52 protein-coding genes, 1 tRNA gene, 1 other RNA gene and 5 pseudogenes (2 of these 59 cut by a window edge) are annotated in these 57,671 nt (G+C 35.8%); 41 read left to right on the top strand and 18 right to left on the bottom strand.

Annotated elements, in window-relative coordinates; all coding sequences use genetic code 11:
• The 3 genes in view from MKY69_RS01190 to MKY69_RS01200 are tightly spaced (at most 57 nt apart) and all read left to right on the top strand, a layout consistent with a single transcriptional unit that may run on beyond the window.
• Window positions 1–931, top strand: the 3' portion of a protein-coding gene (locus tag MKY69_RS01190; RefSeq protein ID WP_340790829.1) for a hypothetical protein. The gene continues 104 nt to the left of window position 1, outside the view; only the last 931 of its 1,035 coding nucleotides appear in the window; the start codon falls outside the window, past its left edge; its stop codon occupies window positions 929–931.
• Between the two features lie 57 nt (window positions 932–988).
• Window positions 989–3,442: an McrB family protein gene (locus MKY69_RS01195; protein WP_340790830.1), complete on the top strand. Its 2,454-nt coding sequence runs from the start codon at window positions 989–991 to the stop codon at window positions 3,440–3,442.
• Between the two features lie 3 nt (window positions 3,443–3,445).
• On the top strand, window positions 3,446–4,735 hold the full coding sequence (locus MKY69_RS01200; protein ID WP_278216484.1) for a 5-methylcytosine restriction system specificity protein McrC: 1,290 nt from the start codon (window positions 3,446–3,448) through the stop codon (window positions 4,733–4,735).
• Window positions 4,736–4,774: 39 nt separating this feature from the next.
• On the opposite strand, the gene MKY69_RS01205 is transcribed toward MKY69_RS01200, so the two are convergent.
• Window positions 4,775–5,125, bottom strand: a complete 351-nt coding sequence (locus MKY69_RS01205; protein WP_340790831.1) for a hypothetical protein — start codon at window positions 5,123–5,125, stop codon at window positions 4,775–4,777.
• A 212-nt stretch (window positions 5,126–5,337) separates the two neighbouring features.
• Between MKY69_RS01205 and MKY69_RS01210 the strand changes: the two are divergent.
• Both MKY69_RS01210 and MKY69_RS01215 read left to right on the top strand, forming a co-directional pair.
• A pseudogene (locus MKY69_RS01210) lies at window positions 5,338–5,952 on the top strand (site-specific integrase); the annotation flags it as partial.
• 22 nt (window positions 5,953–5,974) lie between these two features.
• On the top strand, window positions 5,975–6,109 hold the full coding sequence (locus MKY69_RS01215; RefSeq protein WP_046390165.1) for a hypothetical protein: 135 nt from the start codon (window positions 5,975–5,977) through the stop codon (window positions 6,107–6,109).
• Window positions 6,110–6,208: 99 nt separating this feature from the next.
• Here MKY69_RS01215 and MKY69_RS01220 read toward each other — a convergent pair whose 3' ends face one another.
• Window positions 6,209–8,146 (bottom strand): metallophosphoesterase, encoded by a 1,938-nt coding sequence (locus MKY69_RS01220; protein WP_340790832.1) that lies wholly within the window; start codon window positions 8,144–8,146, stop codon window positions 6,209–6,211.
• 410 nt (window positions 8,147–8,556) lie between these two features.
• Here MKY69_RS01220 and MKY69_RS01225 point away from each other — a divergent pair, with 410 nt between their 5' ends.
• Complete coding sequence (locus tag MKY69_RS01225) at window positions 8,557–8,979, top strand: helix-turn-helix transcriptional regulator (RefSeq protein WP_340790833.1); 423 nt, start codon at window positions 8,557–8,559, stop codon at window positions 8,977–8,979.
• 270 nt (window positions 8,980–9,249) lie between these two features.
• The gene (locus tag MKY69_RS01230) at window positions 9,250–9,543 is read left to right on the top strand and encodes a hypothetical protein (RefSeq protein WP_340790834.1); all 294 of its coding nucleotides are present in this window, start codon (window positions 9,250–9,252) and stop codon (window positions 9,541–9,543) included.
• Window positions 9,544–9,919: 376 nt separating this feature from the next.
• On the opposite strand, the gene MKY69_RS01235 is transcribed toward MKY69_RS01230, so the two are convergent.
• The 5 genes from MKY69_RS01235 to MKY69_RS01255 form a co-directional block, all read right to left on the bottom strand.
• Window positions 9,920–9,992 (bottom strand) — tRNA-Lys (locus tag MKY69_RS01235).
• A 7-nt stretch (window positions 9,993–9,999) separates the two neighbouring features.
• A non-coding RNA gene (gene ssrS / locus MKY69_RS01240) (6S RNA) lies at window positions 10,000–10,194 on the bottom strand.
• A gap of 87 nt (window positions 10,195–10,281) precedes the next feature.
• Window positions 10,282–11,553 (bottom strand): replication-associated recombination protein A, encoded by a 1,272-nt coding sequence (locus MKY69_RS01245; RefSeq protein WP_004235324.1) that lies wholly within the window; start codon window positions 11,551–11,553, stop codon window positions 10,282–10,284.
• Window positions 11,546–12,037 carry a GNAT family N-acetyltransferase gene (locus MKY69_RS01250; RefSeq protein ID WP_071520168.1) on the bottom strand — a complete coding sequence of 164 codons (492 nt, stop codon included), beginning with the start codon at window positions 12,035–12,037 and terminating at the stop codon, window positions 11,546–11,548. The genes MKY69_RS01245 and MKY69_RS01250 overlap by 8 nt, the downstream gene beginning before the upstream one ends.
• A gap of 133 nt (window positions 12,038–12,170) precedes the next feature.
• Window positions 12,171–12,374 carry a cold-shock protein gene (locus MKY69_RS01255; RefSeq protein WP_003105608.1) on the bottom strand — a complete coding sequence of 68 codons (204 nt, stop codon included), beginning with the start codon at window positions 12,372–12,374 and terminating at the stop codon, window positions 12,171–12,173.
• A gap of 1,189 nt (window positions 12,375–13,563) precedes the next feature.
• On the opposite strand from MKY69_RS01255, the pseudogene MKY69_RS01260 reads away from it, so the two are divergent.
• The 11 genes and pseudogenes from MKY69_RS01260 to MKY69_RS01310 form a co-directional block, all read left to right on the top strand.
• Window positions 13,564–13,916 (top strand): annotated as a pseudogene (locus MKY69_RS01260) (tyrosine-type recombinase/integrase); the annotation flags it as partial.
• Between the two features lie 94 nt (window positions 13,917–14,010).
• Window positions 14,011–14,481: a DUF3013 family protein gene (locus tag MKY69_RS01265; RefSeq protein WP_100084170.1), complete on the top strand. Its 471-nt coding sequence runs from the start codon at window positions 14,011–14,013 to the stop codon at window positions 14,479–14,481.
• A 15-nt stretch (window positions 14,482–14,496) separates the two neighbouring features.
• Window positions 14,497–15,450, top strand: coding sequence for a 50S ribosomal protein L11 methyltransferase (prmA, locus tag MKY69_RS01270; protein WP_062806751.1), 954 nt, complete (start codon window positions 14,497–14,499; stop codon window positions 15,448–15,450).
• Complete coding sequence (locus MKY69_RS01275; RefSeq protein WP_004235316.1) at window positions 15,450–16,193, top strand: 16S rRNA (uracil(1498)-N(3))-methyltransferase; 744 nt, start codon at window positions 15,450–15,452, stop codon at window positions 16,191–16,193. Before prmA ends, MKY69_RS01275 begins: the two co-directional genes overlap by 1 nt.
• 389 nt (window positions 16,194–16,582) lie before the next feature.
• On the top strand, window positions 16,583–16,954 hold the full coding sequence (locus tag MKY69_RS01280; protein WP_257876054.1) for a hypothetical protein: 372 nt from the start codon (window positions 16,583–16,585) through the stop codon (window positions 16,952–16,954).
• Between the two features lie 326 nt (window positions 16,955–17,280).
• Window positions 17,281–17,538: a hypothetical protein gene (locus MKY69_RS01285; RefSeq protein WP_257876055.1), complete on the top strand. Its 258-nt coding sequence runs from the start codon at window positions 17,281–17,283 to the stop codon at window positions 17,536–17,538.
• Window positions 17,484–18,431, top strand: coding sequence for an ArsR/SmtB family transcription factor (locus MKY69_RS01290; RefSeq protein ID WP_100084172.1), 948 nt, complete (start codon window positions 17,484–17,486; stop codon window positions 18,429–18,431). The genes MKY69_RS01285 and MKY69_RS01290 overlap by 55 nt, the downstream gene beginning before the upstream one ends.
• Window positions 18,432–18,523: 92 nt before the next feature.
• A complete protein-coding gene (locus MKY69_RS01295) occupies window positions 18,524–19,519 on the top strand; it encodes a LacI family DNA-binding transcriptional regulator (protein ID WP_004235307.1) in 996 nt (331 codons plus the stop codon).
• 152 nt (window positions 19,520–19,671) lie between these two features.
• A complete protein-coding gene (locus MKY69_RS01300) occupies window positions 19,672–21,855 on the top strand; it encodes a PTS transporter subunit IIBC (RefSeq protein ID WP_076751789.1) in 2,184 nt (727 codons plus the stop codon).
• 62 nt (window positions 21,856–21,917) lie between these two features.
• Complete coding sequence (locus MKY69_RS01305) at window positions 21,918–22,733, top strand: endonuclease/exonuclease/phosphatase family protein (RefSeq protein WP_003103668.1); 816 nt, start codon at window positions 21,918–21,920, stop codon at window positions 22,731–22,733.
• Window positions 22,734–22,900: 167 nt separating this feature from the next.
• Window positions 22,901–24,157, top strand: coding sequence for an ISL3 family transposase (locus tag MKY69_RS01310; protein ID WP_017768237.1), 1,257 nt, complete (start codon window positions 22,901–22,903; stop codon window positions 24,155–24,157).
• Window positions 24,158–24,165: 8 nt separating this feature from the next.
• Here the strand turns inward: MKY69_RS01310 and MKY69_RS01315 are convergent, their stop codons facing one another.
• The 4 genes from MKY69_RS01315 to MKY69_RS10545 all read right to left on the bottom strand — a co-directional run bounded on the left by MKY69_RS01315 (window position 24,166) and on the right by MKY69_RS10545 (window position 26,488).
• Window positions 24,166–24,681, bottom strand: coding sequence for an AAA family ATPase (locus MKY69_RS01315; protein ID WP_340790835.1), 516 nt, complete (start codon window positions 24,679–24,681; stop codon window positions 24,166–24,168).
• A gap of 14 nt (window positions 24,682–24,695) precedes the next feature.
• Complete coding sequence (locus MKY69_RS01320; RefSeq protein ID WP_340790836.1) at window positions 24,696–25,733, bottom strand: M42 family metallopeptidase; 1,038 nt, start codon at window positions 25,731–25,733, stop codon at window positions 24,696–24,698.
• Between the two features lie 92 nt (window positions 25,734–25,825).
• Complete coding sequence (gene nrdI / locus MKY69_RS01325; protein ID WP_003102705.1) at window positions 25,826–26,281, bottom strand: class Ib ribonucleoside-diphosphate reductase assembly flavoprotein NrdI; 456 nt, start codon at window positions 26,279–26,281, stop codon at window positions 25,826–25,828.
• A gap of 135 nt (window positions 26,282–26,416) precedes the next feature.
• On the bottom strand, window positions 26,417–26,488 hold the full coding sequence (locus MKY69_RS10545) for an LPXTG cell wall anchor domain-containing protein (protein WP_367682862.1): 72 nt from the start codon (window positions 26,486–26,488) through the stop codon (window positions 26,417–26,419).
• On the opposite strand from MKY69_RS10545, the gene MKY69_RS01330 reads away from it, so the two are divergent.
• From MKY69_RS01330 to dtd, 3 genes are all read left to right on the top strand, one after another.
• A complete protein-coding gene (locus tag MKY69_RS01330; protein WP_004235298.1) occupies window positions 26,457–26,762 on the top strand; it encodes a hypothetical protein in 306 nt (101 codons plus the stop codon). The genes MKY69_RS10545 and MKY69_RS01330 overlap by 32 nt on opposite strands.
• 118 nt (window positions 26,763–26,880) lie before the next feature.
• Entirely contained in the window at window positions 26,881–29,100 is a 2,220-nt protein-coding gene (locus MKY69_RS01335) for a RelA/SpoT family protein (protein ID WP_004235297.1), read from the top strand.
• A gap of 25 nt (window positions 29,101–29,125) precedes the next feature.
• Window positions 29,126–29,569, top strand: a complete 444-nt coding sequence (dtd, locus tag MKY69_RS01340; RefSeq protein ID WP_062806746.1) for a D-aminoacyl-tRNA deacylase — start codon at window positions 29,126–29,128, stop codon at window positions 29,567–29,569.
• A 155-nt stretch (window positions 29,570–29,724) separates the two neighbouring features.
• On the opposite strand, the pseudogene MKY69_RS01345 reads toward dtd, so the two are convergent.
• Window positions 29,725–30,166, bottom strand: a pseudogene (locus MKY69_RS01345) (AraC family transcriptional regulator).
• Window positions 30,167–30,204: 38 nt separating this feature from the next.
• Here MKY69_RS01345 and MKY69_RS01350 point away from each other — a divergent pair.
• From MKY69_RS01350 to MKY69_RS01365, 4 genes and pseudogenes are all read left to right on the top strand, one after another.
• Window positions 30,205–30,516 (top strand): annotated as a pseudogene (locus tag MKY69_RS01350) (sucrose phosphorylase); the annotation flags it as partial.
• A 114-nt stretch (window positions 30,517–30,630) separates the two neighbouring features.
• The gene (locus MKY69_RS01355) at window positions 30,631–31,479 is read left to right on the top strand and encodes a helix-turn-helix domain-containing protein (RefSeq protein ID WP_004235290.1); all 849 of its coding nucleotides are present in this window, start codon (window positions 30,631–30,633) and stop codon (window positions 31,477–31,479) included.
• A 128-nt stretch (window positions 31,480–31,607) separates the two neighbouring features.
• Window positions 31,608–32,741, top strand: a complete 1,134-nt coding sequence (locus MKY69_RS01360) for an ABC transporter ATP-binding protein (protein ID WP_003103388.1) — start codon at window positions 31,608–31,610, stop codon at window positions 32,739–32,741.
• An 89-nt stretch (window positions 32,742–32,830) separates the two neighbouring features.
• Window positions 32,831–34,447, top strand: a complete 1,617-nt coding sequence (locus tag MKY69_RS01365; protein WP_004235289.1) for a glycoside hydrolase family 13 protein — start codon at window positions 32,831–32,833, stop codon at window positions 34,445–34,447.
• Here the strand turns inward: MKY69_RS01365 and MKY69_RS01370 are convergent.
• The 3 genes and pseudogenes from MKY69_RS01370 to MKY69_RS01380 form a co-directional block, all read right to left on the bottom strand.
• Entirely contained in the window at window positions 34,444–34,857 is a 414-nt protein-coding gene (locus MKY69_RS01370; protein WP_340790837.1) for a sugar O-acetyltransferase, read from the bottom strand. The genes MKY69_RS01365 and MKY69_RS01370 overlap by 4 nt on opposite strands.
• Window positions 34,852–34,932 (bottom strand): annotated as a pseudogene (locus MKY69_RS01375) (maltose acetyltransferase domain-containing protein); the annotation flags it as partial. The pseudogene MKY69_RS01375 and the gene MKY69_RS01370, both read right to left, overlap by 6 nt.
• Window positions 34,933–35,029: 97 nt before the next feature.
• Window positions 35,030–36,028 (bottom strand): LacI family DNA-binding transcriptional regulator, encoded by a 999-nt coding sequence (locus MKY69_RS01380; RefSeq protein WP_340790838.1) that lies wholly within the window; start codon window positions 36,026–36,028, stop codon window positions 35,030–35,032.
• A gap of 142 nt (window positions 36,029–36,170) precedes the next feature.
• Here MKY69_RS01380 and MKY69_RS01385 point away from each other — a divergent pair, with 142 nt between their 5' ends.
• The 5 genes from MKY69_RS01385 to yajC all read left to right on the top strand — a co-directional run bounded on the left by MKY69_RS01385 (window position 36,171) and on the right by yajC (window position 40,724).
• Window positions 36,171–37,334 carry a galactokinase gene (locus tag MKY69_RS01385; protein ID WP_004235285.1) on the top strand — a complete coding sequence of 388 codons (1,164 nt, stop codon included), beginning with the start codon at window positions 36,171–36,173 and terminating at the stop codon, window positions 37,332–37,334.
• Between the two features lie 14 nt (window positions 37,335–37,348).
• The gene (gene galT, locus MKY69_RS01390; RefSeq protein WP_003103637.1) at window positions 37,349–38,824 is read left to right on the top strand and encodes a UDP-glucose--hexose-1-phosphate uridylyltransferase; all 1,476 of its coding nucleotides are present in this window, start codon (window positions 37,349–37,351) and stop codon (window positions 38,822–38,824) included.
• Window positions 38,825–38,826: 2 nt separating this feature from the next.
• Entirely contained in the window at window positions 38,827–39,822 is a 996-nt protein-coding gene (galE, locus tag MKY69_RS01395) for a UDP-glucose 4-epimerase GalE (RefSeq protein ID WP_004347007.1), read from the top strand.
• Between the two features lie 100 nt (window positions 39,823–39,922).
• Window positions 39,923–40,267: a thioredoxin domain-containing protein gene (locus MKY69_RS01400; protein ID WP_096633900.1), complete on the top strand. Its 345-nt coding sequence runs from the start codon at window positions 39,923–39,925 to the stop codon at window positions 40,265–40,267.
• 70 nt (window positions 40,268–40,337) lie between these two features.
• Window positions 40,338–40,724: a preprotein translocase subunit YajC gene (yajC, locus tag MKY69_RS01405; RefSeq protein ID WP_003106024.1), complete on the top strand. Its 387-nt coding sequence runs from the start codon at window positions 40,338–40,340 to the stop codon at window positions 40,722–40,724.
• A gap of 116 nt (window positions 40,725–40,840) precedes the next feature.
• Here the strand turns inward: yajC and MKY69_RS01410 are convergent, their stop codons facing one another.
• Window positions 40,841–42,097: an ISL3 family transposase gene (locus MKY69_RS01410; RefSeq protein ID WP_017768237.1), complete on the bottom strand. Its 1,257-nt coding sequence runs from the start codon at window positions 42,095–42,097 to the stop codon at window positions 40,841–40,843.
• A 219-nt stretch (window positions 42,098–42,316) separates the two neighbouring features.
• Here MKY69_RS01410 and MKY69_RS01415 point away from each other — a divergent pair, with 219 nt between their 5' ends.
• The 9 genes from MKY69_RS01415 (at window position 42,317) to MKY69_RS01455 (ending at window position 54,610) form a co-directional block, all read left to right on the top strand.
• Window positions 42,317–43,066 (top strand): isoprenyl transferase, encoded by a 750-nt coding sequence (locus MKY69_RS01415; protein ID WP_062806741.1) that lies wholly within the window; start codon window positions 42,317–42,319, stop codon window positions 43,064–43,066.
• Between the two features lie 17 nt (window positions 43,067–43,083).
• Window positions 43,084–43,878 carry a phosphatidate cytidylyltransferase gene (locus MKY69_RS01420; RefSeq protein WP_003104075.1) on the top strand — a complete coding sequence of 265 codons (795 nt, stop codon included), beginning with the start codon at window positions 43,084–43,086 and terminating at the stop codon, window positions 43,876–43,878.
• Window positions 43,879–43,906: 28 nt separating this feature from the next.
• Window positions 43,907–45,166, top strand: coding sequence for an RIP metalloprotease RseP (gene rseP, locus MKY69_RS01425; RefSeq protein ID WP_004235275.1), 1,260 nt, complete (start codon window positions 43,907–43,909; stop codon window positions 45,164–45,166).
• A gap of 23 nt (window positions 45,167–45,189) precedes the next feature.
• A complete protein-coding gene (locus MKY69_RS01430) occupies window positions 45,190–47,046 on the top strand; it encodes a proline--tRNA ligase (RefSeq protein ID WP_003105719.1) in 1,857 nt (618 codons plus the stop codon).
• Between the two features lie 129 nt (window positions 47,047–47,175).
• Window positions 47,176–47,985: a DUF975 family protein gene (locus tag MKY69_RS01435; protein WP_100084135.1), complete on the top strand. Its 810-nt coding sequence runs from the start codon at window positions 47,176–47,178 to the stop codon at window positions 47,983–47,985.
• Window positions 47,986–48,098: 113 nt separating this feature from the next.
• Window positions 48,099–52,496, top strand: a complete 4,398-nt coding sequence (locus tag MKY69_RS01440; RefSeq protein WP_340790840.1) for a PolC-type DNA polymerase III — start codon at window positions 48,099–48,101, stop codon at window positions 52,494–52,496.
• Between the two features lie 93 nt (window positions 52,497–52,589).
• Complete coding sequence (locus MKY69_RS01445; RefSeq protein ID WP_003105345.1) at window positions 52,590–53,015, top strand: MarR family winged helix-turn-helix transcriptional regulator; 426 nt, start codon at window positions 52,590–52,592, stop codon at window positions 53,013–53,015.
• Between the two features lie 137 nt (window positions 53,016–53,152).
• A complete protein-coding gene (locus MKY69_RS01450; protein ID WP_037622020.1) occupies window positions 53,153–53,767 on the top strand; it encodes a nitroreductase family protein in 615 nt (204 codons plus the stop codon).
• 294 nt (window positions 53,768–54,061) lie between these two features.
• Entirely contained in the window at window positions 54,062–54,610 is a 549-nt protein-coding gene (locus tag MKY69_RS01455; RefSeq protein ID WP_175282155.1) for an NADPH-dependent FMN reductase, read from the top strand.
• Between the two features lie 175 nt (window positions 54,611–54,785).
• On the opposite strand, the gene def is transcribed toward MKY69_RS01455, so the two are convergent.
• Window positions 54,786–55,400 carry a peptide deformylase gene (gene def, locus MKY69_RS01460; protein WP_004235265.1) on the bottom strand — a complete coding sequence of 205 codons (615 nt, stop codon included), beginning with the start codon at window positions 55,398–55,400 and terminating at the stop codon, window positions 54,786–54,788.
• Window positions 55,401–55,643: 243 nt separating this feature from the next.
• Here def and MKY69_RS01465 point away from each other — a divergent pair, with 243 nt between their 5' ends.
• Both MKY69_RS01465 and MKY69_RS01470 read left to right on the top strand, forming a co-directional pair.
• The gene (locus tag MKY69_RS01465; RefSeq protein WP_004235264.1) at window positions 55,644–55,988 is read left to right on the top strand and encodes a hypothetical protein; all 345 of its coding nucleotides are present in this window, start codon (window positions 55,644–55,646) and stop codon (window positions 55,986–55,988) included.
• A gap of 145 nt (window positions 55,989–56,133) precedes the next feature.
• Window positions 56,134–57,263 (top strand): IS3 family transposase gene (locus MKY69_RS01470; RefSeq protein WP_445684232.1). Its coding sequence is split into 2 segments (ribosomal slippage): window positions 56,134–56,407 and window positions 56,407–57,263, totalling 1,131 coding nucleotides; the frame shifts between segments, so codons are not numbered across the junction.
• Window positions 57,264–57,446: 183 nt separating this feature from the next.
• Here MKY69_RS01470 and ppk1 read toward each other — a convergent pair.
• A protein-coding gene (gene ppk1, locus MKY69_RS01475) for a polyphosphate kinase 1 (protein WP_340790842.1) crosses the window boundary here: on the bottom strand, window positions 57,447–57,671 show its final stretch. 1,902 nt of this gene lie beyond the right edge of the window; 225 of the gene's 2,127 nt are visible here — the last part of the coding sequence; its start codon lies off the right edge, out of view; it ends in the stop codon at window positions 57,447–57,449.

Here is a 57,671-nt window from a genome sequence, read left to right on the forward strand (position 1 = left end):
AAAAGAGATTAAAAAAGCAAAATTAGTATCACTTATAAAAAAAATAATTTTTACAATTATAATTGGTATTGTCGCCTTAATAGCATTACTCTGGTATTTTTCAGGAAGTAATCAAGATAATACAAAAAATACTTTTGGTGAAAGTAATATTACTAAAAAGAAAAATTCTGATGCTGAGAAACAATCGACTGTGAAAAGTAGTTCTCAATCTTCAACTTCAAAAACTAAGAAGAGTGATGATAAGGTATCAAATGCTGTTACAACAAAAACTAATTTTCAAGTAGAAGTTACAAAAAATCAAATAGATGTTAGAAATTCACCAGATATTAATTCCCAGATTATATCCACTTGTCAGCTCGGAGTATATACAATTGTTGAAACACTAGAAGCTGATGGCTACAATTGGGGGAAATTGGAGTCTAATGAAGGATGGATTAATTTAGCTTCAACTAGCAGAATTTCAGAAAGTGAAGTAAAGGATGCTGTATCGACTACAACAGAGTGGGAGAAATATTACAGCTATTACTATGTACCGTCTAATACTTCTACTTTAATGATGGCTGGTTTTAAGTTGGAAGCATTTGGCTATGTTACTTTATACAGATCTGGTGCAGAAATAATGGCTTCTAACTCGGGTAACCCTGTAAAAGGAAGCTATACAATTGAAAAATACAGTTCTTCTGAACAAGTTACATCTTATGTAATAAATCAAAAAACAATAGTCAATGGAGATGCTCCTGAAACGAAACTAGTTAGTCCAAATATTATCTTGAAAATCCAAGTTCCAGTTTCAGAATTAAAAAAAGCGGATAGTAATATGTCCCAAGATGAAGATAAAGTATATTATGGTTACATTAGTAATTTAGGACAACATATATTGACAGATGGAAATAGTCCGATGCCACAAGTGTTTTTTAACAGGGGGGAGTAAAGAATTGTGGTACTGTATCAATTAAGTTTTATATTATTAAATATAATGAGGTGAATAATGAGTACTGAAAGTTTATATTTTGTTGGTGCAAACTATAGGGGTCAAAGTCAATTGTCGAGATTTCTTAGAGAAGGAATTTGGGAGTTAGGTTGGCAAGGTGATGAAAACAATAAACAATATGTAAAGATGGCTAGCTTACTAAATAAGATTGAATCTGGGGATCAAATCCTTATAAAATCAACTTTTACAAGAAAATACAATCTACCATTTAAAAATCCTAATAATAATTATTATTCTGTAATGAGATTAAGTGCTAGAGGAACAGTGACAGAGAATATTGGTGATGGACATACCTTAAAAGTTGATTGGGAAGAAGATTTCAAGCCTAAAGACTGGTACTTCTATACCAGTCGAGAAACTATTTGGCAAGTAAAACGTGATACAACATTACATGAAGTTAACGATTTAATAAATTTTGCACTTAACGATCAGGAACAGAACTATCAAATTTATCTAAAAGAACAATCTAACTATGTTGCTACGAACGAAGAAGTTAAAGAGGTCAGTTTAGATAACTTTTATGTTTGGTATGAAGAGCATAAAGATGTTTTATTACCAAAAGCTAAAGAAGGTGCAAAAGAAAATCGTAAATTACAAGAAGATTTTCTAAAAGATTGGCCACTTGAAAAATTGTCTTCAATGACACTTGATGATTATGTTATTGGAAAAGGTGCAGAGAATAACTCGTTATGCTATCAATTAGAATTTGGTAAATACAGCAACTTATTTTTAGGAATAAAAGGTGGGTCTTCTGGGAAATTTGGCATCTATTGGCATAATATTAAAGAACAATATTGTGGTCCAAATAATCAAATTATTCCTGAAACAGAAGTAGAAAAATATTTCAATAACTTAAAATCTGAATTGATTGAAATACTAAATGCTGGAATAAAAGGGGATTTTGAAAGTAAATTCTTTAATAAAGATGGGCAAGCAAACTCTTTTTATAATAGGCCTAATGTACTCACTAAGTTACTTTGTGCTTATTCCCCTAAAGGAATGTATTCAGGAATTAATATGAATAAGTTCCATAAAGAGGTTTTCGATAAGTTATATGAAGTTAAAGGCAGAGGTGGAGTGTATAAACAAAATCTTGATTTAACTAAAATAATTAGTGAGGCGATACCAGAATTAGATAGCGAATTATTAGGTTATCCCCTTTGGGAATATCGAAATTTTATAACTGGTGAAACTGAAGATGAAGTTGTAAATAACAAGTCAGAGTTTATAAATGAATACAGTAATACTTTAATCAATGAAAAAAATATTATCTTTAGAGGAGCACCAGGAACAGGAAAAACATTTTTATCAAATCAAATAGCTTCTGACATTGTATCAAATGGTCGAACTGATAAGATTGAGGAGTTAGACTCAGAAGAGAGTGAAAGAATATGTTTTGTTCAATTTCATCCTAGTTATGATTACTCTGATTTTGTTGAAGGTCTTAGACCAAAAATTGATAAACAAGGTAACATGGGTTTCAAGCTTGAAAATGGGATATTTAAACAATTTGTTTTAAAAGCGATTGAAAATTACGAAAATGGGAAAAAATCTCATGAAGAGCAACAAAAAGAAGCAAATACAAAAAATAAAATACTTAGCTACCTAGATGAAGTTAATTTGGGTGAAGATGTTTTTGAAATTAGTTCAGGGAATAAGTTCTATATTGAGTCATTTTCTGAAGAAACAATTGAAATCAATATACCTGGAAATGCAATTTCTAAAGCAGTGACTTTAAAGGTCAAAAAGTTAAAAGATATTTTAGAGGCTGGTGTGAATTTTAAAAAGGGTAAGGATATCAATGAATACTTTTCAAATCATCGTAGACAAGAGGACTCTTATTATTTTGCTCTATATAATAAAGTAAAAAATTATAATTTGAAGGATTCCAATGCAGATGCTGTGGAATCAGTAAAACCATTTATTTTTATCATTGATGAAATAAACCGTGGTGAGATTTCAAAAATATTTGGTGAGTTGTTCTTTTCAATTGATCCATCTTATCGTGGCAATAAACAAGGAGTTTATACTCAGTATGCCAACATGCATGATGAAGATGAACCAAAATTCTATATTCCCAAAAATATTTATATTATTGGAACAATGAATGATATTGATAGATCAGTTGATACATTTGATTTTGCAATGAGAAGAAGATTTACCTTTATTGAAATATCAGCAGAAGATTCAGCAAATGCTATGGGATTAAATAGTAAAGTTCATGACCAAATGCTACGCTTAAATGAAGCGATAATAACAATAGGAAACTTATCAACTGATTATCAAATTGGAGCAAGTTATTTCCGAGAAATTGATATTGAAGAAAGTAGAGATGAGTGTCCAATTTGGAATCATAAATTAAAACCATTATTGAGAGATTACTTTAGAGGTGAAGCTAATGCAATTAGCAAAGTAACTCAAATTGAATCTAGATATTTCAACGAGGGCTAATTAATGGGAATTTACACACTTAGAGATAATACTTTTGTTTCAGATGAGATATCTTCAAAACCCATTATTACTAAATTAGTCAATAAGTCTTTAAATGAACTTTATGATGAAAATATACTTATTTTTCCACCAACTTTAAAAGAATCAGATGATTTAGATGATGACAATGTTATCTTCAAAATGTCTAAAGGCAAAACCTATAGCAGCAATATCGTGGGATTGCTTTCAGATTCTAGCGATGAGGTGAAAATATTTTCTAGATTCTCAAAGAGTGAGAAACAAGATTATTTTTTAAGATACATGTTCTCAAAAGTACTTAATTTCAATGTTACAAACAACGAATTAAATAGTTCAGATGAATTATCTTATGAGAAGATTATTATCTTTTTGTTTCCTTACTATTTTAAAAATGCATTATCAAAAGGGATATACAAGGAATATATAAAGAGAAAACACAATAATCTTAATGTTAGAGGAACAATTGATATTGCAAGACATATAAAAAACAATATCCCTTTTGAAGGGAATATTGCTTATAATACAAGAGAATTTAGCTATGATAATAACCTAACCCAACTTATTAGACACACAATAGAATTCCTAGAGAGTTGTTATTCTTTTTTGCTTGATTCTGATAGTGAGATACGAGAACAAGTACTTATTCTAAAGAGGTATACATCTAATTATTCTAAAAATAGTAGAGAAAAAATATTATTTGAAAACAAACTTAATCCCGTAAAACACGGGTATTTTGAAGAATATGCTATTTTACAAAAAGTATGTATTCAAATTTTAGAAAATCAAAAGACAGGGTTTGGACAAGATAATCAAAAAATAAATGGACTTATCTTTGATGTTGCGTGGCTATGGGAGGAATATATTGCTACCATAACTAATTGGGATCATTTCGGTAGAAAAAGTCATTTAAAGACACTTCGTATGTTTGAACAAGAAGATAATATAACCAATCGATTGAGGTACCCTGATTTTGTGGTGGGAAATATCCCTATTGATACAAAATATAAGAGAAACCTAGATAATAGAAATGATTTAAATCAGATTATTACATATATGCACATACTAGAGTCAAATCAGGGTGTGTTCCTACAACCAACTGATATTGAAATTGAAAGCAATGCTGTAAAATTAGGCACTCTTAGTGGATTTGGGGGAGAAATTTTGTCTTATAGGTTCTCTATTCCACAGGATATAAGTAGTTATTCTGAATTTATCAATCAAGTAAAAAAAGAGGAATTGAAGTTATTTCAAAATTTTACGACATTTAATACCTAAAAATAAGACACAGGGCTTTTCCTACTCTGTGTTTTGTTATTATATTAACGATTTGTGTAAAAGTGCATTCTTTTTCTGTTTATCAATAACTTCAATAAAATTTCTAAACTCCTTTTTTAGTTTGGTCAGATTATTTTCAGATATATTATCTATAAAATGAAGCTCTTTAATAAATATTGGGAATGATCCTTTTTCATATAATGATCCTTTGAAAAAGAAACTTCCTGAAATAATATCAACAGATACCAAAGAAGATCTCCAACGTACCCTTCGCTTGTATGTTGGTTTCCATCTAATTTTAAGTTGATTTTCACTTATATACCAACCCATAAGTTTGATATTTATTTCTTTATTTTCTCTTTTATCTTTATATAAACATATAACTGCCAAAACATTTTCTCTATTTGATTTTATGAATGGATGGAAATCATTGTATTCAGCGTATTGAGTGATAGGAACAATATCTAGTTGTTTTTCTAAAATTACATCTTTTTCATCTTCTTTTGAAGAATACCTGAATGGGTCATAGTAATCCTCAGATATTTGAATATCTTTTAATCCTTGAGATTTAAAATTTAATTGTTCAAACCTTTCTGATAAAACCTCAGGATTATTTAGATTTAATAAGTGCTATAAAAGGTAAATTCGATTATAAGAAATCTGTTGTACCTTATATTATCTATTTCTTATTAAAAACAGGTATGAGATATGGTGAATTGATTGCTCTAACTTGGGAAGATATTGATTTTGATAGGGGAGTCTTTAAAACCTATAGAAGATTCAACTCTGAAACGAGTCAGTTTGTTCCACCAAAAAATAAAACGTCAATCCGAATGGTTCCAGTTGATAATGAATGTCTCGAAATTTTGAAAAATCTTCAGATTGAACAAAATCAATCCAATAAAGATCTTGGATTACAAAATACAAACAATATGGTATTTCAATATTTTGGTTATCCTAACAGTGTACCTAGTACAAACGGTACAAATAAGGTTCTAAGAGGCATTGTTCAAGAGTTGAATATTGAACCGATCATTACTACAAAAGGTGCTAGACACACCTATGGAAGCTTCCTATGGCATAGAGGATATGATTTAGGAATCATTGCGAAAATACTTGGACATAAAGACATATCTATGTTAATTGAAGTATACGGTCACACGCTTGAAGAAAAAATTCAAGAAGAGTACAATGATATTAAACAACTGTGGCAATAATTTAATAACAAGGGATTAATAGATGACAGATGAAGAATTTGCAGATTTGGTTGAACAAAAAAGTATTGGTAAGAGAATAAGTTCTAGAAATATAAATGACATTGAAGAATTTTTTGGCGATGAAGATTTTTCGGAATATGAAGATGTTTTTTCGTAAAAACTTTAATTAATCATGATATCATTTATGAAAATTAACATTAGAATAAGACTACAAAAAAGAAGTCATTATGACTTCTTTTTTTGTATAAGTTTTCTGCTATTTATTTGAATTTTTCAACAGCTCATTAAGATAGTCTATTGCTTCATTTTTGGTTTTAAATCTTTTTCTATATCTTTTAGAATTTATAACTTTTTCAACTAAAAATACAGATTCTTTGTATCGGCTTTCTAAGTATATATTTGGAATATCTTCAATGTTCATTTCATAAGATATGTTATTTAATTTATTATCTTTATATATATCTTTTGGAATCTTTGACTTACTAGTAATTTTTTTAAAATTCTTTTTTTTGCTTTTAGATTTTCTTTGGCTAGTTTCATACTCCAGTTTTTTCTGAGATGCAATGTTTTCACCAAGCAATTGTTTATTTATACTATAAGCTAATGGTAGGAAGGTCTCAATCGGTAACCTGTAACCATTAATAACTGGAATTTTTATAGGAACATCACCAATATCAACAGAGTTCTTTTTTCCTTGATATGAATTAATTGATTGGATATTGTTAATACTTATTTCTGGGAATTCATTAATTGTTAATAAAACCATTGATAAACGAATTATATCATATGTGGATAATGGTCTCATTTTCCATAATAAATGAGAGCAATCGTTGAATGCATAGCCAGAGACAATTAAGGCTGTAAAGAATTCAAATGGATTATTTTTATATCCAGATTCTAAGATTGGGATAGACGCTTCTAAGGCTAATTTTGCACTATATAAATGTGGACCTAATATATCAGAATATCCGCAGTTACCCACGAATTCATTACCTATTTTTTTAATTTCTCTTTTTATTTTATTGATATATTTTTTTGGATCTGAAATAAAAGCTTTTAAAACTTCTTTGTTTTCAGCATTTCCAGCTCTTCTATAACCTTGAAATTGGATAGTTTTTATTGATTGGTCTGCTACGTTTGAAATTCTTTGTTCCTCACTAATTTCTACAAGTGAGAAGTCCGTAAATTTTTTTAATGAATTTTCAATGCTTATTAGTCCATAAAGTGTTTCTGTAGGAACTAGTTTTCCAAATTGTTCAATTGATAAGTTTTCAAACCATCTTGTGTTTTGATAACCCGCATGAACTGCAATAGAGTTACCAAAATGCTCATCCTTATGAGTATGTCCCCTAATCAACCAATATTTTTCATTTTTCCAATTACCAATTAAACTATCTTGATAACTAGTGATTAATGGCAAGTTACTGTGTGATTTCCACCAAGTATCTAATGGTTTTGTTGCAATCTGATTCATTGGCCAATGTGAAATAATGAATAGTTTTTCTGAATCATTAATCGTTCTTATTTGTTTTTTTGTAAAACTTACCCATTCTTTATTCAGTTTTCTTATCTTATTTATATTAAAGCCTTTAATCTGATTTATATCATTAATATTTCCCTGAAGATCAGTAATGTTTGCATTAAAAGTAAATCTTTTGTTATCTAATAAAAATTCATCTTCTAAAATATGAAATTCAAAATTTGTAAAGCCAGAATCACCAATAAACGATAAATCATTTAGTGTCACTTTTTCACCTGTCGTAAGTAAATGACAATACTTAAAATCTCTAGTTGCATTTTTTGCTATCTTAATTGACTCTTGAATTGACTTCTTCTCACTATTGTAACTCCAAAAATCGTGATTTCCTAAAACTGTAAAAACTGTGATTTTTTTCTCCTCTAATTGAGAAAAAAAGTTAAGTGTCTGAGTTAAATCATTGAAGAAGTCTCCTGCCAAAATAAAAATACTATTATCTTTGTTTTCATTTAACAAATTAAGAAAATGATGGACATTATTTTCAATATCTTCTTTAGAATATTGAACAGATAATTGTAATTTTCGAACTGCTTCATGAAATTTGTCTTCAGTCATTTTTGAAGAAAAAATTTTTTGAAGTCGATCTTTTATATGGGGAGGAATTCTTTTAACATCAAAATGTATATCACTCATTATATAAATAATTGGTTTATCCATAATAAAGTACCTGCTTTGAAAGTTAATAAAATTATAACATAAAAAAGATAGCGTTTTCGTACACTATTAAGCTAATTTGTAATATACATGTTAAATTCTAGTTTTTTCGGGGTGGAATCCTCTTTAGATAAACGAAACAGCTATTATTTTAAAGCTTTTTTTGTGTAGTAGCGTGACTTCTAAATTATATTTCAAAGTCATAATATTAAGTATATAATATAGTTATATCTGTAAAATCCTTGGGAAATCAGATTTACTAATATCTGTTGAAGTACATTTTCTGATGGTTGAAGAAAGAAATTAAAAGAATATGATTTAATAAAAATTTTTCAATTCTTTTATACTGTGCAAGTGAAGTCAAGAATGGTATGACATAATATAATATTATAATAATTGAAAAAGCAAGGTGCGTGAGATTAGAAATGTATAATTGGAATAAGGAAATACAAATAATTATAGATGTCATTGATGAATGTATTAAGAACAAAAGTAATGAAAAATTAACACTTTCATTTCTTGCTGAAAAACTTGGTTATTCAGAGTATTATGTGTCTAGACAATTTAAAAAAATTGCAGGAATGAACCTTCGTGACTATATTGGTCAACGTAGCCTTTCTTTTTCATTAAAAGAAGTAAGAGATACCAACAGAGGATTGATAGAGATTGCTTTAGATTATGGATTTTCTTCTCATGAGGCGTATTCAAGAGCATTTAAAAAATCATATGGAGTATCACCAAATGATTTTAGAAAACATCCGATTCCTGTTGTACTTCGTACAATAATTAAACCGTTTGATTGCTATTTATTAGGTATTGGAGGGATAACTATGTAAAACACAGAAAATGATGTAAAAGTATACTTTGTAGAAATTCCAGCACATAAATTTTTACATATTAGGAATTACGAAAGTAACGGATATTGGGATTTTTGGCAGAAACAAAGAATCATTCCTGGTCAAGATTGCGAGACAATTTGTGGACTATTACAGTCTATACCAGGCAATTTAGATGACCAGGGAGAATATGAATTAAATAGTTCTAGTGGTCAAATAATGGCTTATATAAATGAACCTGAGGGAAGAGTCTGTAGCTGGGGAATACCATTGGCAGAAAGTTACGGAGTCAGATTACCTCATGATTATGCGGGAGAGGTACCAGAGCATATGCAACTCATGGATGTCGAAGAAGGTACTTATATTGTCTTTGAACACGGTCCATTTGATATGACAACTCAAAATCAAAGTGTGGAAATGAAAATTGAACAAGCCATGAAAACCTTTGATTATGAGTTGTCAGGTTATGAACTTGATAAGAGTCAAGGTAAAATTTTCTATTTTTATTATGATCCTAAGCGTTTTTGGAAATATATTAGACCAGTTAAAAAGTTAGATATATGAGAAAGCAAAAGTATAGCTATAATTACTTTTTTGTATTTTTGTAAATTTAATTTTACATATACACTATTATGTGGTGAATATGATAAGTCTGGAAATATTTTTAAATCTTCTGAAGAATGAGTTAAGAATAACAAAAACTGTGTACATCAGATCATTCCTGATGCCTATCATAATTCCAATCAAGATTAACCAGAAGTTGTTAACAAGCTGATTAATAATTATCTTAATGAAATAGATTACGGATATACGTGATAGAAGTAGGGCGTCAAGATATTAAAAAATAGGAATTTATTTTTTCGGGGACAAATGGTGGGACAAATCCCCTCCAGACAACCAAAAAAGCCTTTAAGTAAAGGCTTTTTCTCATTTATTTAGATGCCCCCTACAGGGCTCGAACCTGTGACCCATAGATTAAGAGTCTACTGCTCTACCAACTGAGCTAAGGAGGCGTAAAAAAAGAATGCTGTATTGGCACCGGTGGTCCACGTTTTGTATTGATCCCGCACGATATAAGCAGGTGGGTAACGCGTCCTCTCTTGGAAGTTGCTTCCGCGTGAAACGGCTTGCAGACTAGAGAGAAACTTTGTTTCCCGAAATACAAAGAAATAGTCGGTCAACACTTATATGTGGACTCGTATGCCACAGCAATTTTTCTTTATATATATGATACCACTTTTTGAGAATTTTTCAAGACTTTAGGGGAGTTTTTTGGAAACGGTTGCTTGCTTTCACATCTTTTCAATTGTCAGAAAGTTTGTCAATCCTTTCTTTATTGGCTCCGAGGGCCCTCTCATACTTACCAGTTTCATTTGGGTCAAAATAGTTTTTATTTTTAATCTTATCTGGCAAGTATTGTTGCTTAACCCATTTCTCGGGATAGGCATGGGGATAGAGGTAATCTTGGGCGTTGCCAAGTTCTTTGCTGCCAGAATAGTGGCCATCGCGCAGATGCCTTGGAATTGGCAGGTTACCTGATTTCCGAAGGTCGCTAAGTGCAGCATCCATGGCCACATAGGCCGAATTAGATTTGGGTGATAAGGCCAAGTCAATAACCACATTAGCGATCAGTATGCGTGCTTCTGGGAAGCCGATTTTCTGCGCAGCATCGAGTGCTGTGACGGTGTGAATTTGAGCCTCAGGATTGGCCAAGCCGATATCCTCATAAGCGATGACGGTCAAGCGGCGAGCCAAAGAAGGTAGGTCCCCGGCCTCAACTAAACGTGCGGCGTAATGGAGGCTGGCGTTGACATCAGACCCCCGAATCGATTTTTGCAGAGCAGACAGGACATCAAAGTGACCGTCCCCATTTTTATCCATGGTAATATAGCTTCGCTGCAAGCTATTTTCAACCGTATCCAGCGTCACATGACGACTTCCGTCCTTGTTAGGATGGGTGGACATAATGGCCAAGTCTAAGGAATTATAGGCAGACCGTAAATCGCCATTGGTGGCTGTTGTGATGAAGTCCAAGGCATCCTCGTCTAGTTTGACCTCAAACTCGAAACCTCGCTCATGATCGCTGATAGCAGCTTGAACAGCCTCTTTGATATCTTGATTGGAAAGTGGCTCTAGCTCGAAAATTTGAACCCTGCTGCGGATGGCAGGTGTGACTGAGAAGAATGGATTTTCAGTGGTGGCCCCAATCATGATAATGTTGCCATTTTCCAATAGTGGTAGTAAGAAATCTTGCTTGGTTTTATCTAGTCTGTGAATTTCATCAAGCAAAAGAACCAGTCCGCCGGAGAACTTAGCTTCTTCGGCGATTTCTTGGAGCCGTTTTTTGGTGTCAACCGTCGCATTAAAGGTGCGAAAGGCATACTTAGTTGTGCCAGCAATGGCACTGGCTATGGAGGTTTTACCAATTCCCGGAGGTCCAAAGAGAATCATTGAAGATAACATGTTGGCATCAACCATGCGGCGGATGATTTTGCCTTCGCCGACTAGGTGCTTTTGTCCAATGACTTCGGAAATCGTTCGTGGACGCAACCGTAAGGCTAAATTATCAGGCATCAGTTTCCTCCAATTCTTTTGTGAATAGTAAGTCGTCGTGTGGAACACCATTACTGATCAGGTGTCCTTTGAGTTGGGCTTCCAGTTTAAAGCCCATTTTTTGATAGAGTTTGATGGCAGAGCCATTGCCGCCCGTCACATGCATAGTGATTTTTTTGTAGCCAAGAGCTAGGGCGATGGGAAAGAAGTTAGACAGCATGGCTTGGCCGATTCCCTGCCCTTGATTTTGGCTAGCAATGGCTAGCCAAAAAGTTACAACGTGAGTTCCTTGCTCAAAAGGATACATGGGATTAAAAAAGAGATAGCCTAAAATAGTCCCAGTTTCTTCCTCAAACAGTATCCCAGAACGAGCTTCTTTGCTGCGTTCAAGATCTTTAGCTGTGGTGGCACGATCATAAACGGGCGAATTATAAGGGTTCCAAACCGAATTCTCGATTGCTATGACTTGCTGGGAGTCTTTTTCTTCTATTGACCGTATCAGCATGCGTTCTCCTTTGAAATATTATTCTTTCATTGTATCAAAAAATAAGCTTTCTTTCATTGAATTGCATATTCAGATAGTTAAGTGCAAGAATTAGGCAACAAAAAAACCATAACCGAAGTTATGGTTAAAATTATTATGCTAATTTTGTGATGTTTGATGCTTGAGGACCACGTTGTCCGTCAGTAACATCAAATTCAACTTTTTGACCTTCGTCTAATGATTTGTAACCATCAGATTGAATTTCAGAGAAGTGAGCGAAAACGTCTGAACCGTTTTCTTGTGTGATAAAGCCGAAGCCTTTTTCTGCGTTAAACCATTTTACTGTTCCTTGAGCCATGTTATATGTACCTCTTTTATATTATTTTGTAAAAAACTTATTAAGAGGAAAACATAAGATAAACTAACACTTTGACTCAAAAAACTTATTTACATTCCCTACTTTAACAGTATAAGTTGGAGAAGTCAATAGCAAAACTCATTTTTTTATTTTTATTAGCAGAAACATTTGCGAATAAGATTGATTCCAGCCCATACCTAGGCTCTTTAAGCAAATAAAATAAAAAATAAAATAAATTTTTAAAAAAGATCATGATTTTTGTTAAAAATGCTTGAAATGAAGATTATCTCAATAATTGGGATAATTACGATCTTCAACTGCAATGCTACGATAAAGGTCTTATAGAATTAAGACTATTTAATGAGGATGGGAGAAGTTTATCTATTTAATTATAAAAAGAAAAAAATCTTCATTATGGCGAGCAGTTTCTATTTTTATCTGAAATTAGTGATAAGATTAAAATAGATCAAAATAGGCTTTAGCCTCTATTAAGTCAGCACCAGTTAAATCAATGAGGTAATTCCCACGTATTAGTTATGTTGAGTACATTTGCATATAAGCATTGCTAGGATTTTTTCTAAGCAATTCAAAGAACTTTATATTAGCAGTTCTACTCTCTGATAAAACATAGTTATGACTTAAAATTTCGACACAAATATATTGTTCCTAAAGTGATTAATATTATTTTTACAATTAATTCAATCCATAATAAATTAATGATTATATAAACGATAAGATGAGTAAAAAAAGCACAAAGGATTATTAAGATTTCAACCATAAAATTTATATTAACCTTTAAAAGTAATATAACTGATATTATTTTCAGTTAACACTTGAGATATATTGTCCTGAATTTTTTGAAAATTTTCGTAGTTTTCTACTATTTCCTTTTAATTTGATTGATTCATTATTTTGCCTCATTTATTTTGAAAAATTTATCTCTTTAATTATTAGTTATAGATTCTACATTAGTAACACACTGTTTGTTGCTTACTTAAATATAGCTCGTTGTATGCTTTTAAAGAATTTTTAGCCTTTTTTCGATAATAGGCTTTCTTATTATTTATGTAAATAGCCAAGAACTACAATTCTAGACTCTTCATATGAAATAATAAACAAACTATAGCACAGAATATTTTATTATTCAAACCTTAATGTGGAAATTAACTCAAATGATTTTCCATCAAATTTTGAATATGGACTTTATAAGGTTTTGTTATCAACAAGGATAAGAATTGATGAAGTCTATGTACTTGAACGGTCTGACCTTGGCCTAATTAATGGTACAATAAAGATTGATAAGACTTACAGTAAAACTATTAAGTAATTAAGAACTACTAAGTCAACATCTGATATACATATATTTCATTTCATGCTCACACATGCTAGCTTATTATTATTGCTTGTATTAGCTACAAAGAATTGCAATATCGTCTAGGTCATGCTAATATATCGATGACATTAGATACATATGTTCACTTATCCAAGGACAAGGAAAAAGAAGCGGTATTCTATTTTGAAAAAGCAATAAATAGTATTTAGTACGAAAAAAGGTACACAAAAAAATATAACGTCAACTACTAAGGTCTTAGAAACCTTTATATATCAACATTTAGAAAGACTAGGTAACAACATTATGGCTAAATTTGGCTTTTTATCAGTTTTAGAAGAAGAAATGGATAAGCATTTTCAATTTGATTATGCCATGGATTGGGACAAGAAAAATCATGCAGTGGAAGTGACTTTTGTTTTGGAGGCTCAAAACTCTGCGGAAGTGGAAACGATTGACGACCGAGGGGAAGTCACTCAAGAAGATATTGTCTTTGAAGATTATGTGATTTTCTATAATCCAGAGAAAAGCTCTTTTGATAAGGATGACTATTTGGTGGCCATTCCTTACGAACCAAAAAAAGGTTTGACTCGTGAATTTTTGGCTTACTTTGCCCAATTTTTGAATGATGTGGCAACGGAAGGCTTGTCAGATTTGATGGACTTCCTTGAAGATGACACGAAAATTGACTTTGGCTTAGAGTGGAATCAAGAACTTTTCGAAGAAGGACAAAAAGGATTGGAAGAAACAGAATTCTTCGCTTATCCAAGATATTAAAAGAGGACAAGATTAATGAATGCATGGCAAGAATTGACAGTGACCGTCCATCGTGACGCTGAAGAGGCTGTCTCAAATATCTTAATTGAAGCTGGTAGCCAGGGTGTAGCCATTAGTGACACAGCTGACTACCTAGGGCAAGAGGATCGTTTTGGTGAGCTCTATCCTGAGATTGAGCAATCCGAGATGGTTGAAATTACGGGTTATTTTCCGGATACTATGGGCATTGACCAAGTCAGACAAGTGATTGACCAAGGGATTAAAGCCTTGGAAGGAACAGGTCTGGCAGTTGGTCATGTCGCTGTCGCTTCCAAAGAATTGATTGAAGAAGACTGGGCTGACAACTGGAAGAAATATTACCAGCCAGCCCGAATCACCCATGATTTGACCATTGTCCCATCATGGACTGATTATGAATCTAGACCAGAAGAAAAAGTCATCAAACTTGATCCTGGCATGGCTTTTGGAACCGGGACACACCCAACGACCAAAATGAGCCTATTTGCTTTAGAACAAGTACTTCGTGGTGGTGAAATAGTCATTGACGTGGGAACTGGTTCTGGCGTCCTTTCCATTGCTAGCTCACTACTCGGTGCAAAGGATATTTATGCTTACGACCTCGATGATGTAGCTGTTCGTGTGGCCCAAGAAAATATCGACCTCAATCCAAGCACAGAAAATATTCATGTGGCAGCAGGTGATCTTCTTCGTGGAGTGGACATTCAAGCAGAGGTTATTGTCGCCAACATCCTTGCTGATATCTTAATCCACTTAACAGAAGATGCTTACAGATTGGTTAAGGATGAAGGTTATTTAATTATGTCAGGAATTATTTCTGAGAAATGGCCAATGGTTAAAGAAGCAGCAGAAGACGCCGGTTTCTTCCTTGAAACTCACATGATTCAAGGGGAGTGGAATGCCTGTATCTTCAAGAAAACAGATGATATGTCAGGAGTGATCGGCGGCTAATGCAACAGTACTTTATATCAGGCGCAGCTCAGCCACTTGTTACTATCACAGATAAAGACACGATTAAGCACATGTTTCAGGTTATGCGCCTGGGCGATGGCGACCAAGTCGTACTAGTCTTTGATGATGGGATTAAATATTTGGCTAAGGTGGTAGATGGCGCCGCTTATCAATTAGAAATTGTTCAAGACTTGGGCGAGAATCTGGAGTTACCCGTGCAAGTAACCATAGCCAGTGGCTTTCCGAAGGGGGACAAGCTAGACTTTATCACGCAAAAAGTGACAGAATTAGGGGCAGCAGCTCTTTGGGCCTATCCGGCCGACTGGTCAGTGGTTAAGTGGGACGGCAAGAAGTTAGCTAAAAAAGAAGAAAAATTAGCAAAAATTGCCTTGGGCGCCGCTGAACAAAGCAAACGAAACAAGGTGCCAGAAATCAAACTTTTTGAGAAAAAGGCAGATTTTATCGGCCAATTAGCCGAATTTGATAAAATCCTCATCGCCTATGAAGAGTCAGCCAAAGAGGGTGAAAAGAGTGCTTTGGCGCGTGCGTTGGCGACTTGTCAAACAGGTCAAAAAGTTCTCTTCATCTTCGGACCAGAAGGTGGCATTTCACCAAAAGAAATTGAAATTTTTGAAGAAGCGGGTGGCTTCAAAATTGGCCTCGGACCACGTATCATGCGTACCGAGACCGCACCACTTTATGCCCTCAGTGCAGTTAGTTATGCTTTGGAGATGAATAATTAAAACAAGTAGTTAAATGACTGCTTGTTTTTTATATATTAAGTATTGACTTAATTTTGGAAATGCTTTATAGCTTAGTTAAGCAATTACTTAATAAAAATAAAGTGGTGATTTATGAAAAAGATATTTTCCAATAAATTATTTATGGCGACCTTTGTGTCGGACTAGATTTCCAATTTTGGAGATATTGTCTATTATCTAGCACTGATGAACTATGTTCTAATCTTACCTAATGGAAAAACGGCCATAGCCCTAGTGACTATTTCTGAGACATTCCCATTTTTAACTAATATTGTAATGGGGATACTTGGAGATAGAACAAAAAATAAAGTTGATACTATTTTAGGACTCTATTTTTCAGAGTATTATTATATGGCATTATTGGTCTGGTTATGGGATTTAAGCCTACCTTATGGATTCTTGTTATTGCTGCTATCATTAATGTTCTTTCAGACCTAGCTGGTCAATATGAAAATGCACTGTTTAAGCCTGTAACGCTGAGAATTATTAAGGAAGAAGATAGAGAAAAGTTTTTAGGTTTTCGACAAGGAACGATGACTGGTTTCCAAATGGGTTTTATGGCCAGTGGTGCTATTTTATTAATGATTTTTAACTTTCAACAATTGGCATTTGTTAATGCTTTAACTTTTTTGATGAGCTCCATAATCATTTTATCCATTCGAAAAGGGTTAAAGAAAAAAGTAGTAGATGCACCCATTCATATAAATGAGAGTGAAAAGAGTGACCCTTTAAAAAAGAAATAAAAAAATCTTTATACACCGCATATGAGTCCCTGTCAAAAGTCCCAGTCTTAAAATCTTCCATTATCATAGTCGCTGGTCTCAATGCTATTTTAGCTGTAGAGGATGCTATTCTATTATTAATTTTTAAAGAAAATCCTAATTTTGGCTTTGGCTCACTTGCGGCTACAATTGCAATTTTAGGTTTAGTTTCTAGTATTGGAATGATATTAGGTAGTTTTCTGCTTGCTAGGGATCAGTTTACAATTACAATTGAACAGTCGCTTTTAGGATCAATAATTGCTGTTGTAACCTTGTTTCTTGGTATTTTTCTTCAGAATGTTTATACAATGATATTTGCAATAGGGCTATTATCCATCAGTATAGGGATCACCAATCCAAAAGTAGAGGTGCTAATTATGAAAACCATGCCAGAGAATCAATTAGCAACTATTTCATCAGGAAACTTTACTTTTGGTACCTTTAGTATGGTTATTAGTAAAGCACTTGTTTCAGCCCTGATACTTTTTCTTTTGGCGACAATGAGGACGCAATGGAATTCACTGCCAAAGAAAAAGAAAATTTTAAAGACTATTTTGAAGTCATAGAGGACATTAAATTAAAATTAGCACCATTTAAAGAAGAAGCACGTCATTATTATTTATTTGGGTATAGTATTAGTCTTTTACACGCTGTATATTATGATGCAGAAGAAAATGGTGTTCGTTGTGAAACTGTTAAAGATGTTCATGATTATGCGTTAAGTTTATCTAAAGAAAAAATTCGGAAATGCATTGCCTATCTGCTCATAAATCATAAAAAAGACAATCAAAAAGATTTTTGGACATTGCTAGAAGAGTCGACTATAAAAGCTGAAACTAAGTGGTATTTTAGTCAGTTTTATAGAAATCCACAAGAAAGTATGAAGCAGTTGGTGGATTTATCAATTCAACTAAACAAGATTTATCGACCTTATTTTGAAAAAGGATTAACTATACGGCAATCATATGCTAAACAGTTTAGTTTAGAAAAATTTATTCAAAAATTGCCAGCAAATATTGGTGAAAATCTTCTATCTGAAGAATTTGAACGTCATATCTATATCCTCAGCCCTTGGCTTATCAGGCTTTCGATGATTGATTTTAGCATTAAGGATAAATTTAGACTTGGTTTGATAATAACGTGTCATATTGAAAACTTCTTCCACTCCGAGGATGATTTAGATGATGAAGACTTTTCAATTGTATTAAAACTTCTGAGTGATACTAGTCGTTATCAGGTATTGCTGGAAGTTTTAAAACCCAATTTTAAAAGTAAAGATATTGCTAAGCAACTAAATATTACTGCGGCTGCAGTCTCTTTCCATACTCAAAAATTAGTCAATGCTCAAATTCTGCAATTTAATACAGAGGATGAGGATGGAAAATATAACTTAAATAAAAAACTCTTAAATAATGTTCTTGAAAAAATGGTTGAGGACTTCAAATTAAATGAAAAATAAAAATGAATTCCTGAAAGGGGATTCATTTTCTTCTTGACAGGTTAGCTTAAAATGTCTATTCTATTTAAAAAAGAAGCTTTAAAGGAGAAATCGTGGTTACAATTAAAGATGTGGCAAGGTTAGCAGGGGTTTCTCCCTCTACTGCCTCGCGAGCAATGCATGATAATGATATGATTAGTCAAGCAACCAAGGACCGAGTTAAAAAGGTTATGGAAGAATTGGACTATTCGCCTAATTATTCTGCTCAAAATTTGGTCAAACGCCGAAATAATACGGTAGGGATTATTTTACCAATTAGGGAAAGTCATGAAACAATAGGTGACAACCCATTCTTTATGCAAATTATTCAAGGCATTTCAGGGATTTGCACTGACAAGCAACAGATGGTGGCTTTAGCCACTGGACGTACAGAGCAAGAATTACTTGCTAATATAACGACCATGATTCGTAGTGGAAATATCTCTAAGTTTATTTTCCTATATTCTAAAGCTGAAGATCCAGTCTACAATTTTGTCACTCGAGAAAAAGTTGACTGCGTCGTTGTCGGTCGTTCATTTACGGAAGAAGAAAGCGAAAATTCACAGTACATCGATAATGATAACAGACAAGCTGGGTATGACGCTAGTAAGTATATACTTGATAAAGGCTTCAGCAAAGTTACATATATCTATAACGATATGGATGAAATGGTTCAAGCAGAGCGTTATATCGGCTTTGCCAATGCTATGAAAGAAATAGGGCAAAAAGCTAATAGTTTTAACATTTCTTTGGCTGATTGTTTAAAATTGCAGAGCTACTTGCTAGAAAATCCAACTCAAGCTTTCGTCAGTTGTGATGATATTATGGCCATTAAACTGCAAAAATTGCTCCGAGATATCGGTCAGGGGGCTGACCAGAAAGCAATTATCAGCTTTAATAATTCAATTATTGCGCAAATCGCAAATCCTTCATTAACTTCTGTAGAGATTTTTCCTTACAAGCTAGGTGAAGCAGCAGCAGAAGCAATACTAGCAGAAAATCATAGCAAAAACGAGCTAGTTATCATTCCTCATCAAATTATTGAACGGTCATCAACACAAGAGTCCTAATGCAGATTAGGCTCTTTTTTGACAAATTTTAAGAAAACGCTTTACAAATTAATAGTGAGGGGGTATAATAAAAAAAGAAAGCGCAAACGTTTGCGTAAAACGTTTGCGTGATGCCTTAATGGGATGGTTTGTAGAAATAAGAGGAGATAATGATGAAATCACAGATTAAACAATTTTTTAGTTTCGAATTTTGGCAAAAATTTGGAAAATGTTTGATGGTTGTTATCGCAGTTATGCCTGCGGCAGGTTTGATGGTTAGTATTGGGAATTCAATTCCAATGATTAATCCTAATTTAGCAATCCTAGTAACTATTGGACACGTTGTTGCTGAACTTGGTTGGGCAGTTATTGGTAACTTGCATTTACTATTTGCACTTGCAATTGGTGGGTCATGGGCGAAAGAACGTGCTGGTGGTGCCTTCGCAGCCGGCTTAGCTTTTGTTTTAATTAATCGTTTAACAGGTGCTATCTATAATGTAAATTCAGCTATGCTTGCTGATCCTGAAGCAAAAATTAAGAGTCTTTTGGGAACTGAAATAGTTGTTAAAAACTACTTTACAAGTGTTTTGGAATCACCAGCTCTTAATACTGGGGTTTTCGTAGGGATCATCGCCGGTTTTGTTGGTGCAACAGCTTTTAACAAATATTATAACTATCGTAAACTTCCTGAAGTTTTAACTTTCTTCAATGGCAAACGTTTTGTTCCTTTTGTTGTTATCTTACGTTCAACTCTTGTTGCTTTAGTCTTAGCTCTTATCTGGCCAGTTATTCAAGCTGGAATCAATGGTTTTGGAATGTGGATTGCTTCCTCACAAGACACTGCTCCAGTTCTAGCACCATTTATCTACGGAACAATGGAACGTCTCTTGTTACCATTTGGCTTGCACCATATGCTAACAATTCCAATGAACTATACTGCTCTTGGTGGTACATATGAAGTAATGACTGGTTCTGGTGCAGGTACGAAAGTATTTGGTCAAGATCCGCTTTGGCTTGCATGGGTAACTGACTTAGTTGGTCTTAAAGGTTCTGGCGATACTGAAGCTTATAAACATTTAATGACAACTGTTACACCAGCTCGTTTTAAAGTTGGTCAAATGATTGGAGCAACTGGTACATTGATGGGTATTGCATTTGCAATGTACCGCAATGTTGATGAAGATAAAAAAACGAAATATAAAATGATGTTCATTTCTGCTGCGGCAGCTGTATTCTTAACTGGGGTTACAGAACCACTTGAGTATATGTTTATGTTTGCTGCTATGCCATTGTACATCGTTTATGCAGTAGTTCAAGGTGCTTCATTTGCCATGGCTGACTTGATTAATCTTCGTGTTCACTCATTTGGTAATATTGAGTTGCTAACACGTACGCCAATGGCTATTAAAGCTGGTCTTGGCATGGATTTATTTAACTTTGTTTGGGTTTCTATTCTCTTTGCTGTAATTATGTACTTCATAGCTGATTTCATGATTAAGAAAATGAACCTAGCGACAGCTGGCCGTTTAGGCAACTATGATGCTGATATGTTAGAAGATGCTTCACCTGAGGAATCAGGTAAGGTAGCAGATGCCAACTCACAAATTGTTCAAATTATTAATTTATTAGGTGGCCGTGATAACATTGCTGATGTTGATGCTTGTATGACGCGACTACGTGTTTCAGTTAAAAAAACTGAAAAAGTTGGGTCTGAAGATTTGTGGAAAAAAGCTGGTGCTATGGGTCTGATTGTTAAAGGCAATGGTGTTCAAGCAGTTTATGGACCAAAAGCTGATATCTTAAAATCTGATATTCAAGATTTATTAGATTCAGGTGCTACAATTCCAGCGTCAAACTTCTCCGAAAAAGAAACTGTTAAAGAAGTAACAAGTTTTAAAGGATTGACTGAAGAAATAATGACTGTCGCTGATGGCCAAGTAATACCAATTACGGAAGTTAATGACCAAGTTTTTGCAGGTAAAATGATGGGTGACGGCTTTGCTGTTGAACCTGAAAGAGGAGAAATCTATGCACCAGTTTCAGGTCTTATAACTAGTGTATTCCCAACCAAACATGCTTTTGGACTATTGACAGATAATGGTCTAGAAGTACTTGTCCATGTTGGTCTTGATACAGTTGCATTGAATGGGGTACCTTTCTCTGCAAAAATTAAAGAAGGACAAAAAGTTCAAGCAGGTGACTTACTAGTTGTAGCTGATTTAGCTGCCATCAAATCGGCTGACCATGAAACGACAATTATTGTTGCCTTTACTAATCAAGCTGATATTGAGTCTGTTGAATTAGTGGCACAAGGAAAACAAGTCGCAAAAACTGTCGTTGCTAAAGTAATGTTATAAAATAAGAGAGAGTGGCGTATACAATTGGTCACTCTTCTTGTGCTTATGAAGGAGATGAGATAATGGCAAAATGCTTAACTTTAAATACCCATTCATGGATGGAAGTAAATGCTTTGAAGAAATTAGTTGATCTTGCAGAGCATATCATGGCAGAAAAGTATGATATTATCTGTCTTCAGGAGATTAACCAATTGATTGAGAGTGAGGTTGCAAGTGAGCTCTTCAATTATCAACAGGTACCAGGAACGCCTTCAATTCATAAGGATAATTTTGCTTTGCTTTTAGTTAATTATCTAAGAAAGCACGGCCATGATTATTTTTGGTCATGGGCTTATAATCACATTGGTTATGGGATTTACAATGAAGGCGTAGCAATTCTATCAAAGGAACCACTGAAAGTTTCGGATGTCCTAATTTCGAAGGCTGATGATGAGACGGATTTTCATACGCGTCGTGCGTTGGTTGGAAAGACGAAATTAGATGGTCGTGAGGTTACGGTTGTTAGTCTGCATATGTCTTGGTATGGGAAGGGCTTTGAACGTGAGTGGAAGACGCTGGAGTCTCATCTTTTAAAATCTGTTGATGGGCCTTTGATGTTAATGGGTGATTTTAATAATCCGACGGACTTGGAAGGTTATCAAATCATCGCGAGCAGTCCCTTAGGTTTACAAGATAGCCATAAGGTTGCCCAGTTTGTTTTTGGGGATCACAGTATAATGCAAGACATCGATGGATGGGAAGGCAATCAGCATGCTTATAAAGTAGACCACATTTTTACAAGTCAGGACTTTGAGATTTCATCTTCAGAAATTACTTTTGAAGGTGGTTATGCCCCTATCGTTAGTGACCATTTTGGACTTGAAATAACAATTAGATAAATAGAAAAAGACTAGGAATCAACTTCCTAGTCTTTTATTAATGGCTCTATAATTTCTGTAGTGGGTAAATCCACTGTAGAGATTATGGAGCCTTTTTGAGTATATACAAAAAGTCCCATATGACCTATAATGAAAAGTGCTCAAACTATCATTTTAGAAAGACTCATATGGAACAACTAAATCTTATCACAAATTTTCTCAGAATTAAAGACAAAAATATCACTATCACTGATGAATATGATATGGGAACTCACTTAGAACTCCACGGTCACTTGGACTACACAGCCCCTAAATGCCCAAAATGCAAGGGACAAATGGCTAAGTACGACTACCAGAAAACTTCTAAAATCCCCTACTTAGAAACTGCTGGCTACCCTTTACTTATCCGCCTTAGAAAGCGTCGTTTCAAGTGTAAAGATTGCGGAAAAATGGCGGTCGCTGAAACTCCTCTTGTCAAGAAGAACCACCAAATCTCTGTCGCTGTTAACCAGAAAATCGCACAATTACTCATCGAAAATCAAGCAATGAAACATATTGCACACAGGCTATCAATTTCAACATCGTCAGTTATGAGAAAGCTCAATGAGTTCAAGTTTGAAACGGATTGGAATACCCTACCTGAGGTGATGAGTTGGGACGAGTATGCCTTCAAGAAGGGGAAAATGAGCTTCATCGCTCAAGATTTCGACTCCCTAAATGTCATCGCCATTCTCGACGGAAGAACTCAAGCAACCATCCGAAACCACTTTCTTCGCTATCCTAGAAAGGTTAGAAATCGGGTCAAAGTGATTACCATGGATATGTTTAGTCCCTATTATCAACTTGCTAAACAACTTTTTCCGAATGCAAAAATTGTACTCGATCGCTTTCATATCGTGCAACACCTTAGTCGTGCTATGAACCGTGTCCGTATTCAAATTATGAATCAATTCGACAGAAAATCGCAGGAATACCGAGCCTTGAAACGTTACTGGAAATTGATACAACAAGATAGCCGTAAACTCAGCGATAAACGATTTTATCGTCCTATGTTTCGAATGCATTTGACTAACAAGGAAATCCTAGAAAAACTCCTGTCTTTCTCCGAGGAACTACGACAACACTATGTACTCTATCAGCTTCTCTTATTTCATTTCCAAGAGAAGAACTCAGACCATTTCTTTGACCTCATCGAACAGGAAATAGCCATCGTTAATCCTATTTTCCAGACGGTATTGAAGACATTTTTAAAGGATAAAGACAAGGTTGTAAACGCCATGGAATTGCCTTATTCCAACGCCAAACTGGAAGCTACCAATAATCTCATCAAAGTCATTAAGAGAAATGCCTTTGGTTTCAGGAACTTTGAAAACTTTAAAAAACGGATTTTGATTGCATTGAACATAAAGAAAGAGAGGACGAAGTTCGTCCTCTCTAGGTGTTAGCTTTTCATCTACCCACTACAGTTGACAAAGAGCCTTATTAATTTGGTGAGAACTTGAAATTTGGCTTCGTCGATGGATAATTCCGATGAAAGGATTTGTTCATTGAATAAGTCGAGGAAGTCCTTATCATTCCACCATTTTTTTAAGGCATCTTGACCAAAATCATTGGACTTTGGTCGACTTGCATGACGTTTGACGGTTTCTTCAAAGGATAAATCATAGTAATAAGCTTGGCAGTCATTTTGATAGTTGTCAAGAAGATGATCCCAGATGGGTTGATACCAGTCTTTTCTAAGAATTCCTTCAATGATAATAAAGTTAAATTTAGGATAGCTAAAATCAATTAGATGAATAAGTAGCGTAATCGTTGGAGTGTCAAAGCCATCATGAGCGCCTAATAAGTCTCTCCTAATAATATCTTGAGACAAGATAATGCACTTTTCAGGAAATTGACTTTGAACGGCTTTGGCAAGACTAGTTTTACCACTGGCTGAATTGCCTCGGATAATGATTATTTTTGCCATTACTGTCCTCCAAACTAGTCAATCATATCACTCAATAAATATGCATCCACCAGTTTTTCTGTTGCTTCTACGGAATCAATGTGGGTACGTTCGTAGGAGTGGCTTGATTCGATACCTGCCCCAAGGAGGGCATGGCGAACTTCAGCACCAGAACGCATAGCTGCTGAGGCATCAGAACCATAATATGGATAGATATCAAGTTTGTAAGGGATATTATTTTCTTGGCATAGGGCAACCATTTGTTGACGCAATTCATAATGGTAAGGTCCTGAAGCGTCTTTAACACAGATGGATACAGTATACTCATCTGTTGTTTGATCGTCTCCCATAGCTCCCATATCAACTGCTAAGTATTCGACTGCTTCTGATGGAAGGCTTGAATTAGCACCGTGTCCGACTTCTTCAAAGGCTGAGAAGTAAAAGTGTGTTGTGTAAGGAAGTGTAATATCTTCTTGTTTATATTTTTTGAGTAGTTCAATCAGGATGGCTGCAGATACTTTGTCATCTAAGTGACGTGATTTAATAAAGCCGTTATCTGTTACAATGACACGTGGGTCAAAGGAAATAAAGTCTCCGACTTCGATGCCAAGTGCGCGTGTTTCGTCGGCAGTTCGAACCTTTTCATCTAAACGAACTTGCATGTTAGATTGATTACGTTCAGCAGTTCCAGCATCTTTATAAACATGAACTGAAGTTTGATGGATTAAAATTGTTCCTGAAATTTCTTTGTCATTGTGAGCAAGGTGAACGGTACAGTTTTCGCCTTCGATGGCATTATAAACAAAACCACCAACTAAATCCATTTTTAAACGACCATCAGGTTTAATGGCACGAACCATTGCTCCTAGAGTATCAAGGTGGGCAGTAACCACACGGTGTTTTTGATCGTTATCTCCTTTTACAGAGACCATTAAGCCACCTTTGTTAGTGCGAATGACTTCATAGCCAAAGGAAGAAATCTCTGCAGCAACATAATCCATAATACGTCTAGTGAATCCTGTTGGCGAAGGAATTTGAGTTAGTGTCGTAATGTAATCAACTGTCGTTTTCATAAAAGCTCCTATCAATTTTTCTTTCAACTCTCCTATTATATCATGACTGAGCAGGAGAAAGAGAAAAAGGCCCGAAAATTCTGACCTTCTTTTTATGCCTTAAATGATTCTCTGGTTTCTAAGATGACTTTCGCAAGTCGTTCAATATCAGAAATGGTTCCACGCATCTCAAAATCCCCAATCATTGGGAATCCGAAGCGTTTTGAATATTGCTTTGCGGTCAAGCAATATTGGTTATTGAAGTTGAGATTACCTGAACCAATAACCCCGAAACACTGCTTATAGTTGTCATGCGCAGCGATAAAATCCCCAAGAGGAGTGGTAAGAATTTCGACATCACCAGAATCAAGTCCGTTCCCACCTTCTAAGTAAGTTGGTAAGATAGCAACGAAAGGTTGTTCAACAGGAAAAGTTTGATGATTCTGATCTTTGATGTTAATAGGATTTGCGGTGATTTGATAGTTTTCAGCTAAATAAGTAGAGAGGCGTTTGACGAAACTTAAGGTGTTTCCACTCAAACTAATAAATACAATGGTTAACTCAGACATATGACTCCTTAACTATATGTTGTAATCTATTTATCAGTTTAACACAATATATAGTTGTAGACAAGATGAAAAATGGTGAGAATTGAGTATCAAAAAAGCGTAGACATTGCTTGTCTTCGCTCTCAGCATTTTTGTTTAGTTTTGACGACGATTTTTTCTTGTGAAGAGTGCGCCAATGCTTAGGAATGCAAAACCAAATAGAGAAATGGTTTGTGATTCCTGGCTACCAGTTGTTGGTAAGCTTTCTGTTTTAGCTGCTAACTGCCGTACCAGTTGTGATGACCATGATCAAAAAAAGCACTCTTGGAAACAAAGTGATTTTTCATTTTTTTTCATTCTTCTTAATAAATCTCCTAAATTTTCCCAAATAAGAACTTGGAGTTCTATTACATCGATAGTAAAGGCTTTCAGCAACATTAAACACGGACTTTTATTAAGGTTTTTTAATAATATCTCAGTTTTTGATAGATATAAATTATAGTAATAGAAAATAATGTATAAAAAGTTTGCCTTTAAATGACTTTAAGATAAGAATTCTTCCTTTTTCTTTTGGAATGAAAGTGTTAAAATAGGAAAAAGACTAGATTTAGAGGATAATAATGGCAAAAGAAGTGAATTTATCAGGGGAAGAAGTTGTAGCTTTGGCTCAAAAATATATGAATGACAAGGATCTTGCACTTGTTAAAAAAGCTTTAGGCTACGCGACTGATGCTCATTTTTACCAAGCTCGCAAGTCTGGAGAGCCATACATTATCCACCCGATTCAGGTGGCAGGGATCTTGGCTGACTTGCAATTAGATGCAGTTACGGTCGCTTGCGGCTTTCTTCATGATGTTGTAGAAGATACAGAGATTACTTTAGAAGATATTGAAGATGAGTTTGGTAAAGATGTTCGCGATATTGTGGATGGCGTAACCAAATTAGGTAAAGTAGAGTACAAGTCACATGAAGAACAATTAGCCGAAAATCACCGTAAAATGTTAATGGCTATGTCCCGTGATATTAGAGTTATCTTGGTCAAATTATCAGACCGCTTGCACAATATGCGAACACTAAAACATTTGCGTAAAGATAAACAAGAGCGTATCTCGCGTGAAACAATGGAGATATATGCGCCATTAGCACATCGCTTGGGAATTAGCCGAATTAAATGGGAATTAGAAGATCTCTCTTTCCGGTATTTAAATGAAATTGAATTTTATAAAATCACCCACCTCATGTCTGAAAAACGTCGTGAGCGTGAAGCCTTGGTTGATAATATCGTTGAGAAGATAATTAGCTACACCAACGAACAAGGACTATATGGGGAAGTTTACGGAAGACCAAAACATATCTATTCCATCTACCGGAAAATGCGTGACAAGAAAAAACGCTTTGACCAAATCTTTGATTTGATTGCCATTCGTTGTATCATGGAAACCCAAAGTGACGTTTATGCCATGGTTGGTTATATCCATGAATTGTGGCGTCCAATGCCTGGTCGTTTTAAGGATTATATTGCTGCGCCAAAAGCCAATGGCTATCAGTCAATCCACACAACTGTCTATGGTCCTAAAGGACCAATTGAGATTCAGATCAGGACTAAAGAAATGCATCAAGTTGCCGAGTACGGGGTTGCCGCACACTGGGCATACAAAAAAGGTCTCAAAGGTAAAGTCAGTCAATCAGATCAAAAAGTTGGGATGAATTGGATCAATGAACTGGTTGAACTGCAAGATGCCTCAAATGGTGATGCCAAAGACTTCGTTGACTCAGTCAAAGAAGAGATTTTCTCAGAACGTATTTATGTCTTCACCCCAAATGGTGCCGTTCAAGAGTTACCAAAAGAGTCTGGTCCAATTGATTTTGCCTATGCCATTCATACCCAAGTGGGTGAGAAAGCGACTGGGGCAAAGGTCAATGGCAAGATGGTTCCATTAACCTCAAGATTAAAAACAGGTGATGTGGTTGAGATTGTCACAAATCCAAATTCATTTGGTCCAAGTCGTGACTGGATTAAATTGGTCAAAACTAATAAAGCTCGCAATAAGATTCGTCAGTTTTTCAAAAATCAAGATAAAGAACTATCAATCAATAAAGGTCGTGAATTGCTAGTCTCTTACTTCCAAGAGCAAGGCTACGTGGCCAATAAATACTTGGAACGCAAACGAATCGAGGAAATCCTACCTCGCCTTAGTGTTAAAAGTGAGGAATCCTTGTATGCTGCAGTTGGCTTTGGAGATATTAGTCCCTTATCAGTTTTCAATAAATTAACTGAAAAAGAACGACGTGAAGAAGAACGTGCTAAACTTAAAGCTGAAGCCGAAGAATTGGTCAAAGGTGGCGAAGTTAAGCACGAAAATAAAGAAGTGCTTAAAGTTCGGAGTGAAAACGGTGTTATCATTCAAGGAGCTTCAGGGTTATTAATGCGAATTGCAAAATGCTGTAATCCAGTTCCAGGTGATCCTATTGAAGGCTACATTACTAAGGGCCGAGGAATTGCCATTCACCGGGCCGATTGTAACAACATCAAGGGTCAAGACGGCTATGAACAACGCCTAATTGAAGTCGAGTGGGATTTAGATAACTCAAGCAAGGATTACCAAGCAGAAATTGATATCTATGGATTGAATAGAACAGGCTTACTAAATGATGTTCTACAAATTTTGTCAAACTCAACCAAGAGTATTTCAATGGTCAATGCCCAACCAACCAAAGATATGAAGTTTGCTAATATCCATGTCAGCTTTGGGATTCCTAACCTTGTTGAATTGACGACAGTTGTTGAAAAAATAAAAGCTGTTCCAGATATTTATAACGTCAAACGTCGTAATGGTTAAGTGAGTTTAAGAAAAAGGTGTGGTAATGAAAATTATTATTCAGCGTGTATCCCAAGCGTCAGTTTCCATAGATCGGGTTGTAAAAGGGAGTATTCAGTTTGGTCTCTTGCTTTTAGTGGGGGTTGGTCCTGATGATAACCAAGAAGACTTGGATTATGCCGTTCGAAAAATTGTTAATATGCGGATTTTCTCGGATCAGGATGACAAGATGAATTTGTCGATTCAGGATATTCATGGAGCTATTTTATCCATCTCGCAATTTACCCTCTTTGCTAATACCAAAAAAGGTAATCGGCCAGCTTTCACAGGGGCAGCCAACCCTCAAATGGCCAGTCAAATGTATGATGATTTTAATCGTCAATTAGCCGGCTTTTGCCCAGTCGAGACTGGTGTTTTCGGAACCGACATGCAAGTCAGTCTGATTAACGATGGTCCGGTTACTATTACTCTTGATACAAAAAACAAATAATTATCAAAATTAATAAAAGACTTCTCATTTTAAAAGAGAAGTCTTTTTGCCTAAATATGGGATGTGTTTGTGTGAGTCGATATCTGAAAAAAATCTATTAATATTGTTTCTAGAAAAAATAAATCCGACTTATCTAAAATAAAGCTAGGATATTGTTAATTATAATCTTTTCGGTATGCTCTCGGACTTTTATTGTAGAATTTTTTAAAAATCTTACTAAACTGGAGTGGGTCGCTATACCCTATTGAATTAGCAACTTCCGATATGCTAAGCCGTGAGTCTTGAAGAAGTTCTTTACTTTTTTCTAATTTTACTTGTAAAATATAATCTTTTATGGAATATCCTGTGTAATCCTTAAATATCTTATATAGATAACTGCGATTGAGAGATAATTTATCAGCGATTTCTTGTATCTTTATTGGTAAATCATACTTTAATAAACTTTCCTTGACCATTTACAATAAAATGTAAAACGTAGTCATTTCTAATACTAGGACCAAAAGAGTAATCACCATCGCAAATTTCTGCCCCATAGTGATCGACATTTAAATCAAAGTTACTAATATTAAATTCATTGTAAGTGTTCAAGATATTCATAAATCAATCTCCTGTTCAATTCATGAAATTGGTTTCATAAGAATGATTTGGAATTGCTAGAGCGCACCAAAGAAGGTCGAAATATCAACAGACATTACTACACTAGCCAAGAAATTGCAAAAGAAGTGGAACGTCCATTAGTGAAATCACTCTTGAAACTATTTAGTTACAGGAATAATTCATATGCTTTTGATCTTGAAGGAAGTATCTCTGTACAAACACCAGATGATAATTCAATTGTCATTGTAAGAAGCGATAAAGATCAGAGTGTAACGGCTGAATTACAGCTTAACTTAAACGATGACACCTATCAAGTAATAGAAAATGGACAAACCGTATTATTTGATTAAGAATACTCCTAATTTACTAGAGTTATCTAAATAAGATGTTTTCCTAACTTTGAGATTTAGCTAACTCTTTTTATATGTTATAATTTTTATATGAAGTTTAAGAAAGGATGCTATATGGAATTGAAAGCCTATTTCCCGGAAGTCAAAAGAAGTTATTTTCCAATTTTTGATTCAGATTGGATAAGCATACAAGATGGGGAAGAATACCTTCATTTCCCAATAAGTTCCTTGACCAAGCGCGAACTTATTCTTTTGGAAGTGCTAGCCCATAAAAATAGCCCTGCTGAAAAGCACAGATCGGCCTGGCATGCTTATCTTGTTGATGGTAAGGGAGATGTTCCAGAGGAGCTAAGCGCTTATCAGTTTATTTATTTTAACCATCAGGAGCAACTGTCTCAAGAATTCAGTGATGTTTTATCTTCAATTATAGGGACTGTCATAGATCACATTGCTATCAGTCAAACAAGAACGGCTTTTTTGATCGATAATCAAACAAAAACTGATAATTTTGCTACGTTGATAGATATTCTACCGACCTTGGAAAATGATTTTGGTCAAGCATTCAGAGTATTTATTGGGAATGAATGGCCCAAGGATAGTTTGGCGCCAATATCAGCTTATTTTAAAGAAGAAAATAACCTGTTTTCATCTTACTTAGCTGACAAAAGAAGCCATCAAGTTGTTAGTTTTCCAGAACTCATGTTATGGTCCCTAATTGCAGTTATTCCTTTAAAAACTGTTGAAGCTCATTTTAACCATTGTTTAATACAAAATAAAGACATGTCAGATATGGTTGTGGCAATGTGGCAATCTCAAGGAAACTTGGTGCAATCTGCACAAAAACTATACATTCATAGAAACTCTTTACAGTACAAGCTAGACAAGCTTAAAGTACAATCTGGTTTAAACCTCAAGAATCTTGATGATCTGGCTTTCGCCTATTTATTTATAGAAAAAAAATAAAGACTGTGCAAGGTGCCCAAAGAAATTTGGGCGCTTTGTCTATGTTATGAAAACGTTATCTTTGATATACTATAGCTAATTAAGGAACTGTTTTAGTATACAGTTTAATAGAAAATCAGGAGCTACCCATGGTACAATTAAATTTAAATCACATTTATAAAAAATACCCAAACACAACTCACTATGCAGTTGAGGATTTCAATTTAGAAATCGGCGATAAAGAATTTATCGTTTTCGTTGGTCCTTCAGGATGTGGTAAATCAACAACACTTCGTATGATTGCTGGTCTTGAAGATATCTCAGAAGGTGAACTATCAATTGATGGCGAAGTAGTCAATGACAAATCACCTAAAGACCGTGATATTGCCATGGTTTTCCAAAACTATGCCCTTTATCCACATATGACTGTATATGATAACATGGCATTTGGTCTTAAACTACGTAAATATAAAAAAGATGACATTGATAAACGTGTTAAAGAAGCAGCAACTATCCTTGGTTTGACTGAATTCTTAGATCGTAAACCAGCTGACTTGTCAGGTGGACAACGTCAACGTGTTGCTATGGGACGTGCCATTGTCCGTGATCCAAAAGTGTTCTTGATGGATGAGCCGCTATCAAACTTGGATGCCAAGTTACGTGTCTCAATGCGTGCTGAAATTGCAAAAATTCACCGCCGTATCGGATCAACTACAATTTATGTAACCCATGACCAAACAGAAGCGATGACATTGGCCGACCGTATTGTTATCATGAGTGCTACTAAAAATCCAGAAGGTAATGGAACAATTGGTAAAATTGAACAAGTTGGTTCACCTCAAGAATTGTATAACTTACCAGCCAATAAATTTGTTGCCGGCTTTATTGGAAGCCCGTCCATGAACTTCTTTGAAGTAACAGTTGATAATGGTCGTTTAACTAGTGACCAAGGTTTAGATATTGCTATTCCTGAAGGACAAGAAAAAGTTCTTAATGCAGCTGGTTACAAAGGTAAAAAAATCATCTTTGGTATTCGTCCAGAAGATATTTCTGCTAATAAACTTGTTCAGGATACTTTCCCAAGTGCAAGTGTTAAAGCTGAAGTTTTAGTGTCAGAATTACTTGGTTCAGAAACAATGCTTTATGTGAAACAAGGTACTACTGAATTTGCTTCTCGCGTAGATGCGCGTGATTTCCACAACCCAGGGGAAGTTGTTGACTTAACATTTAATGTATCAAAAGGTCATTTCTTTGACTTGGAAACAGAACAAGCAATTCGTTAATTTGCTATTCCTCCTAGAATAAAACAGAGACCTCGAAAATATAATTTTGGGGTTTTTGTTTCAATAAATTATTAGAAAGTATATGGATTATGATACAAAAATGGTGGCATAAGGCGACAATCTATCAAGTTTATCCGAAATCATTTAAAGATAGTAATGCTGATGGGATTGGTGATTTAAGAGGTATCACAAGTAAACTAGACTATTTGCAAAAACTAGGCATCACTGCCCTCTGGCTATCACCTGTTTATCAGTCGCCGATGGATGATAATGGTTATGATATTGCGGATTATCAAGCCATTGCAGCTATCTTTGGGAACATGGCTGACATGGATAATTTAATTGCAGAAGCAAACAAGCGTGATATCAGAATTATCATGGATTTGGTGGTTAACCATACCTCTGATGAGCACGCTTGGTTCGTTGAAGCTAAGGAAAATCCAGATAGTCCAGAGCGTGATTATTATATTTGGCGTGATCAGCCAAATGCATTGACATCGACTTTCTCAGGGTCAGCTTGGGAATTAGATCAAGCATCAGGTCAATACTATTTACATTTATTCAGCAAAAAACAGCCAGATCTGAACTGGGAAAACCAAGAGCTTCGTCAAAAAATTTATGACATGATGAACTATTGGATTGATAAAGGAATTGGTGGTTTCCGCATGGACGTGATTGACCTGATTGGTAAACTACCTGATCAAGAAATCACAGGCAATGGACCCAAACTGCACAGCTATTTAAAAGAAATGAATCAATCTAGCTTTGGTAATCATGATTTACTGACAGTTGGTGAAACTTGGGGGGCAACACCAGAAATAGCTAAACAGTATTCACGCCCTGAAAATAATGAGCTTTCCATGGTATTCCAATTTGAACACATTGGCTTACAACATCAAGACAATCAACCAAAATGGGAATTTACTGAGAGCCTCGATGTTTTTGCTTTGAAGAAAATTTTTACCAAGTGGCAAACAGAACTAAAACTTGGTGAGGGCTGGAATTCACTTTTTTGGAACAACCATGACTTGCCACGTATCCTTTCTATTTGGGGAGATACGGGACAAAACCGTGTTAAGTCAGGAAAAGCCTTCGCTATCCTTCTCCATTTAATGCGAGGAACACCTTATATCTATCAAGGAGAAGAAATTGGCATGACCAATTATCCATTCCAAGATTTGAGCCAAGTTGATGATATTGAATCCGTCAACTATGCCCATGAGGCTTTGGAAAATGGCAAAGCGATGGAGGATATCATGGAAAGTATCCGACGGATTGGCCGTGACAATGCAAGGACCCCTATGCAATGGGATACTTCAGCCAAGGCTGGTTTTTCAGAAGCAGGAAAAACTTGGTTACCAGTAAATCCAAATTACCAAGAGATTAATGTAGAAGCAGCCTTGGCTGATAAAGATTCACTCTTCTACACCTATCAAAATCTCATTAGCTTACGCAAAACAGAAGACTGGTTGGTCGAAGCAGACTTCCAACTGTTAGAATCCGTCGACAATGTCTTCGCTTACCAACGCCAATTAGGTCAAGATAAGTATCTCGTCGTAGTCAATCTGTCTGACCAAGAACAAGCATTCAAATTACCTGAAGGAAATCACCAAGTCATTATCTCCAATACAGATTGTGACCAAGTAAAAGCATGCTCACACTTACAAGCATGGGATGCATTTTGTTTAAAGTATCATGAGAACTAAGTAGAAAAATCTAAATTTGTTACTATTTTGGCTGGTGACCCCATGACCAGTGTATTATCAGGTATATCTTTTGTTACCAAACTATTTGCGCCCACAACTACATTGTTGCCAATGGTTACACCCTGCAAAACGGTCACATTTGCTCCTAGCCAAGAATTTTCGCCTATAGAGACAGGCAGGTTATATTGATATCCCTCTTTACGAAGTTGAGTTTCTAGTGGATGTGTTCCGGCAATCAAGGTTACATTTGGTCCAATCATGGTATGAGAACCAATAGTGATTCTTGTATCATCAACCATTGTTAAATTGTAATTAATGTAGACATTATTGCCGATTTTATAAAAGTGACCGCCCCGGTTTGCGTTAAGTGGAGGTTTAATATAAACATTTTCTCCCAATTCATTAAACATTATTTTTAGAAGTTCTTCTCTTTTTTTCCTTTGACTTGGGCGTGTATGATTGAAATCATAGAGTAAATCTTGACAATTGAGTTGCTCATTTTAAATATCAGGTTCAGTCGGTAAGTATAATTCACCACTGTGCATTTGGTCAAATTGTGTCATTTTTTCCTCCGCATTTATCTTAAATACTAGATTCTCGTAGCGTTAGTTTTGTGCCTAGGCGAGTCATAGTCACGCTATTTCCAGGCTTGATCAATTGCTTATTTAAAATATCGACGGCTGTAATACCCATTTCTTCGGTATAGACTGTGATTGAACTTAAGGCTGGGAAAACTTGTTTAGTAATCGCCGTGTCATTAAAACAAATAAGGCTGACACGACTAGGAACTGAAATTTGTGCTTCCTGAAGAGCCTTCATGGCTCCAACAGCTAAGGTGTCATTGGCTACAAAGAAAGCTTGTGGCAACTTGTCTCCCAAAGTTTGAATGGCATCTTTCATCAAATTGTAGCCTGATTGAGCAGAAAATGGTCCAACAAAGATAAAATCAGAATTATAAATTCCATTTTCGTAAGCATAATTTTTAAAAGTTCTAAAGCGTTGGTCAATCAGTAATTCACTTTGATCGCTAGTCCGTTCTTCACCGGCAATCATCCCAATTTTAGTTAACTCATATTGTAAGAAATGATCAATCACCTCTTGAACAGAATGGTCAAAATCAGTTGTTACACAGTGGTGTCCATGTGGTAGCGTATCAGAATCGACAAAAACTAAGACATTACTTTTTCGTTCTAAACTTTTAATCTGTTTTTTTGAAAATTTACCAATTGCAATAATCCCAACTACAAATTCGTCTATTACTAATGTGTCATTATTGAAGAAGCGAACCACATCATAACCCAGCTCTTGAGCTCTTTTTTCAATACCGATTCGAATAGAGTAATAATATAAATCATTTAATTCCTCTTGTTGACTATACCATTGATAAATAGCAATCCGTTGTTTAATTTTAGGAGCATTGGTTATCTTTTGATGTTTAGAATAACCAAGTTGATCAGCAGCTGTTAAAATCCGGTGGCGAGTAGCCTCCCCAACTGATAAGGATTGGTCATTATTCAAAACACGTGATACAGTAGCTTGTGATATATTTGCGAGTTTTGCAATATCTTTTAATGTTGCCATAAGGCTCCTTTCTAGAAGTTTATGGTTATTATAACATAGATAAAACCAATGTGCTATATATTTAGTAAAATTTTAGTAAAACATTTGACTATCTCTCAATGATTTCTTAGAATAAAGGTAATAGAATAAAAGGAGCAAAGAAATGACTAATTTAGAACTACAAGAAGCTTTTAAAAAGGTTTTTGGAGAAGAAAGCAATGATTTGTTTTTTTCACCTGGACGTATTAATCTAATTGGTGAACACACTGATTATAATGGTGGTCATGTTTTCCCAGCGGCGATTACTTTAGGGACTTATGGTGCAGCTCGAAAAAGAGAAGATAAAAAATTGCGTTTTTACTCAGGTAACTTTGAAGAAGTTGGAATGATTGAAGTTGACTTAGACAATCTTGTCTTTGAAAAAGAAGATAACTGGACTAACTATGCTAAAGGCGTAATTAAATTCTTGCAAGAGGCTGGACATGTTATTGATTCTGGTTTTGATTTATATGTCTTTGGTAATATTCCTAATGGCTCAGGCTTGTCATCATCAGCTTCTTTAGAACTGTTGGTTGGAATTGTCTGTGAAAAATTATTTGATCTTAAATTAGAACGGTTAGACCTAGTAAAAATTGGTAAACTAACAGAGAATCAATTCATTGGTGTGAATTCAGGAATTATGGATCAATTTGCAATCGGGATGGGCGCTGATAAGCGTGCAATCTATTTGGACACAAATACCCTAGAATATGATTTAGTTCCATTAGACTTGGGCAACCATGTTATTGTCATCATGAACACTAATAAACGACGTGAGTTAGCTGATTCTAAATACAATGAACGTCGTGCAGAATGTGAAAAAGCTGTAGAAGAATTGAATGATAAATTAAACATAAAAACATTAGGTGAATTAGATGCGAATACCTTTGATCAATTTGCTTACCTCATTAAAGATGGCAACCGTATCAAACGGGCACGTCATGCTGTATTAGAAAATCAACGTACCTTAAATGCTCGTAAAGCTTTGGAAGAAGGGCGCCTAGAAGACTTTGGACGTATAGTGAATGCTTCTCATGTTTCTTTGGAACATGATTATGAAGTTACAGGTATTGAATTGGATACATTAGTTCACACAGCTTGGGAGCAAGAAGGTGTCCTTGGAGCTCGCATGACTGGTGCAGGTTTTGGTGGCTGTGCAATTGCAATAGTTGCCAAAGATAAAGTTGAAGCCTTTAAAGAAGTAGTCGGCAAACACTATACTGAGGTCATTGGTTATGCTCCAGCTTTTTATATTGCAGAAATTGCCCAAGGCTCACACGTACTTTAAAGAAAGTGATAGAAATGAAACTAATTGAACAATTTGTTAATGCAGTTATTGCTGCATCCGATTACCAAGAAGAAGACTACATCTACTTGTACAACAGAGTTTTGACACTTGTTGGAGAGGAAGGTAGTGATCAAGAATGCAATCAAACAGAGCTTATTGCACTGAAAGATCAATTAGTTGACTTGGCAGTAGCTAATGGAAAAGTTGGAGCTTTACTAGAAGAAAAAGACTGTTTGGGTGCGGAATTAATGAACTTCATTACTCCAACCCCAAGTCATTTGAACAAGCAATTTTGGGATACTTATCAAAAATCTCCTGATAAGGCTATCTCTGATTTCTATGCTTTAAGCAAGGCTAATAATTATATAAAAGTGTCAGCTATTGCCAAAAATATTGCTTTCAAAACGGCGTCTGAATATGGGGATATGGAAATTACCATTAATTTATCTAAACCTGAAAAAGACCCCAAAGCTATTGCGGCAGCAAAATTAGTTAAAAGTTCAACTTATCCAATGTGTCAGTTGTGCATGGAGAATGAAGGTTATCAGGGGAGAATTGATCATCCTGCGCGTGCTAATCACCGAATTATCCGGATGGATTTAGATGGTGAAAAATGGGGCTTCCAATATTCGCCTTATGCCTACTTCAATGAACATTGCATTTTCTTAGATACTCAACATCTTCCAATGGTGATTAGTCAAAAAACATTTGACCAATTATTAGGCATTGTTGATCAGTTCCCGGGCTACATAGCAGGCTCAAATTCCGACTTGCCAATAGTTGGAGGCTCAATTTTAACGCATAACCATTACCAAGGAGGGCGTCATGATTTTCCGATGGCTTTGGCAGAATTGGACCAAGTCTTCACAATTGAAGGTTTTGAGGATATTGAAACAGCCACTGTTAAATGGCCAATGTCTGTGATCCGTTTAAGAGGAAAAAATGCTGAGAGAATGAGTCAACTGGCAGAAAAAATTCGACTCACTTGGCGTGATTATAGTGACGCGGAACTGGACATCCTTGCATATACAGGAGAAACACGACATCATACGGTAACACCGATTGCGCGCAAGCACGGCCAACTTTTTGAATTAGACCTTGTTCTACGTGATAATCACACGACAGATCAATTTCCTGACGGAGTCTATCATCCCCATAAAGGCTTACATCACATTAAAAAAGAAAACATCGGACTAATTGAGGTAATGGGCTTAGCGATTCTTCCGCCAAGGTTAAAAGATGAACTTTTGGAAGTTGAAAAATATCTTCAAGATGAGTATAATAGCATAGCAGACTATCACAAGGAATGGGCTGATCAGATCAAAGTAGCTGGTGCATTTGACCGAGCTAGTGTGCATGATTATGTTCAAGAACAAGTGGGACAAGTTTTCGTCAAAGTTTTAGAAGATGCTGGGGTTTATAAGAACACAGCTGAAGGTAAGGTCGGTTTTGCTCGCTTTATCTCAAACTTGGGCTTAAAAGGAGAATAATAATGGCAATTTTAGTACTCGGTGGTGCTGGTTACATAGGATCACATATGGTTGATCGTTTAATTGAAGTGGAGCATGAAGAAGTTGTAGTCGTTGATAATTTGGTTACAGGGCATCGTCAAGCAGTCCATAAAGATGCTAAGTTTTATGAAGGTGATTTAGCCGACCAGGCTTTTATGCGTCAAGTTTTTTCTGAAAATCCACAAGTAGATGCAGTAATTCATTTCGCGGCTTATTCATTAGTCGGTGAATCAATGGAGAACCCCCTTAAATACTTCGATAATAACACTGTAGGAATGGTTAAATTGTTGGAAGTGATGAACGAATGTGGCGTGAATAACATTGTCTTCTCATCAACAGCAGCCACTTATGGGATTCCTGAAGAAATGCCAATCAAAGAAAGTACAGCACAAAAGCCAATTAATCCTTATGGCGAAAGCAAGTTGATGATGGAAAAAATCATGGCTTGGTGTGATCAAGCTTATGGCATCAAATTTGTGGCTCTTCGTTACTTTAATGTTGCTGGTGATAAACCAGATGGTAGCATAGGTGAAGACCACAATCCAGAAACGCACTTGGTTCCTATCGTTTTGCAAGTTGCACAAGGAAGTCGCGACAAGATTACAATCTTCGGAGATGACTATGCGACTGCAGATGGGACAAATGTCCGTGATTATGTTCATCCTTTTGATTTGGCGCAAGCGCATAGCCTTGCTGTTAAGTATTTAAAAGAAGGTAATGAATCAACTGCCTTTAACTTAGGTTCCTCTACAGGCTTCTCGAATTTGCAAATTGTAGAAGTGGCACGAAAAGTAACCGGAGAATCAATCCCATCTGAAATTGGTCCACGTAGACATGGTGATCCGGATAGCTTGATTGCTGACTCAAGTAAAGCGCGTGAGATTCTTGGTTGGAAACCAGAATTTGATGATATCGAAAAAATCATCGCAACTGCCTGGACATGGCAATCAAGCCATCCTAATGGTTACGAAAAATAAAGCTAAAAAGACTAATTTTAGTCTTTTTAGTCTCTCTTCTTGAAAAATAATTACTTTTTGCATAAAATAGCAATATAAATTTAAAAGAGAAGAGTTAATTATGAATTTTGAGGATGCTTTAAATCATTTCACTGAAATTTCCATTCAAGAGTTGATTACTAAAATAGAAAATGAAGACAAGGTTATTGCTTTTTTAGGGCGTGAAACTTGTGGTTTTTGTCGACGATTTGCACCAAAGTTGGCGCAAATCAGTCAAGAATATGATTTAACAGTTTATTATATTGCTAGTGATAACATCGATGATATGGCCTTACTTTCTCGCTTTAGAGAGTTACATAATATTCCAACCGTTCCAGCCTTAGTGGTTACTGATCAAGGAACAATTCGTCGGATATGTGATTCATCATTGAGTGAAGAAGCAATTGCTACTTTTATTGATGCATAGACAAACTTGCTATCTGATAGCAATTTTGATATAGTTAATCATGACTTTTATATAGACTTAAGGAGAAATTATGGGACTTTCAACAATATTAATGTTTGCAGTAATGATTGGTTTAATCTTTGTTATGCAACGTCAACAAAAAAAACAAGCTAGCGAACGCCAAAACCAATTAAATGCAATTGCTAAAGGTGATCAAATTGTTACCATCGGTGGCATGTATGCATTTGTCGATGATGTTGATAAAGAGGCTAACCGGGTTATTTTAGATGTCGATGGTGTCTTTCTACCATTTGAGCTATCAGCGATCAAACGCGTTATCTCAAAAGGTGATGCTGTAACTGAAACAGTTGCAAGCACTGAAGAAGAAGCTGTAGCAACTGAAGAAGCAAGTCTTCCAGTTGTGGAAGATACTGACCTAGCTGTGCAAGAAGAATCAGCAATTAGTGAAACAAAATAATATTATTTTTATTTATATAATATTGATCCAAAATGAGTTCTTGTAGCTATTTGTTTACCATTTAGCTATAGGGGCTCATTTTGGCTCTTTGTCAACTGTAGTGGGTAGATGAAAAGCTAACACCTAGAGAGGACGAACTTCGTCCTCTCTTTCTTTATGTTCAATGCAATCAAAATCCGTTTTTTAAAGTTTTCAAAGTTCCTGAAACCAAAGGCATTTCTCTTAATGACTTTGATGAGATTATTGGTAGCTTCCAGTTTGGCGTTGGAATAAGGCAATTCCATGGCGTTTACAACCTTGTCTTTATCCTTTAAAAATGTCTTCAATACCGTCTGGAAAATAGGATTAACGATGGCTATTTCCTGTTCGATGAGGTCAAAGAAATGGTCTGAGTTCTTCTCTTGGAAATGAAATAAGAGAAGCTGATAGAGTACATAGTGTTGTCGTAGTTCCTCGGAGAAAGACAGGAGTTTTTCTAGGATTTCCTTGTTAGTCAAATGCATTCGAAACATAGGACGATAAAATCGTTTATCGCTGAGTTTACGGCTATCTTGTTGTATCAATTTCCAGTAACGTTTCAAGGCTCGGTATTCCTGCGATTTTCTGTCGAATTGATTCATAATTTGAATACGGACACGGTTCATAGCACGACTAAGGTGTTGCACGATATGAAAGCGATCGAGTACAATTTTTGCATTCGGAAAAAGTTGTTTAGCAAGTTGATAATAGGGACTAAACATATCCATGGTAATCACTTTGACCCGATTTCTAACCTTTCTAGGATAGCGAAGAAAGTGGTTTCGGATGGTTGCTTGAGTTCTTCCGTCGAGAATGGCGATGACATTTAGGGAGTCGAAATCTTGAGCGATGAAGCTCATTTTCCCCTTCTTGAAGGCATACTCGTCCCAACTCATCACCTCAGGTAGGGTATTCCAATCCGTTTCAAACTTGAACTCATTGAGCTTTCTCATAACTGACGATGTTGAAATTGATAGCCTGTGTGCAATATGTTTCATTGCTTGATTTTCGATGAGTAATTGTGCGATTTTCTGGTTAACAGCGACAGAGATTTGGTGGTTCTTCTTGACAAGAGGAGTTTCAGCGACCGCCATTTTTCCGCAATCTTTACACTTGAAACGACGCTTTCTAAGGCGGATAAGTAAAGGGTAGCCAGCAGTTTCTAAGTAGGGGATTTTAGAAGTTTTCTGGTAGTCGTACTTAGCCATTTGTCCCTTGCATTTTGGGCATTTAGGGGCTGTGTAGTCCAAGTGACCGTGGAGTTCTAAGTGAGTTCCCATATCATATTCATCAGTGATAGTGATATTTTTGTCTTTAATTCTGAGAAAATTTGTGATAAGATTTAGTTGTTCCATATGAGTCTTTCTAAAATGATAGTTTGAGCACTTTTCATTATAGGTCATATGGGACTTTTTGTATATACTCAAAAAGGCTCCATAATCTCTACAGTGGATTTACCCACTACAGAAATTATAGAGCCCTCATTTTTTACATAAATCGACTATAAAAGGTAAGTAAAATAGTGGTTATTATGGTAAAATATTATGTAAGTACGCTTAAAATAAGGAAAAGACATGTTTGGACTAAAAGTAAAATCAAAAAATACAAAATTAAATAAAATTCCAAAACATATTGGAATTATCATGGACGGCAATGGCCGTTGGGCAAAGAAACGCCTAAAACCACGCATTTTTGGTCATAAAGCAGGAATGGATGCACTTCAAGAAGTAACAATCGCCGCTTCTGATTTGGGTATAAAAGTTCTCACTGTTTATGCTTTCTCGACTGAGAATTGGTCTCGCCCTGAAGACGAAGTTAATTTTATTATGAACTTACCTGTTGAATTCTTTGACAAATATGTTCCTGAATTAAATAAAAATAATGTTCGTATTCAAATGATTGGTGAAACACATCGTTTACCAGAAGCAACATTAACTGCTTTAAATAATGCTATTGAGAGAACACGACGTAATTCAGGCTTAATTCTGAATTTTGCCTTGAATTATGGAGGTCGTGCTGAAATTACTTTGGCTGTTCGCAATATTGCTCAAGATGTTTTAGATGCTAATTTGAACCCAGGTGATATTACTGAGGACATGATTGCCAATTATTTAATGACTGATCACCTTCCATATCTCTATCGAGATCCGGATTATATTATTAGGACTAGTGGTGAGTTGCGTCTTAGCAACTTTTTACCTTGGCAGTCAGCTTATAGTGAATTTTATTTTACACCAGTCCTCTGGCCTGATTTTAAACAGGAACAGCTGATTGAAGCTTTAGAAGAGTATAACCGCCGTCAACGTCGATTTGGTGGGGTTTAGTAGGAGAAATTGTTTTTATGAAAGAACGCGTTATATGGGGCTTGATTGCGGCTGTAATCTTTTTACCCTTTTTAGTGTTTGGAAGCTTGCCCTTCCAACTATTTGTCGGAGGCTTAGCCATGATTGCAGTCTCTGAAATGTTCAAGATGAAACGGTTGGAAATTTTTTCATTTGAAGGAGCTCTCGCAATGATGGCTGCATTCGTGTTGACAATTCCCATGGATTCATACTTAACTTTCTTACCAATAGACGCCAGTTTTGCATGTTATGGCTTGTTTGTCTTCTTAATTTTAGCTGGAACTGTTATTAACAGTGAACGTTATTCATTTGATGACGCAGCTTTTCCGATTGCAGCTAGTCTATATGTCGGGATTGGCTTCCAAAACCTTGTTCATGCAAGAATGGCTGGAATAGATAAAGTCTTGTTAGCTCTCTTTATTGTTTGGGCAACAGACATTGGTGCTTATTTGATTGGTCGCCAGTATGGAAAACGTAAATTATTGCCAAAAGTCTCACCTAATAAAACAATTGAAGGTAGTTTAGGCGGTATCTTATCTGCAGTTGTCGTAGCCTTAATTTTTATGTTGGTTGATAAAGCAGTCTATGCACCATTTAATTTCTTCTTAATGTTGATTTTTGTGGCATGTTTCTCAGTCTTTGCCCAATTTGGAGATTTAGTGGAAAGCTCTATTAAACGTCATTTTGGTGTTAAAGATTCAGGGAAACTAATTCCAGGACACGGTGGTATTTTAGATCGCTTTGATTCGATGATTTTTGTTTTTCCAATTATGCATTTATTTGGTTTATTCTAAAACCAATAAATAGACTGAAAGGAATGTTATGTTAGGTTTATTTACCTTTATTATCATCTTTGGAATATTAGTCATTGTCCATGAATTTGGACATTTCTATTTTGCAAAGAAGTCTGGTATTTTAGTTCGTGAGTTTGCAATAGGGATGGGTCCGAAAATCTTTTCACAAGTTGACAAAGAAGGAACCCTTTACACTATTCGTATTTTACCTTTAGGTGGTTATGTTCGCATGGCCGGCTGGGGTGATGACACAACTGAAATAAAAACTGGAACACCGGTCACTTTGACCTTGAATGAACAAGGGCTGGTTAAACGAATTAACTTATCTCAAAATAAGATTGATCCAACAAGTTTGCCTATGAATGTGACCGCTTATGACTTAGAAGATAGGCTTGAAATCACAGGATTGGTGATTGATGAACGCAAAACTTATGCGGTTGATCATGACGCAACAATTGTTGAAGAAGACGGCACAGAAATTCGCATCGCCCCCAAAGATGTTCAGTATCAAAATGCTAGCATCTGGGGAAGATTGATCACGAACTTTGCTGGCCCGATGAACAACTTCATACTTGGCTTGGTCGTCTTCATCGTCTTAGCCTTCGTTCAAGGCGGTGTTCCTGACTATAATTCAAATCAGATCCGTGTTGTGGACAATGGCCCTGCTGCCAAAGCTGGGATTAAATCTGATGATCAAATTATCAAAATCAATCAGTACCCTGTTAAAAATTGGGAAGATTTAACACAAGCTGTTCAACAGTCAACCCAAAAATTAGCAGACAACCAAAGCTTGCAAGTGACAACGCTGTCGCATGGCAAGAAAAAAATAGTTAACTTAAAACCCAAAAAGAATGGCAAACAATATATCATTGGTGTTCAGACCAAGATAAAAACAAGTCTCAAAGATAAAATTGTTGGCGGCTTTGAAATGTCTGTTCGCGGAGCTTTGTTAATTATTACAGCACTGAAAAATTTAATCACAGGTTTTAGTCTTGATAAATTAGGTGGGCCCGTGGCCATGTACCAAATGTCTAATCAGGCTGCTAATAGTGGCATTGAGTCAGTGTTATCTTTGATGGCTATGCTATCAATCAACCTTGGAATCTTTAATTTAATCCCGATTCCAGCACTTGACGGTGGTAAAATTTTCATCAACTTAATTGAAGCTATTCGTCGGAAACCACTGAAACAAGAAACTGAATCTTATATTACGCTTGCAGGTGTTGCAATTATGGTCTTATTGATGATTGCAGTAACTTGGAACGATATTATGCGTGCTTTTTTCTAATAAACTAGGAGAAATGAAATACAATGAAACAATCTAAAATGCTTATTCCAACACTTCGCGAAATGCCAAGTGATGCTCAAGTTATCAGCCACGCCTTGATGGTTCGTGCTGGTTATGTCAGACAAGTCTCGGCTGGTATCTATGCTTATTTACCACTTGCTAACCGTACAATTGAAAAATTCAAGACCATTATGCGTCAAGAATTTGACAAAATTGGGGCAGTTGAAATGTTGTCTCCGGCTTTACTAACAGCTGATTTATGGCGTGAATCTGGTCGTTATGAAACTTATGGTGATGACCTTTATAAATTGAAAAATCGTGACCAATCTGATTTTATCTTAGGTCCAACTCATGAAGAAACGTTTACAACATTAGTTCGTGATGCTGTTAAATCTTACAAACAATTACCTTTAAACCTTTATCAAATTCAGTCTAAGTACCGTGATGAAAAACGGCCACGTAATGGACTGCTTCGCACTCGTGAATTCATCATGAAAGATGGTTATAGCTTCCATCCTGATTATGAAGATCTTGATATTGCCTATGAAGACTACCGTCGTGCCTATGAAGCTATTTTTACTAGAGCTGGTCTTGATTTCAAAGGTATTATTGGTGATGGCGGAGCGATGGGTGGGAAAGATTCTCAAGAATTCATGGCAATTACGCCTGAACGTACGGATCTTGATCGTTGGTTAGTTCTTGATAAATCAATTCCATCGGTAGATGAGATTCCTGAAGATGTCTTGGACGCTATTAAGGCAGAACTAAAAGCTTGGATGATCTCTGGGGAGGACACGATTGCTTACTCAAGTGAATCAAGCTACGCTGCCAACCTTGAAATGGCCAGTGATGAGTATAAACCATCTCAAAAAGTTGAAGCACAAAATGAACTGGCTGAAGTGGAAACTCCAAATTGCAAAACAATTGATGAGGTTGCAGCATTTCTATCAATTGATGAAACAGCAACCATCAAAACACTTCTCTTTATGGCAGACCAAGAGCCTGTCATTGCTTTGTTAGTTGGTAATGACCAAGTAAATGATGTCAAATTGAAAAACTATCTTGGAGCAGATTTTCTTGAAGTAGCAACTGAAGAAGAAGCTTTCGCTGTCTTTGGTGCTCACTTTGGCTCACTTGGACCAGTTAACCTTCCTCAAACTGTTCGCATTGTGGCTGATCGGAAGGTGACCAATCTTGCTAACGCTGTTGCCGGCGCAAACAAAGATGGCTACCATTTGACTGGTATCAATCCTGAACGTGATTTCCAAGCAGAGTATGTTGATATTCGTGAAGTTAAAGAAGGTGAAATTTCTCCTGATGGACATGGGGTTCTTCAATTTGCCCGCGGTATCGAAATTGGTCACATCTTCAAATTAGGCACACGCTATTCAGATAGCTTGGGAGCAACCATACTTGATGAGAATGGCCGAGCTGTACCAATTGTTATGGGTTGTTATGGAATCGGAGTGAGCCGTATTTTATCAGCTGTCATTGAGCAGCATGCGCGCCTGTTCGTTAGTAAGACGCCTAAAGGCGACTATCGTTTTGCCTGGGGAATTAACTTCCCTAAAGAGTTGGCACCATTCGATGTTCATTTGATTACTGTTAATACCAAAGATCAAGAAGCACAGGAATTAACAAATCGTATTGAAACTGACTTAATGGCTAAAGGTTATGAAGTCTTAACGGATGACCGTAATGAACGTGTTGGTTCTAAATTCTCTGACAGTGATTTGATTGGTTTGCCAATCCGTGTCACAGTTGGTAAAAAAGCATCAGAAGGTATTGTTGAAATTAAGATTAAATCAAGTGGTGCCAGCATTGAAGTCAATGCTGAAAACTTAACTGAAACATTAGAAATTTTGACAAAAGAGAATTAAGAAGAGACCAGTCCGTCTGGTCTTTTTGTTTTTTCGAATTTTTCAATTATTAGAAGTGGATATGAGGTTTTTAATTTTTTTCAACTTGCTTTCATGGTATACTAAAAAAGAGGGAAAGGGGTTCCACCTATGAAAAGTAGATCAGAGTTAAAACGTCAAGCAAAAGATTCCCTAAAGGGCAATTGGAAGTGGGCATTGCTGACACTATCTTTACCAACAGCAATTGTAACCGTCATTTATATGGTGGCCTATATAGCAGTAATGTTAAATTATGGCTCAACTGATATGAATGGTAATACAACATTGACAACTACAGGGACAGTCTTAGCATTTCTTATCCTGGTTATATTTTCTTTGGCCATTGTTGGTGTTTATAGTGGCATCACAAAAGGATCGATGGATTTAATTCGCAATCAAAAACAAGATAGTAAAGAGACAGTTCTTTTTGGCTTTACACCAAAGCACTATACTAATTTTTTTATATTAAATATTTTAATTGCGGTCTTTACCTTTTTATGGAGATTATTGTTGGTTATTCCTGGAATCATCAAAGGACTTGCTTATTCACAAGCCCCATATGTTATGGTTGATCGCTTGGTATCAGGTTTAGACGGCAAACCACTGGAATCAATTACCCGTAGCCGTGAATTAATGGATGGTCATAAGTGGCGTTATTTTGTTCTGCAACTGAGCTTCATTGGCTGGGCTATCTTAGCTTCACTTAGTGCTGGGATTGGTTATTTCTTCTTAATTCCATATGTCATGGCTACAAATGCGGCCTTTTATGATGATGTATTAGTTGATAAAGGACTTAATAGTTTTACCAAAAAACTTGATCCAGAACCAAGTCCAAAAGATATAGTTGAATCAAAAGAAGAAATTGTTAAGGATGTTCCTTTAATGGGGCAACCAGAAGTTAAGGATGTTATCGTGAAATAATTGAAAGACTTGTTTCCCTTATGGAACAAGTCTTTTTTCTTTTCCTAATTGTCAGGGTCGAAATGTCTTGCTATTTATGGTAAAATATAGGCTAAGATATTCAGGAGAAAACTATGTCAGATTTATTCGTAAAACTAATGGAACAGATCCAAATGCCGCTTGAAATGAGAAATTCAAGTGCTTTTTCGTCTGGGGACATCATTGAAGTTAAAGTTCATTCTGTGTCACGACTCTGGGAGTTTCATTTTTCCTTTGCGGAGCTATTGCCCATTGAAATCTATCAAGAACTGGCCTATCGATTGAAGTATACCTTTGAAGTTGCGGAAATCAAGATAAAGTTTGATATTGCTGTTGAAAATCCAGAATTTTCGGATCAACTTTTACAAGCTTATTATAAAGAAGCCTTTGAACATGAGCCTTGTAATGGAGCTAGTTTTAAGTCTTCTTTTGCCAAATTAAAGGTTGCTTTTCAGGATGGTCAAGTCCAAATTTCGACCCCTGACTTTGTTAACAATGATCACTTTAGACAAAATCACATTCCAAATTTGGTCAAACAATTTAAGGATTTTGGTTTTGGGGAATTAGAGATTATCATGGTCTCTGATTCAGAAATGACCCAAACACTTCAAGAAAGTTTTGATAACAGTCGCCAGGCAATTTTGGAAAAGGCTGTTCAAGAAAATCTTGAAGCACAAAAATCACTTGAAGCGATGCAACCTGCCCCTGAGGAACAGGCAAGCAAACCATCTTATGACTTTAAAGAACGGGTTGCGCAACGCCAAGCTGGATTTGACAAGGCTCCTATTACACCGATGATTGAAGTGGAGACTGAGGAAAATCGGATTGTCTTTGAGGGAATGGTATTTGATGTGGAACGCAAAACAACGCGAACTGGTCGTCACATCATCAACTTCAAGATGACTGATTATACGTCAAGCTTTGCCATGCAAAAATGGGCAAAAGATGATGACGAACTGCGTAAATTTGACATGATTGCCAAAGGTTCGTGGCTGAGAGTCCAAGGGAATGTAGAGAATAATCAATTTACCAAAAGTTTAACTATGAATGTTCAACAGGTTAAGGAGATTGTCCATCATGAACGCAAGGATTTAATGCCAGCAGATAAGAAACGGGTCGAGTTTCATGCTCATACCAATATGTCAACCATGGATGCTTTACCAACTGTTGAATCACTGATTGATACTGCAGCTAAATGGGGGCATAAGGCGGTTGCTATCACGGACCATGGAAATGTACAAAGTTTCCCACATGGCTATCACCGTGCTCGTAAAGCAGGAATTAAAGCAATCTTTGGTCTTGAAGCTAATATTGTGGAAGATAAGGTTCCCATTTCATATGATCCAGTAGACTTGGATTTGCATGAAAGTACTTATGTTGTTTTTGACGTGGAAACAACTGGTTTATCTGCTATGAATAACGATTTGATTCAGATTGCTGCTTCAAAAATGTACAAAGGCAATATCTTGGAACAATTTGATGAATTTATTGATCCAGGGCACCCTTTGTCAGCGTTTACAACCGAACTAACAGGAATCACAGATAATCATTTAGTTGGTGCTAAGCCATTGCATCAAGTATTGGAAGAATTCCAAGCTTTTTGTAAAGATACCGTTTTAGTGGCCCATAATGCCAGCTTTGACGTAGGCTTTATGAATGCTAATTATGCTAGAGAGAATTTGCCAAAGATTACCCAGCCTGTCATTGATACATTAGAGTTTGCGCGTAATCTTTACCCAGAATATAAGCGTCATGGTCTTGGTCCTTTAACCAAACGATTTCAAGTAGCTCTTGATCACCATCATATGGCCAATTATGATGCCGAGGCTACCGGTCGTCTCCTCTTTATTTTCTTAAAAGATGCCAGAGAAAAGCATAATGTGACAAATCTTTTAGATTTAAACACAAAATTGGTGGCGGAAGATTCTTATAAGAAGGCCCGTGTTAAACATGCCACAATCTATGTTCAAAACCAAGTTGGATTAAAGAACATGTTCAAACTGGTTTCCCTGTCAAATGTCGTTTATTTTGAAGGCGTACCAAGAATACCTCGAACAATTCTCGACCAATACAGAGAAGGCTTACTACTTGGTTCGGCTTGCTCAGAGGGCGAGGTTTTTGACACTGTCTTAAATAAAGGTGTTGATGCAGCTGTTGAAGTCGGCAAATATTATGACTTTATTGAAATCATGCCCCCTGCTATTTACCAACCTTTAATTGCGCGTGAATTAATTAAAGATCAAGAAGGTATTCATCAAATAATCAGAGATTTGATAGAAGTGGGAGCTCGTCTCAATAAACCGGTACTAGTTACGGGGAATGTTCATTACATCGAGCCAGAGGATGAAATCTATCGAGAGATTATTGTCCGCAGTTTAGGACAAGGGGCTATTATTAATAGAACCATTGGACGTGGGGAAGGAGCTCAGCCTGCTCCACTACCTCAAGCTCATTTTAGAACAACAAATGAAATGCTTGATGAAATGGCCTTCCTTGGCGAAGACTTAGCTTATCAAGTTGTCGTTCAAAATACTCAAGATTTTGCTGACCGAATTGAAGAAGTCGAAGTTGTAAAGGGTGATCTTTACACACCATTCATTGAAAAAGCAGAAGAAACAGTGGCCGAATTAACTTACCAAAAAGCCTTCGAAATTTATGGCAATCCTTTACCAGATATCATTGACTTACGGATTGAAAAAGAATTGACGTCGATTTTGGGGAATGGCTTCGCGGTGATTTATCTTGCGTCACAGATGTTAGTTAACAGATCTAATGAGCGTGGCTACTTAGTAGGTTCACGGGGATCAGTTGGTTCTAGTTTCGTTGCGACCATGATTGGGATTACTGAAGTTAACCCAATGCCACCTCATTACGTTTGTCCTAAGTGTCAACGATCAGAATTCATTACCGACGGATCAGTTGGTTCAGGTTATGACTTGCCAGATAAGGACTGTCCAGACTGCGGGACTAAATATCAAAAAGATGGACAAGATATCCCATTTGAAACTTTCCTAGGTTTTGATGGGGACAAGGTTCCCGATATCGATTTGAACTTCTCTGGGGATGATCAACCAAGTGCTCACTTGGACGTCAGGGATATTTTCGGTGCAGAATATGCTTTCCGGGCCGGAACTGTAGGTACAGTTGCCGACAAAACAGCCTATGGTTTTGTTAAGGGGTATGAGCGGGACTTTGGAAAATTCTATCGTGATGCCGAAGTTGATCGACTAGCCAAAGGTGCTGCCGGCGTTAAACGAACAACTGGTCAGCACCCGGGTGGTATCGTTGTTATTCCTAACTATATGGATGTCTATGACTTTACGCCAGTTCAATTCCCAGCAGAAGATGTTTCTGCCTCTTGGCAAACAACCCACTTTAACTTCCATGATATCGACGAAAACGTCTTGAAATTAGATATTCTAGGTCATGATGATCCGACCATGATCAAAAAACTAGAGGATTTATCAGGTATCGATGCAAAAACAATTCAAGCAGATGACCCTGGAGTTATGGCTCTCTTTTCAGGGACTGAAATACTTGGCGTTACACCAGAACAAATTGGCACACCAACAGGTATGCTTGGTATTCCCGAATTCGGAACGTCATTTGTTCGTGGTATGGTTAATGAAACACGACCAACAACCTTTGCCGAACTCTTGCAGTTATCTGGACTTTCTCATGGTACCGATGTTTGGTTAGGTAATGCCCAAGATTTGATTAAAGAAGGAATTGCAACCCTAAAAACCGTTATTGGTTGTCGTGATGACATTATGGTTTACCTTATGCATGCTGGCTTAGAGCCGAAAATGGCCTTTACCATTATGGAACGGGTGCGGAAAGGGATGTGGTTGAAAATTTCTGAAGAAGAACGTAATTCTTATATCCAAGCCATGCGTAAAAATAATGTACCAGACTGGTATATTGAATCTTGTGGAAAAATCAAATACATGTTCCCGAAAGCTCACGCGGCAGCTTATGTTTTAATGGCCTTACGGGTAGCTTATTTCAAAGTTCATCACCCATTAATGTATTACTGTGCATACTTTTCCATTAGAGCCAAAGCTTTTGAATTGAAAACAATGAGTGGCGGTTTAAAAGCTGTTAAGGCGCGAATGGAAGATATTCAAATTAAACGCAAGAACAATGAAGTAACTAACGTTGAAAATGATCTTTTCACGACTCTTGAGATTGTCAATGAGATGCTTGAGCGTGGTTATAAATTCGGCAAACTCGATTTATACCGCAGTGAAGCTATAGAATTTCAAATTGATGGCGACACCTTGATTCCGCCTTTCGTTGCTATGGAAGGTTTGGGGGAAAATGTGGCCAAACAAATCGTTCGAGCACGCCAAGAAGGCGAATTCCTATCTAAAATGGAATTGCGTAAACGAGGCGGTGCTTCATCCACATTAGTTGAAAAAATGGATGATATGGGAATCCTTGGAAATATGCCAGAGGATAACCAGCTAAGTCTCTTCGAAGATTTCTTTTAAAATAAATAAAGTCAATTACTTAATCAAGTAATTGACTTTATTACTATCTAGTGGTAAAATGACAAAAATAGAAATGAAGAGAAAGGAGATACCATGAGTGAATTTAAAAATAATGCTGTAAAATCAATGGTTGTGATGCGTAAAGCTTTTCGAACAATTGATGCTAAAGTTTCAGAATCTTATAAAGAGTTTGATTTAACGCCAACTCAATTTGCTGTACTAGACTTGTTACATGCAAAAGGAACGATGAAAATTGGCGAACTAATCAACAGTATTTTGGCAACATCTGGAAACATGACAGTTGTTATTAAGAACATGGAGAAAAAGGGCTGGGTTGAACGCATTTCGTGTCCTAATGATAAGCGGTCATTCCTAGTTAGCTTAACTGAAGACGGGCAAGCAGTGATTGAAAAGGCTTTGCCAAGCCATATTGGCTATGTTGAAGAGGCATTTTCTGTCTTAACAGAAGATGAGCAAGGGCAGTTAATAGAGTTATTGAAAAAATTTAAAAACTTATAAGCATATTCCTTTACATTTACTCTGAAGATGATATAATCACTACATAGTATTAATTTATCACTATTTAGTAATAAACTAAGGAGGCAATAATGCTTTTTGTTGATACAATTAAAAACATATTCAAAGGAGAAAAAGAAATGTCATTTTTAGAAGAATTAAAAAACCGTCGCTCAATTTATGCTTTAGGTCGTAATACTGAAGTATCAGATGAAAAAATCGTTGAAGTTATCAAAGAAGCGGTTCGTCAATCCCCATCAGCTTTCAACAGCCAAACTACTCGCGTTCTTATCTTAATGAATGATGAAGCATCAGCATTTTGGAATGAATTAGTTGCTACTGATTTAGAAGCAACAATGAAAGAACAAGGTGCTCCTGAAGAAGCGATTGCTGGAACTAAAGAAAAACTTGCAAGCTTTGGAGCTTCAAAAGGAACTGCATTATTCTTTGAAGATCAAGATGTTGTAAAAGGTTTACAAGAACAATTTGCACTTTATGCTGATAATTTCCCAGTTTGGTCAGAACAAGCTTCAGGAATCACAAGTGTTAATGCTTGGACGGCACTTTCTTCAGAACTTGGCTTAGGCGCTAATTTACAACATTACAATCCTGTTATTGATGCATCAGTTATTGCTAAATACAACGTGCCAGCTAGCTGGAAACTTCGTGGACAATTAAACTTTGGCTCAATTGAAGCACCTGCTGGGGATAAAGAATTTATGAACGATGAAGATCGTTTCAAAGTAATTGGCTAATCCTAATTCCTAATAGAATGCTAGAAGCTCTCTCTGAATAATCCATAAAACACTCCTAAATTTAGGAGTGTTTTATTAATTTGAATAAACAATCATCAGCAAGCCAGCATCTTTGATGAAATAATTTATACAAAAATTTAAAAATATAATAAAGAGGAGCATATTTCTTTACATAATCTCTGAAGATGATATAATTACTACATAGTATAAATAATCACTATTTAGTGATAAAGTTAGGAGACAATAATGTCTATCATTGCTAAACTAAAAACCATCTTCAAAGGGGAAAAAGAAATGAAAAATATTTTATTTATCGACGGATCATTACGTAAAGGTTCATTCAACCACCAATTGGCAGAGACAGCTGAAACCGTATTAGCTGGTAAAGCTAATGTTTCTTTTCTTGACTGGGCTCAAGTACCTGTCTTTACTCAAGATTTAGAAGCAAATGCTCCAGAATCAGTAGTTAAAGTTCGTGAAGCTATTCAAGCTGCAGATGCTATTTGGATTTTCTCACCAGTTTATAACTTTTCTATTCCTGGTTCAGTAAAAAACCTACTTGACTGGGCTTCACGTGCTTTAGACCTCTCAGACCCAACAGGACCTTCAGCTATCGGCGGAAAAATTGTTACTGTTTCATCAGTAGCAAATGGGGGACATGATCAAATGTTCCAAATCTACAATGATTTGATGCCATTTATCCGTACATCAGTTGCCGGTGAATTCACTAAAGCCACAGTTAACCCAGAAGCTTGGGGGACTGGGGTTCTTGAAGTAACTGAAGATACTAAAGCTAGCTTGATAGCTCAAGCAGAAGCTCTATTAGCAGCAATGGAAGCGTAATTTCAAGTTAAAATTATATGGGATGCAATAAATAACCCTCTCCAAAAAGATGCTCCCACATTTAAAATTAATTGAAAGCAGTTGACACCTTAACCGAATTAACTTGCATAATTATAATAAAAAAGTTCTCAAGTTTGAAATTTGAGAACTTTTTGTCTAATTAACTTTGCAATTGTTATTCAATAATCAGCATGCCTTCTTTAATCGCAAAGGGTGTATCACTGTTAATATGGTCATAGAACATAATCCCATTAATATGGTCAATTTCATGTTGAACAACAATTGCATTGTAGCCTTTTAATTTAATTCTATGTTTTTCGCCTTCTTTGTCAAAGTATTCAACAGTCACACGAGCATGGCGAACAACGTAGCCCTCAATCAAACGGTCCACAGATAAGCAGCCTTCGCCATCAGCAAGTGCAGCATCTTGAACAGAATGAGAAACAATCTTAGGATTATACATAACTTCTTTAATACTGAATGCTTCTTTTGGAGGATTTCCTTCAGCATCTTCCATATTAGGAACGAGAACTGCGATGATACGTTTTGAAACATCTAATTGCGGTGCTGCTAAACCAACGCCACCACGTAGGCCAAGTTTTTCAGCCATTACTGGATCCTGTGAATTTTTCAGAAATTGCATCATTTTTTCTCCCAAGATAAGGTCTTGGTCTGAAAGAGGTAAGGAAACTTCCTCAGCATGTGCCCTTAAAGTAGGATTCCCTTCACGAATAATATCATCCATATCAATCAGATGACTGGCTTTAATAAGTTTATCTTGTGCAGACATTGTTACTCCTTTTAATCTTTTCAATGGCTCTACTATACCATATTTCAGGCTATTTTAAAAGTAGACAACTGGTAAGACTCTATGAAAAATGAGAAATAATAGAGCACAATCTGACTCAAAAAATAATTTTTCATAATGACTGTAAAAGTCTTGAAAGAGGGATTTGGTGGGACTATAATGAAATCATTATTTCGAAATAATAAAAAATATATAGTAAACACATAGGAAGAAAGTGTGAGATTTATGAGTGATCAATTTGAACAAATTATTGTGTTTGTTTTGATAGTTGGGATGTTTTACGGAATGTATTCAGCAGTTAAGGCAAAAATATGGGTGACTAAGAATTTAGGTTATGATTACTATATCCGTTTCAATTATCCAGGAAAGATAATTAACCTTCAAAAAGATAGTATATTACTAAAACAAATAAAGATTGTAGCTAATAGTAAAGACTTGTCTTCTTATTCAGTTCAATCTAAAATGAATGATAAAAACCTCAAAAATTATCTTATGAAACAATATCATTTAACTGACCAACAAGTCGTAGTTCAGACTGAACAGTTTTCAGGGCCTTTAGGAATGATTTAAGTGGTATATATGTCTTGTTTTTTACAGACAAGCAACTTTTAAAAGTTAAAAACAAAAAAAATTAGCATAGGCACTGCACCCAATAAATGAGACACAAGAAAAACACTCCTGTAGAATTCTAGTAAAATAGAATCAGGAGTGTTTTATTATGGTCAAAAAAGCTTACTCGTTAGAAACCAAATTAGCCTGTATTGAAATGAAGAAATCAGGTAAGCCCGAAAAAGTTATTATGGATAGACTTGGTATTAAAAATAAAAGCCAGATATATACATGGTGGCGCTGGTATCAAAAAGGAGAAACGTATCGTTTTCATCAACCTGTAGGTAAGCAATATACTTACGGTCAAGGAATGGAACAGTTATCAGAAGTTGAGCAATTAAAACTACAAGTTGAACTTTTAAAAAAGTATCAAAGCTTGATGAGAAAATCGATAAAGTAACACTCATCAAGCTTGTTGATTACTACAGATATCAGTATCCATTAGGTTTTATTCTGGACTGTTTTAAGGTCTCACGCTCAACCTATTATCGGTGGAAATCTAATATCAAGCCTCCTATTCATGATAGTCTTATCGAAAAAGTTGAAGAGCTCTGCTTAAAATATAAGTTTATATATGGTTATAGAACCATTACAAGTCTTCTAAAGAAAGAGTTTGGGATTAATGCCAATGTAAAGAAAGTCTATCGTATCATGAAGAGCAGAGGGTGGCTATGTCGCACTAGAATAAAGAAGTCCCCTAAATTAGGTAGGCCATACTACGTCACAGACAATAAGCTAGACCGTGACTTTAAGGCAACCAGACCATTACAAAAACTAGTTACAGATATTACTTATCTCAACTTTGGAAAAACTACCTTATACTTGTCATCTATTATGGACCTTTATAATCGTGAAATTGTGGCCTATACTATTTCAGATACACAGGACAATGATCTTGTACTTGATACCCTTAATCAACTTGATTTAGAATCAGGAGTCCTATTACACAGTGATCAAGGATCTGTCTATACATCACATGCTTACTATCTCGCTTGTATTGAAAAAGGCATTACCCGCTCAATGTCTCGAAAAGGGACACCTGCAGATAACGCCTGTATTGAATGGTTTCACTCCGCTTTAAAGACTGAAACCTTTTATCTCCAAGATAGGAGAAAACACAACAAAGTTAGTATAACAAATATTGTTAAAAATTACATAACATTTTATAATGAAACTAGAATTCAACGTCATTTAAAAAACCAATCTCCTGTTCAATTCAGAAAATTGGTTTCATAAGAGTGTTTTTCTTCTGTCCCACTATTGGGGTGCAGTGCCATATAGTGTTGTTTTTATCAGACAAATAAGATAAACTTAGGTAGGCTCCAAACAAGATTCTTAAAGAGAGAGAAGAATAAACTGGAAAACAATAAAAAAAGCCAATTCCTGGTGAGAGAGGAATTGGCTTTTTGTCTATCAAGACTATTTAAAAAGTTTAAATAGTCTTGAAAGGAACCCTTCTTTTGAAGGACTTGGTTGGTTCTGAATAAGTTGGAGATTTTGTTGCTTATAGTAGTTTTCTTCTGCCATTTCGATAAATTTATCTTGAGCAGAATAGGCTTCTTGACCTTTGCTTAACTTGATATTTTGATAAGCACCATCAGTGGCAACCATCCGTCCTTTAATAGCATCAGAGAACTGCATATC

It is taken from the genome of Streptococcus sp. FSL R7-0212 (genome assembly GCF_038007985.1).
GTDB classification, from domain to species: domain Bacteria; phylum Bacillota; class Bacilli; order Lactobacillales; family Streptococcaceae; genus Streptococcus; species Streptococcus parauberis.

Bases quoted from the DNA above. Each gene is read 5' to 3' on its own strand.
- MKY69_RS01215 (WP_046390165.1), top strand. From the start codon at position 5,975: ATGACAGATGAAGAATTTGCAGATTTGGTTGAACAAAAAAGTATTGGT.
- MKY69_RS01255 (WP_003105608.1), bottom strand. From the start codon at position 12,374: ATGGCTCAAGGAACAGTAAAATGGTTTAACGCAGAAAAAGGCTTCGGC.
- MKY69_RS01430 (WP_003105719.1), top strand. From the start codon at position 45,190: ATGAAACAATCTAAAATGCTTATTCCAACACTTCGCGAAATGCCAAGT.
- MKY69_RS01310 (WP_017768237.1), top strand. From the start codon at position 22,901: ATGGAACAACTAAATCTTATCACAAATTTTCTCAGAATTAAAGACAAA.
- MKY69_RS01330 (WP_004235298.1), top strand. From the start codon at position 26,457: ATGCTTAGGAATGCAAAACCAAATAGAGAAATGGTTTGTGATTCCTGG.
- MKY69_RS01400 (WP_096633900.1), top strand. From the start codon at position 39,923: ATGAATTTTGAGGATGCTTTAAATCATTTCACTGAAATTTCCATTCAA.
- MKY69_RS01250 (WP_071520168.1), bottom strand. From the start codon at position 12,037: ATGCTGATACGGTCAATAGAAGAAAAAGACTCCCAGCAAGTCATAGCA.
- MKY69_RS01300 (WP_076751789.1), top strand. From the start codon at position 19,672: ATGAAATCACAGATTAAACAATTTTTTAGTTTCGAATTTTGGCAAAAA.
- MKY69_RS01445 (WP_003105345.1), top strand. From the start codon at position 52,590: ATGAGTGAATTTAAAAATAATGCTGTAAAATCAATGGTTGTGATGCGT.
- MKY69_RS01385 (WP_004235285.1), top strand. From the start codon at position 36,171: ATGACTAATTTAGAACTACAAGAAGCTTTTAAAAAGGTTTTTGGAGAA.
- MKY69_RS01440 (WP_340790840.1), top strand. From the start codon at position 48,099: ATGTCAGATTTATTCGTAAAACTAATGGAACAGATCCAAATGCCGCTT.
- yajC (WP_003106024.1), top strand. From the start codon at position 40,338: ATGGGACTTTCAACAATATTAATGTTTGCAGTAATGATTGGTTTAATC.
- MKY69_RS01200 (WP_278216484.1), top strand. From the start codon at position 3,446: ATGGGAATTTACACACTTAGAGATAATACTTTTGTTTCAGATGAGATA.
- MKY69_RS01245 (WP_004235324.1), bottom strand. From the start codon at position 11,553: ATGCCTGATAATTTAGCCTTACGGTTGCGTCCACGAACGATTTCCGAA.
- galT (WP_003103637.1), top strand. From the start codon at position 37,349: ATGAAACTAATTGAACAATTTGTTAATGCAGTTATTGCTGCATCCGAT.
- MKY69_RS01355 (WP_004235290.1), top strand. From the start codon at position 30,631: ATGGAATTGAAAGCCTATTTCCCGGAAGTCAAAAGAAGTTATTTTCCA.
- def (WP_004235265.1), bottom strand. From the start codon at position 55,400: ATGTCTGCACAAGATAAACTTATTAAAGCCAGTCATCTGATTGATATG.
- MKY69_RS01220 (WP_340790832.1), bottom strand. From the start codon at position 8,146: ATGGATAAACCAATTATTTATATAATGAGTGATATACATTTTGATGTT.
- MKY69_RS01195 (WP_340790830.1), top strand. From the start codon at position 989: ATGAGTACTGAAAGTTTATATTTTGTTGGTGCAAACTATAGGGGTCAA.
- MKY69_RS01450 (WP_037622020.1), top strand. From the start codon at position 53,153: ATGTCATTTTTAGAAGAATTAAAAAACCGTCGCTCAATTTATGCTTTA.
- MKY69_RS01415 (WP_062806741.1), top strand. From the start codon at position 42,317: ATGTTTGGACTAAAAGTAAAATCAAAAAATACAAAATTAAATAAAATT.
- MKY69_RS01265 (WP_100084170.1), top strand. From the start codon at position 14,011: ATGGCTAAATTTGGCTTTTTATCAGTTTTAGAAGAAGAAATGGATAAG.
- MKY69_RS01290 (WP_100084172.1), top strand. From the start codon at position 17,484: ATGGAATTCACTGCCAAAGAAAAAGAAAATTTTAAAGACTATTTTGAA.
- galE (WP_004347007.1), top strand. From the start codon at position 38,827: ATGGCAATTTTAGTACTCGGTGGTGCTGGTTACATAGGATCACATATG.
- rseP (WP_004235275.1), top strand. From the start codon at position 43,907: ATGTTAGGTTTATTTACCTTTATTATCATCTTTGGAATATTAGTCATT.
- MKY69_RS01465 (WP_004235264.1), top strand. From the start codon at position 55,644: ATGAGTGATCAATTTGAACAAATTATTGTGTTTGTTTTGATAGTTGGG.
- prmA (WP_062806751.1), top strand. From the start codon at position 14,497: ATGAATGCATGGCAAGAATTGACAGTGACCGTCCATCGTGACGCTGAA.
- MKY69_RS01305 (WP_003103668.1), top strand. From the start codon at position 21,918: ATGGCAAAATGCTTAACTTTAAATACCCATTCATGGATGGAAGTAAAT.
- MKY69_RS01360 (WP_003103388.1), top strand. From the start codon at position 31,608: ATGGTACAATTAAATTTAAATCACATTTATAAAAAATACCCAAACACA.
- MKY69_RS01410 (WP_017768237.1), bottom strand. From the start codon at position 42,097: ATGGAACAACTAAATCTTATCACAAATTTTCTCAGAATTAAAGACAAA.
- MKY69_RS01320 (WP_340790836.1), bottom strand. From the start codon at position 25,733: ATGAAAACGACAGTTGATTACATTACGACACTAACTCAAATTCCTTCG.
- MKY69_RS01370 (WP_340790837.1), bottom strand. From the start codon at position 34,857: ATGTTTAATGAATTGGGAGAAAATGTTTATATTAAACCTCCACTTAAC.
- nrdI (WP_003102705.1), bottom strand. From the start codon at position 26,281: ATGTCTGAGTTAACCATTGTATTTATTAGTTTGAGTGGAAACACCTTA.
- MKY69_RS01420 (WP_003104075.1), top strand. From the start codon at position 43,084: ATGAAAGAACGCGTTATATGGGGCTTGATTGCGGCTGTAATCTTTTTA.
- MKY69_RS01285 (WP_257876055.1), top strand. From the start codon at position 17,281: ATGATATTTGCAATAGGGCTATTATCCATCAGTATAGGGATCACCAAT.
- MKY69_RS01280 (WP_257876054.1), top strand. From the start codon at position 16,583: ATGGGATTTAAGCCTACCTTATGGATTCTTGTTATTGCTGCTATCATT.
- MKY69_RS01365 (WP_004235289.1), top strand. From the start codon at position 32,831: ATGATACAAAAATGGTGGCATAAGGCGACAATCTATCAAGTTTATCCG.
- MKY69_RS01455 (WP_175282155.1), top strand. From the start codon at position 54,062: ATGAAAAATATTTTATTTATCGACGGATCATTACGTAAAGGTTCATTC.
- MKY69_RS01380 (WP_340790838.1), bottom strand. From the start codon at position 36,028: ATGGCAACATTAAAAGATATTGCAAAACTCGCAAATATATCACAAGCT.
- MKY69_RS01275 (WP_004235316.1), top strand. From the start codon at position 15,450: ATGCAACAGTACTTTATATCAGGCGCAGCTCAGCCACTTGTTACTATC.
- MKY69_RS01435 (WP_100084135.1), top strand. From the start codon at position 47,176: ATGAAAAGTAGATCAGAGTTAAAACGTCAAGCAAAAGATTCCCTAAAG.
- MKY69_RS01335 (WP_004235297.1), top strand. From the start codon at position 26,881: ATGGCAAAAGAAGTGAATTTATCAGGGGAAGAAGTTGTAGCTTTGGCT.
- dtd (WP_062806746.1), top strand. From the start codon at position 29,126: ATGAAAATTATTATTCAGCGTGTATCCCAAGCGTCAGTTTCCATAGAT.
- MKY69_RS01315 (WP_340790835.1), bottom strand. From the start codon at position 24,681: ATGGCAAAAATAATCATTATCCGAGGCAATTCAGCCAGTGGTAAAACT.